This window comes from Polynucleobacter sp. GWA2_45_21, assembly GCF_001830325.1.
In the GTDB taxonomy this organism is placed as follows: domain Bacteria; phylum Pseudomonadota; class Gammaproteobacteria; order Burkholderiales; family Burkholderiaceae; genus Polynucleobacter.
Window position 1 is genome coordinate 1 of the sequence record NZ_MHZG01000015.1, and the last position, 53526, is coordinate 53526.

General features: G+C 46.0%; 72 protein-coding genes and 1 pseudogene (1 of these 73 only partly in view). 63 read left to right on the forward strand and 10 right to left on the reverse strand.

Going from position 1 to position 53526, the window contains the following annotated elements; all coding sequences use genetic code 11:
- The 32 genes and pseudogenes from A2X74_RS09810 to dsbD form a co-directional block, all read left to right on the forward strand.
- Positions 1-93 (forward strand): annotated as a pseudogene (locus A2X74_RS09810) (elongation factor Tu); the annotation flags it as partial.
- Positions 94-204: 111 nt separating this feature from the next.
- A complete protein-coding gene (gene rpsJ / locus A2X74_RS09815; protein WP_011901899.1) occupies positions 205-516 on the forward strand; it encodes a 30S ribosomal protein S10 in 312 nt (103 codons plus the stop codon).
- 197 nt (positions 517-713) lie between these two features.
- Positions 714-1370 (forward strand): 50S ribosomal protein L3, encoded by a 657-nt coding sequence (rplC, locus tag A2X74_RS09820; RefSeq protein ID WP_046329376.1) that lies wholly within the window; start codon positions 714-716, stop codon positions 1368-1370.
- Positions 1371-1381: 11 nt separating this feature from the next.
- Positions 1382-2002 carry a 50S ribosomal protein L4 gene (gene rplD, locus A2X74_RS09825; protein ID WP_015420233.1) on the forward strand — a complete coding sequence of 207 codons (621 nt, stop codon included), beginning with the start codon at positions 1382-1384 and terminating at the stop codon, positions 2000-2002.
- A complete protein-coding gene (gene rplW, locus A2X74_RS09830) occupies positions 1999-2313 on the forward strand; it encodes a 50S ribosomal protein L23 (protein WP_076024545.1) in 315 nt (104 codons plus the stop codon). Before rplD ends, rplW begins: the two co-directional genes overlap by 4 nt.
- A 2-nt stretch (positions 2314-2315) precedes the next feature.
- Entirely contained in the window at positions 2316-3146 is an 831-nt protein-coding gene (gene rplB / locus A2X74_RS09835; RefSeq protein WP_015420235.1) for a 50S ribosomal protein L2, read from the forward strand.
- A gap of 19 nt (positions 3147-3165) precedes the next feature.
- Positions 3166-3444, forward strand: coding sequence for a 30S ribosomal protein S19 (rpsS, locus tag A2X74_RS09840; protein ID WP_011901904.1), 279 nt, complete (start codon positions 3166-3168; stop codon positions 3442-3444).
- A gap of 7 nt (positions 3445-3451) precedes the next feature.
- Positions 3452-3784 (forward strand): 50S ribosomal protein L22, encoded by a 333-nt coding sequence (gene rplV / locus A2X74_RS09845; RefSeq protein WP_215300499.1) that lies wholly within the window; start codon positions 3452-3454, stop codon positions 3782-3784.
- A gap of 8 nt (positions 3785-3792) precedes the next feature.
- A complete protein-coding gene (gene rpsC / locus A2X74_RS09850) occupies positions 3793-4614 on the forward strand; it encodes a 30S ribosomal protein S3 (RefSeq protein WP_215387033.1) in 822 nt (273 codons plus the stop codon).
- Positions 4615-4616: 2 nt separating this feature from the next.
- Positions 4617-5030, forward strand: a complete 414-nt coding sequence (gene rplP / locus A2X74_RS09855; protein ID WP_015420238.1) for a 50S ribosomal protein L16 — start codon at positions 4617-4619, stop codon at positions 5028-5030.
- Positions 5031-5044: 14 nt separating this feature from the next.
- Positions 5045-5239: a 50S ribosomal protein L29 gene (gene rpmC, locus A2X74_RS09860; protein ID WP_015420239.1), complete on the forward strand. Its 195-nt coding sequence runs from the start codon at positions 5045-5047 to the stop codon at positions 5237-5239.
- A 12-nt stretch (positions 5240-5251) separates the two neighbouring features.
- The gene (gene rpsQ, locus A2X74_RS09865) at positions 5252-5521 is read left to right on the forward strand and encodes a 30S ribosomal protein S17 (RefSeq protein WP_076024550.1); all 270 of its coding nucleotides are present in this window, start codon (positions 5252-5254) and stop codon (positions 5519-5521) included.
- A gap of 186 nt (positions 5522-5707) precedes the next feature.
- Entirely contained in the window at positions 5708-6076 is a 369-nt protein-coding gene (gene rplN, locus A2X74_RS09870; RefSeq protein ID WP_015420241.1) for a 50S ribosomal protein L14, read from the forward strand.
- 9 nt (positions 6077-6085) lie between these two features.
- Positions 6086-6394 carry a 50S ribosomal protein L24 gene (rplX, locus tag A2X74_RS09875; protein ID WP_011901911.1) on the forward strand — a complete coding sequence of 103 codons (309 nt, stop codon included), beginning with the start codon at positions 6086-6088 and terminating at the stop codon, positions 6392-6394.
- Between the two features lie 16 nt (positions 6395-6410).
- On the forward strand, positions 6411-6953 hold the full coding sequence (gene rplE / locus A2X74_RS09880) for a 50S ribosomal protein L5 (protein ID WP_046329383.1): 543 nt from the start codon (positions 6411-6413) through the stop codon (positions 6951-6953).
- 9 nt (positions 6954-6962) lie between these two features.
- A complete protein-coding gene (gene rpsN / locus A2X74_RS09885; RefSeq protein WP_293625645.1) occupies positions 6963-7268 on the forward strand; it encodes a 30S ribosomal protein S14 in 306 nt (101 codons plus the stop codon).
- A 24-nt stretch (positions 7269-7292) separates the two neighbouring features.
- The gene (gene rpsH / locus A2X74_RS09890; RefSeq protein ID WP_015420245.1) at positions 7293-7688 is read left to right on the forward strand and encodes a 30S ribosomal protein S8; all 396 of its coding nucleotides are present in this window, start codon (positions 7293-7295) and stop codon (positions 7686-7688) included.
- A gap of 10 nt (positions 7689-7698) precedes the next feature.
- A complete protein-coding gene (gene rplF / locus A2X74_RS09895; RefSeq protein ID WP_062307051.1) occupies positions 7699-8232 on the forward strand; it encodes a 50S ribosomal protein L6 in 534 nt (177 codons plus the stop codon).
- Positions 8233-8245: 13 nt separating this feature from the next.
- Positions 8246-8599: a 50S ribosomal protein L18 gene (gene rplR / locus A2X74_RS09900; RefSeq protein WP_062307056.1), complete on the forward strand. Its 354-nt coding sequence runs from the start codon at positions 8246-8248 to the stop codon at positions 8597-8599.
- A gap of 18 nt (positions 8600-8617) precedes the next feature.
- Positions 8618-9136 carry a 30S ribosomal protein S5 gene (rpsE, locus tag A2X74_RS09905; protein WP_015420248.1) on the forward strand — a complete coding sequence of 173 codons (519 nt, stop codon included), beginning with the start codon at positions 8618-8620 and terminating at the stop codon, positions 9134-9136.
- A gap of 24 nt (positions 9137-9160) precedes the next feature.
- Positions 9161-9349 carry a 50S ribosomal protein L30 gene (gene rpmD, locus A2X74_RS09910; RefSeq protein ID WP_015420249.1) on the forward strand — a complete coding sequence of 63 codons (189 nt, stop codon included), beginning with the start codon at positions 9161-9163 and terminating at the stop codon, positions 9347-9349.
- 27 nt (positions 9350-9376) lie between these two features.
- Entirely contained in the window at positions 9377-9817 is a 441-nt protein-coding gene (rplO, locus tag A2X74_RS09915; RefSeq protein ID WP_015420250.1) for a 50S ribosomal protein L15, read from the forward strand.
- 17 nt (positions 9818-9834) lie between these two features.
- A complete protein-coding gene (secY, locus tag A2X74_RS09920) occupies positions 9835-11172 on the forward strand; it encodes a preprotein translocase subunit SecY (protein WP_293625657.1) in 1338 nt (445 codons plus the stop codon).
- A gap of 4 nt (positions 11173-11176) precedes the next feature.
- On the forward strand, positions 11177-11395 hold the full coding sequence (gene infA / locus A2X74_RS09925; RefSeq protein WP_015420252.1) for a translation initiation factor IF-1: 219 nt from the start codon (positions 11177-11179) through the stop codon (positions 11393-11395).
- Positions 11396-11430: 35 nt separating this feature from the next.
- Positions 11431-11547, forward strand: coding sequence for a 50S ribosomal protein L36 (gene rpmJ, locus A2X74_RS09930; protein ID WP_012357167.1), 117 nt, complete (start codon positions 11431-11433; stop codon positions 11545-11547).
- Positions 11548-11571: 24 nt separating this feature from the next.
- Positions 11572-11937 carry a 30S ribosomal protein S13 gene (rpsM, locus tag A2X74_RS09935; RefSeq protein WP_015420253.1) on the forward strand — a complete coding sequence of 122 codons (366 nt, stop codon included), beginning with the start codon at positions 11572-11574 and terminating at the stop codon, positions 11935-11937.
- Between the two features lie 18 nt (positions 11938-11955).
- Positions 11956-12363, forward strand: coding sequence for a 30S ribosomal protein S11 (rpsK, locus tag A2X74_RS09940; RefSeq protein ID WP_015420254.1), 408 nt, complete (start codon positions 11956-11958; stop codon positions 12361-12363).
- A gap of 118 nt (positions 12364-12481) precedes the next feature.
- Positions 12482-13105 (forward strand): 30S ribosomal protein S4, encoded by a 624-nt coding sequence (gene rpsD, locus A2X74_RS09945; protein WP_011901924.1) that lies wholly within the window; start codon positions 12482-12484, stop codon positions 13103-13105.
- Between the two features lie 22 nt (positions 13106-13127).
- Positions 13128-14108 carry a DNA-directed RNA polymerase subunit alpha gene (rpoA, locus tag A2X74_RS09950; protein WP_015420255.1) on the forward strand — a complete coding sequence of 327 codons (981 nt, stop codon included), beginning with the start codon at positions 13128-13130 and terminating at the stop codon, positions 14106-14108.
- Between the two features lie 16 nt (positions 14109-14124).
- Positions 14125-14517, forward strand: coding sequence for a 50S ribosomal protein L17 (rplQ, locus tag A2X74_RS09955; RefSeq protein ID WP_015420256.1), 393 nt, complete (start codon positions 14125-14127; stop codon positions 14515-14517).
- A 68-nt stretch (positions 14518-14585) separates the two neighbouring features.
- Positions 14586-14918 carry a divalent-cation tolerance protein CutA gene (cutA, locus tag A2X74_RS09960; protein ID WP_293625678.1) on the forward strand — a complete coding sequence of 111 codons (333 nt, stop codon included), beginning with the start codon at positions 14586-14588 and terminating at the stop codon, positions 14916-14918.
- A 5-nt stretch (positions 14919-14923) separates the two neighbouring features.
- Complete coding sequence (dsbD, locus tag A2X74_RS09965; RefSeq protein ID WP_293625680.1) at positions 14924-16591, forward strand: protein-disulfide reductase DsbD; 1668 nt, start codon at positions 14924-14926, stop codon at positions 16589-16591.
- Positions 16592-16641: 50 nt separating this feature from the next.
- Here dsbD and hemB read toward each other — a convergent pair whose 3' ends face one another.
- Entirely contained in the window at positions 16642-17661 is a 1020-nt protein-coding gene (hemB, locus tag A2X74_RS09970; RefSeq protein ID WP_293625801.1) for a porphobilinogen synthase, read from the reverse strand.
- On the reverse strand, positions 17645-18310 hold the full coding sequence (gene yihA / locus A2X74_RS09975) for a ribosome biogenesis GTP-binding protein YihA/YsxC (protein WP_293625682.1): 666 nt from the start codon (positions 18308-18310) through the stop codon (positions 17645-17647). The genes hemB and yihA overlap by 17 nt, the downstream gene beginning before the upstream one ends.
- Before the next feature lie 114 nt (positions 18311-18424).
- On the opposite strand from yihA, the gene A2X74_RS09980 reads away from it, so the two are divergent.
- Positions 18425-19159, forward strand: coding sequence for a c-type cytochrome (locus A2X74_RS09980; RefSeq protein ID WP_293625684.1), 735 nt, complete (start codon positions 18425-18427; stop codon positions 19157-19159).
- Positions 19160-19251: 92 nt separating this feature from the next.
- On the opposite strand, the gene lysA is transcribed toward A2X74_RS09980, so the two are convergent.
- Together lysA and A2X74_RS11010 are read right to left on the reverse strand one after the other, a co-directional pair.
- The gene (gene lysA / locus A2X74_RS09985; protein WP_293625686.1) at positions 19252-20550 is read right to left on the reverse strand and encodes a diaminopimelate decarboxylase; all 1299 of its coding nucleotides are present in this window, start codon (positions 20548-20550) and stop codon (positions 19252-19254) included.
- Entirely contained in the window at positions 20547-20738 is a 192-nt protein-coding gene (locus tag A2X74_RS11010) for a lipoprotein (protein WP_363925355.1), read from the reverse strand. Before A2X74_RS11010 ends, lysA begins: the two co-directional genes overlap by 4 nt.
- A 47-nt stretch (positions 20739-20785) precedes the next feature.
- Between A2X74_RS11010 and cyaY the strand changes: the two genes are divergently transcribed.
- A complete protein-coding gene (cyaY, locus tag A2X74_RS09990) occupies positions 20786-21169 on the forward strand; it encodes an iron donor protein CyaY (protein WP_299765541.1) in 384 nt (127 codons plus the stop codon).
- A gap of 19 nt (positions 21170-21188) precedes the next feature.
- On the opposite strand, the gene aroB is transcribed toward cyaY, so the two are convergent.
- From aroB to A2X74_RS10010, 4 genes are read right to left on the reverse strand one after another with little or no spacing between them, the layout of a single operon-like run.
- A complete protein-coding gene (aroB, locus tag A2X74_RS09995; RefSeq protein WP_293625690.1) occupies positions 21189-22271 on the reverse strand; it encodes a 3-dehydroquinate synthase in 1083 nt (360 codons plus the stop codon).
- A gap of 8 nt (positions 22272-22279) precedes the next feature.
- A complete protein-coding gene (locus A2X74_RS10000) occupies positions 22280-22804 on the reverse strand; it encodes a shikimate kinase (protein WP_293625692.1) in 525 nt (174 codons plus the stop codon).
- 12 nt (positions 22805-22816) lie between these two features.
- Positions 22817-23929 carry a secretin and TonB N-terminal domain-containing protein gene (locus A2X74_RS10005; protein ID WP_293625694.1) on the reverse strand — a complete coding sequence of 371 codons (1113 nt, stop codon included), beginning with the start codon at positions 23927-23929 and terminating at the stop codon, positions 22817-22819.
- 5 nt (positions 23930-23934) lie between these two features.
- Positions 23935-24612, reverse strand: coding sequence for a hypothetical protein (locus tag A2X74_RS10010; RefSeq protein WP_293625696.1), 678 nt, complete (start codon positions 24610-24612; stop codon positions 23935-23937).
- 287 nt (positions 24613-24899) lie between these two features.
- Between A2X74_RS10010 and A2X74_RS10015 the strand changes: the two genes are divergently transcribed.
- The 16 genes from A2X74_RS10015 (at position 24900) to hisD (ending at position 43323) form a co-directional block, all read left to right on the forward strand.
- Positions 24900-27089, forward strand: coding sequence for a penicillin-binding protein 1A (locus A2X74_RS10015; protein WP_299765544.1), 2190 nt, complete (start codon positions 24900-24902; stop codon positions 27087-27089).
- Positions 27090-27101: 12 nt separating this feature from the next.
- The gene (locus A2X74_RS10020) at positions 27102-27806 is read left to right on the forward strand and encodes a transposase (RefSeq protein WP_293625700.1); all 705 of its coding nucleotides are present in this window, start codon (positions 27102-27104) and stop codon (positions 27804-27806) included.
- Positions 27807-28000: 194 nt separating this feature from the next.
- Positions 28001-32746: a glutamate synthase-related protein gene (locus A2X74_RS10025; protein WP_293625702.1), complete on the forward strand. Its 4746-nt coding sequence runs from the start codon at positions 28001-28003 to the stop codon at positions 32744-32746.
- Positions 32747-32784: 38 nt separating this feature from the next.
- On the forward strand, positions 32785-34248 hold the full coding sequence (locus A2X74_RS10030) for a glutamate synthase subunit beta (protein ID WP_293625704.1): 1464 nt from the start codon (positions 32785-32787) through the stop codon (positions 34246-34248).
- Positions 34249-34258: 10 nt separating this feature from the next.
- Positions 34259-35125 carry an ABC transporter ATP-binding protein gene (locus A2X74_RS10035; protein WP_293625706.1) on the forward strand — a complete coding sequence of 289 codons (867 nt, stop codon included), beginning with the start codon at positions 34259-34261 and terminating at the stop codon, positions 35123-35125.
- Complete coding sequence (gene mlaE / locus A2X74_RS10040) at positions 35122-35919, forward strand: lipid asymmetry maintenance ABC transporter permease subunit MlaE (protein ID WP_293625708.1); 798 nt, start codon at positions 35122-35124, stop codon at positions 35917-35919. The genes A2X74_RS10035 and mlaE overlap by 4 nt, the downstream gene beginning before the upstream one ends.
- Positions 35920-35940: 21 nt before the next feature.
- A complete protein-coding gene (mlaD, locus tag A2X74_RS10045) occupies positions 35941-36423 on the forward strand; it encodes an outer membrane lipid asymmetry maintenance protein MlaD (protein WP_293625710.1) in 483 nt (160 codons plus the stop codon).
- A gap of 2 nt (positions 36424-36425) precedes the next feature.
- Positions 36426-37166, forward strand: a complete 741-nt coding sequence (locus tag A2X74_RS10050) for a VacJ family lipoprotein (protein ID WP_293625712.1) — start codon at positions 36426-36428, stop codon at positions 37164-37166.
- Between the two features lie 72 nt (positions 37167-37238).
- Positions 37239-37886, forward strand: coding sequence for an ABC transporter substrate-binding protein (locus tag A2X74_RS10055; RefSeq protein WP_293625714.1), 648 nt, complete (start codon positions 37239-37241; stop codon positions 37884-37886).
- Between the two features lie 34 nt (positions 37887-37920).
- On the forward strand, positions 37921-38181 hold the full coding sequence (locus tag A2X74_RS10060; RefSeq protein WP_299765556.1) for an STAS domain-containing protein: 261 nt from the start codon (positions 37921-37923) through the stop codon (positions 38179-38181).
- Position 38182: 1 nt separating this feature from the next.
- Positions 38183-38935 carry an ABC transporter ATP-binding protein gene (locus A2X74_RS10065; protein ID WP_363925357.1) on the forward strand — a complete coding sequence of 251 codons (753 nt, stop codon included), beginning with the start codon at positions 38183-38185 and terminating at the stop codon, positions 38933-38935.
- On the forward strand, positions 38932-39720 hold the full coding sequence (locus A2X74_RS10070) for an ABC transporter permease (protein ID WP_293625718.1): 789 nt from the start codon (positions 38932-38934) through the stop codon (positions 39718-39720). The genes A2X74_RS10065 and A2X74_RS10070 overlap by 4 nt, the downstream gene beginning before the upstream one ends.
- A gap of 64 nt (positions 39721-39784) precedes the next feature.
- Positions 39785-40033 (forward strand): BolA family protein, encoded by a 249-nt coding sequence (locus A2X74_RS10075; RefSeq protein WP_215334184.1) that lies wholly within the window; start codon positions 39785-39787, stop codon positions 40031-40033.
- Between the two features lie 33 nt (positions 40034-40066).
- Positions 40067-41341 (forward strand): UDP-N-acetylglucosamine 1-carboxyvinyltransferase, encoded by a 1275-nt coding sequence (murA, locus tag A2X74_RS10080; protein WP_293625720.1) that lies wholly within the window; start codon positions 40067-40069, stop codon positions 41339-41341.
- A 20-nt stretch (positions 41342-41361) separates the two neighbouring features.
- Positions 41362-41988 (forward strand): ATP phosphoribosyltransferase, encoded by a 627-nt coding sequence (gene hisG / locus A2X74_RS10085; RefSeq protein ID WP_293625722.1) that lies wholly within the window; start codon positions 41362-41364, stop codon positions 41986-41988.
- A 12-nt stretch (positions 41989-42000) separates the two neighbouring features.
- Positions 42001-43323, forward strand: a complete 1323-nt coding sequence (gene hisD / locus A2X74_RS10090; RefSeq protein ID WP_293625724.1) for a histidinol dehydrogenase — start codon at positions 42001-42003, stop codon at positions 43321-43323.
- Positions 43324-43325: 2 nt separating this feature from the next.
- On the opposite strand, the gene hisC is transcribed toward hisD, so the two are convergent.
- Positions 43326-44399 carry a histidinol-phosphate transaminase gene (hisC, locus tag A2X74_RS10095; protein WP_293625726.1) on the reverse strand — a complete coding sequence of 358 codons (1074 nt, stop codon included), beginning with the start codon at positions 44397-44399 and terminating at the stop codon, positions 43326-43328.
- 126 nt (positions 44400-44525) lie between these two features.
- Between hisC and hisB the strand changes: the two genes are divergently transcribed.
- The 12 genes from hisB (at position 44526) to tatC (ending at position 50922) form a co-directional block, all read left to right on the forward strand.
- Positions 44526-45113 carry an imidazoleglycerol-phosphate dehydratase HisB gene (hisB, locus tag A2X74_RS10100; protein ID WP_062307133.1) on the forward strand — a complete coding sequence of 196 codons (588 nt, stop codon included), beginning with the start codon at positions 44526-44528 and terminating at the stop codon, positions 45111-45113.
- 62 nt (positions 45114-45175) lie between these two features.
- Complete coding sequence (gene hisH / locus A2X74_RS10105) at positions 45176-45838, forward strand: imidazole glycerol phosphate synthase subunit HisH (RefSeq protein WP_293625728.1); 663 nt, start codon at positions 45176-45178, stop codon at positions 45836-45838.
- Positions 45839-45858: 20 nt separating this feature from the next.
- Positions 45859-46620, forward strand: a complete 762-nt coding sequence (gene hisA / locus A2X74_RS10110; RefSeq protein WP_015420287.1) for a 1-(5-phosphoribosyl)-5-[(5-phosphoribosylamino)methylideneamino]imidazole-4-carboxamide isomerase — start codon at positions 45859-45861, stop codon at positions 46618-46620.
- 11 nt (positions 46621-46631) lie between these two features.
- On the forward strand, positions 46632-47390 hold the full coding sequence (gene hisF, locus A2X74_RS10115) for an imidazole glycerol phosphate synthase subunit HisF (protein ID WP_293625730.1): 759 nt from the start codon (positions 46632-46634) through the stop codon (positions 47388-47390).
- 40 nt (positions 47391-47430) lie between these two features.
- A complete protein-coding gene (gene hisI / locus A2X74_RS10120; RefSeq protein WP_293625732.1) occupies positions 47431-47829 on the forward strand; it encodes a phosphoribosyl-AMP cyclohydrolase in 399 nt (132 codons plus the stop codon).
- An 87-nt stretch (positions 47830-47916) separates the two neighbouring features.
- A complete protein-coding gene (gene vapB / locus A2X74_RS10125) occupies positions 47917-48177 on the forward strand; it encodes a type II toxin-antitoxin system VapB family antitoxin (RefSeq protein ID WP_293625734.1) in 261 nt (86 codons plus the stop codon).
- Positions 48178-48185: 8 nt separating this feature from the next.
- Positions 48186-48572: a type II toxin-antitoxin system VapC family toxin gene (locus tag A2X74_RS10130; RefSeq protein WP_293625803.1), complete on the forward strand. Its 387-nt coding sequence runs from the start codon at positions 48186-48188 to the stop codon at positions 48570-48572.
- Between the two features lie 18 nt (positions 48573-48590).
- Positions 48591-48980 carry a phosphoribosyl-ATP diphosphatase gene (locus A2X74_RS10135; protein ID WP_293625736.1) on the forward strand — a complete coding sequence of 130 codons (390 nt, stop codon included), beginning with the start codon at positions 48591-48593 and terminating at the stop codon, positions 48978-48980.
- Between the two features lie 3 nt (positions 48981-48983).
- Positions 48984-49340, forward strand: a complete 357-nt coding sequence (locus A2X74_RS10140) for a histidine triad nucleotide-binding protein (protein ID WP_215302379.1) — start codon at positions 48984-48986, stop codon at positions 49338-49340.
- A 16-nt stretch (positions 49341-49356) separates the two neighbouring features.
- Positions 49357-49587, forward strand: a complete 231-nt coding sequence (tatA, locus tag A2X74_RS10145) for a Sec-independent protein translocase subunit TatA (protein WP_293625739.1) — start codon at positions 49357-49359, stop codon at positions 49585-49587.
- A gap of 28 nt (positions 49588-49615) precedes the next feature.
- Positions 49616-50092, forward strand: a complete 477-nt coding sequence (tatB, locus tag A2X74_RS10150; RefSeq protein ID WP_114654272.1) for a Sec-independent protein translocase protein TatB — start codon at positions 49616-49618, stop codon at positions 50090-50092.
- A gap of 32 nt (positions 50093-50124) precedes the next feature.
- A complete protein-coding gene (gene tatC / locus A2X74_RS10155) occupies positions 50125-50922 on the forward strand; it encodes a twin-arginine translocase subunit TatC (RefSeq protein ID WP_293625743.1) in 798 nt (265 codons plus the stop codon).
- On the opposite strand, the gene A2X74_RS10160 is transcribed toward tatC, so the two are convergent.
- Positions 50907-52385, reverse strand: a complete 1479-nt coding sequence (locus tag A2X74_RS10160; protein WP_293625745.1) for a sel1 repeat family protein — start codon at positions 52383-52385, stop codon at positions 50907-50909. The genes tatC and A2X74_RS10160 overlap by 16 nt on opposite strands.
- Before the next feature lie 208 nt (positions 52386-52593).
- Here A2X74_RS10160 and A2X74_RS10165 point away from each other — a divergent pair, with 208 nt between their 5' ends.
- Positions 52594-53526: the 5' portion of a porin gene (locus A2X74_RS10165; protein ID WP_293625747.1), read on the forward strand. The gene runs 267 nt beyond the window's last position; the window shows 933 of its 1200 coding nt (coding positions 1-933); it begins with the start codon at positions 52594-52596; its stop codon lies off the right edge, out of view.

Here is a 53526-nt window from a genome sequence, read left to right on the forward strand (position 1 = left end):
GCTCCTATCGCGATGGAAGAAGGTTTACGTTTTGCGATCCGTGAAGGTGGCCGTACTGTTGGCGCCGGCGTGGTTGCAAAGATTTTGGCTTAATAGCAGTAAAAATATTTAGCGGTTTGCTAACCGGTGACGTCCGTGCTGCGGATGTCACCGAGCTCTTTAGAAATATAACGCGGCAGCACCGCAACGCTCTTTGGAATTAATATGCAAAACCAAAAAATTCGTATTCGTCTTAAAGCATTTGATTACCGTTTGATCGACCAGTCTGCAGCTGAAATCGTTGATACAGCTAAGCGTACTGGTGCAGTTGTTAAGGGTCCAGTACCTTTGCCAACACGTATCGAGCGCTTTGACATTCTGCGTTCACCACACGTAAACAAGACTTCACGTGACCAGTTAGAGATTCGTACCCATTTGCGTTTGATGGATATTGTTGATCCTACAGAGAAAACAGTGGATGCCTTGATGAAATTAGACCTCCCAGCAGGTGTGGACGTCGAAATTAAGTTGCAGTAATTCAGTATTTCCAGTCTTAGCGCTTGCCAAGACTGGCCTTTCGGGATAGAATCTAAGGCTTCGCTCAATTATTTGGGCGGATTTTCAGGTTTTATCAGCATTAAAAACGTTGTAAGTTATTGATTTAGAAGTACTTTTACTTGTAAATCACTTAAATTAATTTTGCCGACCAATCGAAGTCGGCGTGGAGCATGAATATGAGCTTAGGCTTAATCGGTCGCAAGATCGGCATGACCCGTCTATTTACGGACGAAGGGGAAGCAATTCCTGTCACCGTAATTGACGTGAGCGACAACAGAATCGCTCAAATCAAGACCCAGGCAACTGATGGCTATGATGCTATCCAGTTGGCACATGGCACACGTAGAGCTACTCGCGTTACCAAAGCAATGGCTGGTCACTTCGCTAAAGCGGGTGTGATGGCTGGTAACGGTCTCAACGAATTTCATTTAGATGCAGCAAAAATCGCAGAAATGACACCAGGACAAGTAATTCCTGCTGACACTGCATTTGCTGCTGGCCAAAAAGTGGACGTACAAGGTGTAACGATTGGTAAAGGCTATGCCGGTACTATCAAGCGCCATCACTTCGCTTCAGGTCGCGCGTCACACGGTAACTCACGTTCACATAACGTGCCAGGTTCTATCGGTATGGCGCAAGATCCAGGTCGTGTTTTCCCAGGTAAGCGCATGACAGGCCACCTTGGTGACGAAACACGCACTGTACAAAATTTAGTCATCGCACGCATTGATGCAGAACGTAATCTCATCATGGTTAAAGGCGCTATTCCAGGTGCCCCAGGCGGTAAAGTTATTGTTACTCCAGCGGTGAAGACACCGTTGAAGAAGAAATAAGGAGAGCGAATATGGAACTTAAGCTTCTCCAAGATAACGGAACTTTAGGCGCAGGCGTTCAAGCCTCACCAGAAGTATTCGAGCGCGAATATAACGAAGCATTGGTACACCAGGTTGTTGTGGCTTACCAAGCAAATGCGCGTAGCGGTAACCGTGCACAAAAAGACCGTGAGCAAGTTAAGCACACAACCAAAAAACCTTGGCGTCAAAAAGGTACTGGTCGTGCACGTGCTGGTATGAGCTCTTCCCCGCTGTGGCGTGGAGGTGGTCGTATATTCCCGAATTCACCTGAAGAAAATTTCAGCCAAAAAGTAAACAAGAAAATGTACCGCGCTGGTATGAGATCTATTTTGTCTCAGTTAGCACGCGAAGGTCGTTTGAATGTTGTTGACCAATTTAATCTTGATGCTCCAAAGACTAAAGTTTTAGCTGACAAAGTTAAAGCAATGGGCTTGGATTCAGTCTTGATCATCGTTGATCAGGTTAGCGAGAATTTGTACTTGGCATCACGCAACTTGCATAAGGTTGCTGTATGTGAGCCACAGCACGCTGATCCATTAGCTTTAGTTCAATACAAAAAAGTATTGGTAAGCAAAGCAGCGATCGCAAAAATTGAGGAGTTGCTGAAATGAGCCAAGTCCGTAAAAACGATCACAGCTTGATGAAGGTTCTGCTTGGACCGGTTATCTCTGAAAAAGCCACTATGGTTGCAGAGAAAAACGAACAAGTGGTATTCCAAGTTACACGCGACGCTAATAAGAGCGATGTAAAACAAGCAGTTGAGTTGCTCTTCAAAGTGCAAGTTGACTCTGTTCAAATCGTGAATCAAAAAGGTAAGCCAAAGCGCTATGGCCGTTTTGAAGGTCGTCGTGACCATACTAAGAAGGCCTACGTTAGCTTGAAGCCAGGTCAAGAAATTAACTTTGAAGCGGAGGCGAATTAATCATGCCTTTGATGAAGACAAAACCGACCTCACCAGGTCGTCGCTCAATGGTCAAGGTGGTAAATCCTGACCTGCATAAAGGTAAGCCTTTTGCAGCGTTGGTAGAGCCACAGTTCCAAAAAGCAGGTCGTAACAATAATGGTCACATCACTACCCGTCATAAAGGTGGTGGTCATAAGCATCACTATCGTGTTGTTGATTTCAAACGCAATGACAAAGATGGTATTCCAGCAAAAGTAGAACGCTTGGAATACGATCCAAACCGCAGTGCAAATATTGCATTGATCGTGTTTGCTGATGGTGAGCGTCGCTATATTCTTGCTGCAAAAGGCATGACAGTTGGTCAGGCATTGATGAGTGGTTCTGAAGCCCCAATCAAGTCTGGTAACAACTTGCCAATTCGCAACATTCCAGTTGGTAGCACGATTCACTGCGTAGAAATGTTGCCAGGCAAAGGTGCTCAAATCGCACGTTCTGCTGGTGGCTCTGCAGTGTTATTGGCTCGTGAAGGTGTATACGCTCAGGTGCGCTTGCGCTCTGGTGAAGTACGTCGTATTTTGATTGATTGCCGTGCCACTATTGGTGAAGTTGGTAATGAAGAACATAGCTTGCGCGTTATCGGTAAAGCTGGTGCAAATCGCTGGCGTGGTATTCGCCCAACCGTTCGCGGTGTGGCAATGAACCCAGTAGATCACCCACACGGTGGTGGTGAAGGTAGAACTGGCGAAGGCCGTGTACCTGTCTCCCCATGGGGCACACCAACCAAAGGTTATCGTACACGTCGCAATAAGCGTACAACTTCGATGATCGTTCAACGTCGTCAAAAACGTTAAGCGATAAGGATAAATAGATATGACACGTTCAGCTAAAAAAGGCCCATTTTGCGACGCCAGCTTAGTAAAAAAAGTTGAAGTTGCACAAGCCAACAAAGACAAAAAGCCGATCAAAACTTGGTCACGCCGTTCAACAATCCTCCCAGACTTTATTGGTCTGACGATTGCTGTACATAACGGTCGTCAACACGTTCCGGTATATGTATCAGAAAACATGGTGGGTCATAAGTTAGGCGAATTTGCCTTGACCCGTACTTTCAAAGGTCACGCTGCTGACAAGAAAGTAACGAAGAAGTAAGGGGATGATGATGGAAGTTAAAGCTATTCACAAGGGCGCCCGCATTTCTGCGCAAAAGACACGTTTGGTCGCTGACCAAATCCGTGGTTTGCCAATTGCTCGCGCTATGAACATTTTGAATTTCAGCCCCAAGAAAGCTGCCTTCATTGTGAAGAAAGTTGTTGAGTCCGCAATGGCCAACGCTGAACACAATAAGGGTGCTGATATTGATGAGCTCAAGGTTTCAACAATTATTGTTGATAAGGGTACTTCCTTGAAGCGCTTCACAGCACGTGCTAAAGGTCGCGGTAATCAAATCGAAAAACAAACATGTCACATCACCGTGACCTTGAGTAACTAAGGGAAGATATGGGACAAAAGATAAACCCAACCGGATTCCGACTCTCGGTAACGAAGAACTGGACATCAAAGTGGTATGCAAACAATACTGATTTTGCGAAGATGCTCAAAGAGGACGTAGATGTCCGCATTTATCTCAAGAAGAAGTTAAAGAATGCATCCGTAAGCAAAGTCATCATCGAGCGTCCTGCAAAGAACGCACGCATCACAATTTACAGCTCACGCCCAGGTGTTGTGATCGGTAAAAAAGGTGAAGATATTGAAGTTCTCCGTCGTGAACTCCAGAAGCGTATGGGCGTTCCAGTCCATGTGAACATCGAAGAAATTCGTAAGCCTGAAGTTGATGCTCAATTGATCGCTGACTCTATTACTCAACAGTTAGAGAAGCGCATCATGTTCCGTCGTGCAATGAAGCGTGCAATGCAAAATGCAATGCGCCTTGGTGCACAAGGCATCAAGATCATGTCTTCTGGTCGCTTGAATGGTGCTGAGATTGCACGTCGCGAATGGTACCGTGAAGGTCGTGTTCCACTTCATACATTGAAGGCTGATATTGATTACGCAACTTCAGAGGCGGAAACAACATACGGCATCATCGGTGTAAAAGTTTGGGTATACAAAGGCGATACATTAGGCCGCGGTGCTGATGCTGTAGCAGTAACTGCAGAGCCAGCAGCTGAAGAGAAAAAGCCACGTCGCGCACCAGCCAAAACAACCGCACGCAAACCAGCAGCTGACAGCAAGCCTTTAGTTGCTGCTAAGCCAGCAGTAAAGCGTGCACCGAAAGCCGCTGAAGCCCCAAGTGCTGAAGCGCAGAAGTCAGGAGAGTAAGCATGCTACAACCAAAGCGTCGTAAGTATCGCAAGGAGCAAAAGGGACGTAACACTGGCGTGGCAACACGCGGTAGTTCAGTAGCCTTTGGTGACTTTGGATTGAAAGCTATTGGCCGTGGTCGTTTGACTGCACGTCAGATTGAATCTGCACGTCGCGCAATGACACGTCACATTAAGCGTGGTGGTCGTATCTGGATTCGTATTTTCCCAGACAAGCCAATTTCACAAAAGCCAGCTGAAGTACGTATGGGTAACGGTAAAGGTAATCCAGAGTACTACGTAGCAGAAATTCAACCAGGCAAGATTTTGTACGAGATGGATGGTGTAGATGAAGGTTTGGCGCGCGAGGCTTTCAAGCTTGCTGCTGCTAAGTTGCCATTGCAAACCACTTTCGTGATTCGCCACTTAGGTTGATCGGGATAGAGATTATGAAAAAGACAGAATTAGCATCCAAAGATCTGGTTGCCTTGAATGCAGAATTAACAGAGCTTTTGAAGACTAGCTTCAAGCTCCGTATGCAAAAAGGTACTCAGCAACTCACCAACACCAGCCAATTGGGTAAAACTAAGCGTGAAATTGCTCGCGTAAAGACCTTTATTACTCAAAAAACTGCACAGAAATAAGGAAAAAGGGATATGACAGAATTATCTAAACCCTTGCGCCGCACCCTTGTGGGTCGTGTCGTTAGCGACAAAATGCAAAAAACTGTGACTGTGCTAGTTGAGCGCCAAGTAAAACATGCGCTTTATGGCAAATATGTTGGACAGTCCAAAAAATACCACGCTCATGACGAAGCTGGCCAATACAAGATGGGTGATACCGTTGAAATCGCTGAATCTAAGCCAATTTCACGCACTAAATCTTGGGTTGTGACCCGTTTAGTTCAAGAATCAAAAGGTATTTAAAGAAATATTAGGGATTTTGGCGAACTTTCTTGCCAAATCCCTGTTTTGCGTAGTATGATAGAAGGCTTCTCTGGTTTTATTGGGAGAAGCAGTGTTTTTTCATTAATTCCGGGTTTTAACTTTCGTTAAAGCCCATAGACGGAACCAAGACTGTTTGCCTTTGGCTAACAAGTTGGGGATTAAAAAATGATTCAGACCGAAAGTAGATTACAGGTCGCCGATAACACAGGCGCCAGTGAAGTTTTGTGCATCAAGGTATTGGGCGGCTCTAAGCGTCGTTACGCCAGTATCGGTGATGTCATTAAAGTGACTGTAAAGTCCGCTGCTCCACGTGGCCGTGTAAAAAAAGGTGACATTTATAACGCCGTAGTAGTGAGAACTGCTAAGGGTGTTCGCCGTCCAGACGGCTCATTGATTAAGTTCGATGGAAACGCTGCGGTATTGCTCAACGCAAAGTTAGAGCCAATCGGCACACGTATCTTTGGACCAGTTACGCGCGAATTGCGTACTGAGAAGTTCATGAAGATCGTTTCTCTCGCCCCCGAAGTTATTTAAGAGGCTGATATGAAAAAGATTCGTAAAGGTGATTCAGTAGTTCTGTTGACTGGCCGCGATAAGGGCAAGCAAGGAACAGTTACAGCCGTTCTCGAGAACAAATTAGTAATCGAAGGCGTAAATATTTACAAAAAGAGCGTTAAGCCAAATCCAGCAGCCGGTGTTACTGGCGGCATGATTGACAAGACGATGCCTGTTCACATTTCTAATGTGGCTGTGGTTGACGGTAACGGCAAACCATCACGTGTTGGTATCAAACTCGTGGACGGTAAAAAGCAACGTTTCCTCAAAACCACTGGCGCAACTTTAAGCGCATAAGGGGCACGGAGAAATTATGAGCACACGTTTTCAAGAACACTATCAAGCTAAAGTAGTTGCTGATTTGATCGCCAAATTTGGTTACAAGTCAGTAATGGAAGTTCCACGTATCACCAAGGTAACCCTGAACATGGGCTTGGGCGATGCAGTGAACGACAAGAAAATTATCGAAAATGCAGTTGGTGATTTGACTAAAGTAGCAGGTCAAAAGCCAGTTGTGACAAAAGCGAAAAAAGCGATTGCTGGTTTCAAAATTCGTCAAGGTTACCCAATCGGTGCCATGGTCACATTGCGTGGTGCACGCATGTATGAATTTTTAGACCGTTTCGTGACTGTTGCTTTGCCACGCGTACGTGACTTCCGCGGAATTTCCGGTAAGGCATTTGACGGCCGTGGTAACTACAACATCGGCGTTAAAGAGCAAATCATTTTCCCTGAAATCGAATACGACAAAATTGATGCCCTCCGTGGTCTCAATATCAGTATTACGACGACCGCTAAGACTGACGAAGAAGCAAAAGCTTTGTTAGCAGCGTTCAAATTCCCTTTCCGCAATTAAGAGGCTAACGTGGCAAAACTATCCCTAATTGAGCGCGAGAATAAGCGCACAAAAACTGTAGAGAAGTACGCTGTAAAGCGTGCTGGACTCAAGGCAATCATTGCTGATCAATCACGCAGCGATGAAGAGCGCTATGAAGCTCGCTTGAAGCTACAGGCACTTCCACGTAACGCAAGCCCGATTCGTCAAAGAAATCGTTGTTCATTAACCGGTCGTCCGCGCGGTGTATTCAGCAAGTTTGGTTTAGCGCGTAGCAAAATTCGTGAAATCGCCTTCCGTGGCGAAATCCCCGGTTTAACCAAGGCCAGCTGGTAAGCGGCGAAAGAATTAGGAGAACTCATGAGTATCAGCGATCCAATCGCCGACATGTTGACAAGGATCCGCAATGCGCAAGCAGTGCAGAAACCCGTAGTCTTGATGCCGTCGTCAAAAGTTAAAGTAGCTATTGCAAAAGTCTTGCAGGATGAAGGTTATATCGATAGTTTTGAAATCAAAGGTGAAGCAGCTAAGCCAGTGCTACACATTGAACTCAAATACTACGCAGGCCGCCCTGTTATTGAGCGTATTGACCGTGTTTCTACACCAAGTCTACGTATCTATAAAGGCCGTCACGACATTCCTGAAGTAATGAATGGCTTGGGCATTGCAATTATTTCAACCCCACAAGGCGTAATGACAGACCGCAAAGCTCGTGCAAACGGCGTTGGTGGTGAAGTTATTTGCTACGTCGCGTAAGGAGAGAAATATGTCCCGCGTTGGTAAATCACCTATTCCAGTCCCTAAGGGCGCTGAAATCAGCATCAACGGTGCAAACATTACTGTTAAAGGCCCATTAGGTACTTTGACACACAACTTGCATCCTTCTGTTGGTTTAAAACAAGAAGACGGCGTATTGACAGTTGTTTTAAATAACGACACACCAGAAGCTGGTGCACAGTCAGGTACAGCCCGTGCTTTAGTAAACAACATGGTTGTTGGCGTAACTACTGGCTTTGAGCGCAAGCTCAGCTTGGTAGGCGTTGGTTACCGTGCTGCTGCTCAAGGCGAAACATTGAAGTTGCAGTTAGGTTTCTCACACGACATTATTTACAACCTGCCAAAAGGTGTAAAAGCTGAGACTCCAACTCAAACTGAAATCATTATTAAAGGTTCCAACAAGCAGCAAGTTGGCCAGGTTGCAGCTGAAGTTCGCGCATACCGTTCACCAGAGCCATACAAAGGCAAGGGCGTTCGCTACGTGGATGAGGTTGTACATCTGAAAGAAACTAAGAAGAAGTAAGCGAGATTAGAAAATGAATAAAGACGAATCCAGACAAAGACGTGCTAGGCAGACTCGTATTCGCATTGCCGAAGCATTGGCAAATCGCTTAACAGTTATCCGTAGCAATTCACACATCTCTGCACAGGTATATAGCCCATGTGGAACCAAAGTTGTGGCAGCTGCCTCATCAATGGAAAAAGAATTGCGCCAAGCGATCAAAAACGGCGGCAACGCTGAAGCGGCTAAACAAATCGGCAAACTAGTTGCTGAGCGTGCTGTTAAAGCAGGCGTTGTTGATGTTGCTTTTGATCGTTCCGGTCATCGTTACCACGGCCGTATTAAGGCCTTAGCTGAAGCTGCGCGTGAAGCCGGCCTGAAGTTCTAATAGGGTTTAGGAAAAAACATGGCAAAAATGCAAACCAAGATGCAAAACGAAGAGCGTGATGATGGTCTTCGCGAGAAGATGATCGCTGTTAATCGTGTAACTAAAGTGGTTAAGGGTGGTCGTATTCTCGGCTTCGCTGCACTTACTGTAGTTGGCGATGGCGATGGTCGTATCGGCATGGGTAAAGGTAAATCAAAAGAAGTTCCAGTTGCTGTTCAAAAGGCAATGGACGAAGCACGTCGCAAGATGATCAAAGTTTCCTTACGTAAAGGTACTTTGCAACACACTGTGATTGGTAAGCATGGCGCATCACGCGTGATGATTTCTCCAGCTAAAGACGGTACTGGCGTTATTGCTGGTGGACCAATGCGCGCAATTTTCGATGTAATGGGTGTAACTAACGTTGTTGCTAAGTCACTTGGCTCAACAAACCCTTACAACATGGTTCGTGCAACGATTGATGGTTTAAGCAAGATGAGCACTCCTTCTGAAATTGCTGCTAAGCGCGGTAAGTCAGTTGAAGAGATTCTCGGCTAAGACCAAAAGATTAGGAATCTATAAATGACAACATCTAACTCCAAAGTCAAACTGCAATTAGTACGCAGCTTGATCGGCACACGCGAAAGCCACCGTGCAACTGTTCGTGGTTTGGGCCTCGGACGTATCAATTCTGTTTCAGAATTGGAAGACACTCCAGCAGTTCGCGGAATGATTAATAAAGTTTCTTATCTAGTTAAAGTCATTGGCTAATAACTAGCAAGTAAATAGGCGAAGAATATGCAACTCAATACACTCAAACCCGCAGAGGGATCCAAGAAAAACCGTCGTCGCGTAGGTCGTGGCATCGGCTCTGGTCTTGGTAAAACTGCTGGCCGCGGTCACAAAGGTCAAAAATCACGTTCGGGCGGATTCCACAAGGTTGGATTCGAGGGCGGTCAGATGCCGATGTATCGTCGTTTGCCAAAACGCGGTTTCGTGTCTTTGACACGTCGTCACGTTGGTCAAATTACTTTGAATGACTTAGCAAAAATTAACTTGCCAGAAGTCGACTTGTTAGTTTTGAGAGCTCATGGTTTTGCTGGTGAGCAAATCAATGCAGTCAAAGTAATTAAGACTGGCGAACTGTCAATTGCTGTAACCCTCAAAGGTATTACAGCAACTGCAGGTGCAAAAGCAGCTATTGAAGCAGCTGGCGGCAAATTGGTTGACTTGGTTTAATTAGTTCTTAGTAGACGATGGCACTAGCACCTACCAACACAGCGAATATTGCTAAATCAGGAGGCAAGTATGGCGAATTGCGCCAACGCTTGATATTCCTGGTTTTGGCTTTGCTCGTTTTCCGTTTGGGTGCGCATATTCCTGTTCCAGGTATTGATCCTGACCAATTGGCTCAATTGTTCTCAGGCCAAAAAGACGGCATCTTGGGTATGTTTAACCTGTTCTCAGGTGGTGCTTTATCTCGCTTTACCGTGTTTGCTTTGGGAATCATGCCGTACATTTCTGCATCGATCATCATGCAGTTAATGACTATTGTTGTGCCTTCATTAGAGGCATTGAAAAAAGAAGGTCAAGCAGGTCAGCGTAAGATTACTCAGTACACACGTTATGGCACTGTTGTATTGGCAACATTCCAAGCTTTGGGTATTTCTGTTGCATTACAAGCTCAGCCTGGCTTAGTTATCAACCCAGGTTTAATGTTTGAATTGAATACCGTGGTAACTCTGGTTACTGGCACCATGTTCTTGATGTGGCTCGGTGAGCAAATTACAGAGCGTGGCTTAGGCAACGGTATTTCTATCATTATTTTTGGCGGTATTGTTTCTGGCTTGCCATCTGCAATTGGTAGCTTGCTTGAATTAGTGCGTACCGGCTCCATGAATATCTTGTCAGCATTGCTGATCGTTGTGGTCTGTATTGCGGTAACTTATTTTGTTGTGTTTGTAGAGCGTGGTCAGCGCCGTATTTTGGTGAACTACGCTAAGCGTCAAGTTGGTAACAAGGTTTATGGCGGTCAGTCTTCATACTTCCCATTGAAGTTAAATATGGCTGGTGTTATCCCTCCAATTTTTGCTTCATCTATCATTTTGTTCCCTGCCACGATTGCTGGCTGGTTTACTTCTGGTGAGCCAACCAATATGTTCAGCAGAGTGATTAAAGATTTAGCGGCAACGTTGGCCCCAGGTCAGCCCGTCTACACAATTTTGTATGCAGCTGCGATTATTTTCTTCTGCTTTTTCTACACAGCTTTGGTCTTTAACAGCCGTGAAACTGCAGATAACTTAAAGAAGAGCGGCGCCTTTGTTCCAGGCATTCGTCCTGGTGACCAGACTGGTCGTTACATCGACAAGATCTTGGTTCGTTTGACATTGGCTGGTGCAATTTATATGGTTTTGGTTTGCTTGTTACCAGAATTCTTAGTGTTGAAGTACAACGTGCCATTCTATTTTGGCGGTACTTCATTGTTGATTATTGTCGTTGTTGCAATGGATTTCATGGCTCAAGTTCAGTCATTTGTAATGCAACAACAATATGGTTCTTTGATGAAAAAAGCTAACTTTAAGATGGGCGCTTAACTGAATGTCTAAAGACGATGTAATTCAGATGGCGGGAGAAATTATTGAGAATTTGCCGAACGCAATGTTTCGCGTGAAGCTAGAGAACGGACATGTGGTTCTAGGGCACATTTCTGGAAAGATGAGGATGCATTACATCCGCATATTGCCAGGAGATAAGGTGACGGTGGAGATGACTCCTTACGACCTGACCCGCGCCAGAATCATTTTCCGAGCGAAGTAAAGATTAAGTAGTACCTATTTTTTTAGAGGTGAGTTATGAAAGTTTTAGCATCCGTTAAGTGTATTTGCAGAAATTGCAAGATCATTAAGCGCAAACGCGTTGTGCGCGTGATCTGTTCTTCAGACGCACGTCATAAGCAGCGTCAAGGCTGATCTGGTTAATTAAGAGGAAATCTCATGGCACGTATCGCTGGGGTAAATATCCCAAATCATCAACATACTGTTATCGGTTTAACAGCAATTTTTGGCATTGGCACAACTCGTGCTCGCAAAATTTGTGAAACCACAGGTGTTGCAATCGACAAAAAAGTTAAAGATCTTACTGACGGTGACTTGGAAAAGTTGCGTGATGAAGTAGGTAAGTTCATCACTGAAGGTGACCTTCGTCGTGAAGTAACGATGAGCATCAAGCGTTTGATGGACTTAGGCTGCTATCGTGGCGTTCGTCATCGTAAGGGCTTGCCTGTACGTGGTCAACGTACTAAGACTAACGCGCGTACCCGCAAGGGCCCACGTAAGTCTGGCGTGCAACTCAAGAAATAATCAAGAAAGTTTATTGACATGGCAAAACAACAATCCGCTTCTGCAGCTTCACAGCGCGCACGTAAGAAGGTTAAAAAGAACGTTGCTGACGGTATTGCACACGTTCACGCTTCTTTTAATAACACCATTATTACGATCACTGATCGCCAAGGTAATGCGCTTTCATGGGCAACATCTGGTGGCCAGGGTTTCAAGGGCTCACGTAAATCAACACCTTTTGCTGCTCAGGTAGCTGCTGAAGTTGCTGGTAAGACAGCTATTGAATGCGGTATCAAGAATTTGGAAGTTCAGATCAAAGGCCCAGGCCCAGGTCGTGAATCAGCAGTACGTGCATTGAACTCATTGGGCATCAAGATCACTGAGATTCAAGACGTAACTCCAGTTCCACACAATGGTTGCCGTCCTCCTAAGCGTCGTCGTATCTAAGCTTGGATATTGGCAGTACAACAGTTTTAGTAGTTTTTTATTAAAGCCCACCGTTCATCTGAATTAAAGGGTGAACTCACCGCCGGTCGTAAGACTGCGGCAAAGAAAGGAAAGCATCGTGGCACGTTACTTAGGGCCTAAGGCCAAATTAGCACGTCGGGAAGGTACCGACTTATTTTTAAAGAGCGCACGTCGCGCCCTGTCAGACAAGTGCAAGTTAGATACTAAGCCTGGTCAACATGGCCGTACATCTGGCTCAAGAACATCTGACTACGGTAACCAATTGCGTGAAAAGCAAAAGGTTAAGCGTATCTATGGCGTATTAGAGCGTCAATTCCGCCGTTACTTCGCAGAAGCTGAGCGTCGTAAGGGCAACACTGGTGAAACATTGCTCCAGTTGCTTGAGTCACGTTTAGACAACGTGGTGTATCGCATGGGCTTTGGTTCTACTCGTGCTGAAGCGCGTCAATTGGTTTCTCACTGTGCAATTTTGCTCAATGGCAGCCCAGTAAACATTCCATCTATTCAGGTTAAGCCTGGTGATGTAGTGGCTATTCGTGAAAAAGCGAAGAAGCAAGCGCGTATTACAGAATCACTCAATTTGGTTGGACAAATGGCAGCTGTTACTTGGGTTTCAGTTGACGCAGCCAAGCTCGAGGGAACATTTAAGCAAGTGCCTGACCGTGAAGACATTAGCGGCGAAATTAATGAAAGTTTGATCGTCGAATTGTATTCACGCTAATTAGCACTCTCAAGGAAAAAATATGCAAACAAATTTGCTCAAGCCAAAAATTATTTCTGTTGAAGCGCTTACCGCCAACCAAGCTAAGGTTGTTATGGAGCCGTTCGAGCGTGGCTATGGCCACACACTCGGAAATGCATTACGTCGTGTTTTGTTGTCCTCGATGGTTGGTTATGCACCAACTGAAGTAGCTATTGCAGGTGTGGTTCATGAGTACTCCACATTAGATGGCGTTCAAGAGGATGTAGTTAACCTTTTGTTGAACCTCAAAGGTATCGTATTTAAGTTGCAGTCACGTGACGAAGTTACTATCAATTTGCGTAAAGAAGGCCCAGGCGTTGTTACTGCAAAAGATATTGACTTGCCACATGATGTAGAAATCATTAACCCTGATCACGTTATCGCTCACTTGTCAGCTGGTGGCAAGTTGGATATGCAGATCAAGGTTGAAAAAGGCCGTGGCTATGTACCAGGCAATATGCGTCAATACCATGACGAAGCTACCAAGATCATTGGTCGCATCGTATTGGATGCCTCATTTAGCCCAGTAAGCCGTGTTAGCTATGCTGTTGAGTCTGCTCGTGTTGAGCAACGTACCGACCTCGATCGTCTCGTAATGACAATCGAAACAAACGGTGTGTTGTCTCCTGAAGAGGCGATTCGTCAAGCTGCTACTATTTTGGTTGATCAGTTAGTTGTATTCGCAGCCCTCGAAAGCAGCGAAGTTTCTGGTGATCTCGCGCCAAGCCGCTCTTCAATGGTTGATCCAATGTTGATGCGTCCAGTTGATGATCTCGAACTCACAGTGCGCTCTGCAAACTGCTTGAAGGCTGAGAACATTTACTACATCGGTGACTTGATTCAACGTACAGAGAATGAATTGTTGAAGACGCCTAATCTAGGTCGTAAGTCTTTGAATGAAATCAAAGATGTATTGGCGGCTCGTGGCTTAAGTCTTGGCATGAAACTCGAGAGCTGGCCTCCAGCTAACCTCGAGAAATAATTAGAAAGGAAGCATCATGCGTCACGGAAACGGCTTACGCAAACTAAACAGAACATCATCACATCGCTTGGCGATGCTGCGCAACATGTCCAATTCACTCTTGGAGCACGAAGTCATTAAAACGACTTTGCCAAAAGCTAAAGAATTGCGCATGGTTGTTGAGCCTTTGATTACCTTGGGTAAAAAAGATAACTTAGCAAACCGTCGCTTAGCATTCAATCGCACACGTGATCGCGATATCGTGACCAAACTCTTCACAGAGCTCGGCCCACGTTATGCAACTCGTCCAGGTGGCTACCTTCGTATTTTGAAGTTTGGCTTCCGTCATGGTGACAATGCACCTATGGCTTTGGTTGAGTTAGTTGATCGCCCTGAAGTTGAAGAAACAGCAGTAGCTGAAGAGGCTTAAGCCCTTTAGCAAGATTAAAAGCCAGGCTTCGGTCTGGCTTTTTTCATTTATACGGTTATAAATACAGTATGACCCTAGATAAACCTACTGAATTGCTGATTGTTGTCACCACTTTTGCATCACTAGAGGATGCAAAGAAGATTGCGTACCTGCTGATTGAGGGTCGTCTAGCTGCTTGCGTGCAAATTCAGGAGGGAGTCCATTCCATCTATCGATGGGAGGGCAAGATTTGTGAAGCAAATGAAGTTCTGTTGTCAGCAAAAACAGTTGCAGATAAGTGGGTCGATATTTCTAATTTCATCAAAAGTCATCATCCTTATGATTTGCCGGAGGTGATTGCCTATGCCCCTGAAAAATACGAAGCGCATTATGGCAAATGGGTAGAGTCCGAGGTAAAGTGAGCTTCATGAGAGTGATCAATCAATTTATTTCTGTTCTAGCTGCTTTCCATTTCCTTCTTGGTAATGCATTTGCTACCTCAGAATTTTTGCCGCCTGAAAAAGCATTTCAGGCTGAAGCTACTTGGGTAGCAAATACCAATGACATTGAATTAGAGATTTTCCCGGCTAAGAGTTACTACATCTATCAAGAGTCCCTGCATTTCAAGATGGGCTCCCAGCCCAACAAATTAGAGGCAGTGAAGGCGCCATTACCGCCTGGAATCGAAAAGTTTGATGAAACTTTCCAAAAGAAAATGCAGGTTTATAAGCAGGCATTTCTTCTTACCTTAGATAAAAAAGCCGAAGCAGGAAAGCCTCTATATCTAGAGTTGGAGTTGCAAGGATGCGCTGAAGCGGGTATTTGCTATCCACCCATGACTCTCAAATTTTTGCTTGCAGGCCCTGGTGTAAAGGCTGGACCGATACCGGAGGTATTGGACGGGGCAAGCAATTCGTCCAAAAAAGAATTCAGCTTGGTGGATCTATGGCGCGAGCGAGATGACGTTAATGCGATTAGTCGCCTCTTGGAAAGTACGCCGACTGGATATCTATTCCTGGCCTTTTTCATTCTGGGCTTGGCATTAGCTTTCACACCCTGTGTGCTTCCAATGCTACCCATTCTGTCTAGTGTGGTGTTTGGAACACAGGGTAAGCAATCCATCGGAAAGGGTCGAGCAAGTCTCTTGGCCATGGCTTATGTGCTTGGCATGGCCTGCGTCTACGCTTTAGCGGGAGTCTTGATGGCTGCTCTGGGTGGTAGCGTCCAAAGAGCCCTGCAGAGCCCTATAGCGCTGATTGGGTTTGCATTGCTACTACTAGCACTATCTGGGAGCTTATTTGGCCTGTATGAGCTCAGAATGCCCCAATCTTGGCAGGAAAAAGTCGACCAATTAGCAGGACGTCATAAAGGCGGAAGCTTTTTTGGTGCCTTTGCTTTGGGTGGAATTTCGACATTAGTCGCTAGCCCTTGCATTACTGCCCCTTTGGCTGGAGTGCTTGCTTTCATTGCCCAAACAGGATCAATGAGTTTGGGGGCAGGGCTACTGTTTGTGATGGCTTTGGGTATGGGCTTGCCACTTCTCTTTATTGCTATTGAGGCGCGCATTCTCATTCCATCAACTGGTATTTGGATGGTTTGGTTGCAAAGAACACTCGGCGTTTTATTGGTGGCAACTGCAGCTTGGATTGCTTCACCTTTGTTACAAAGTAGTAACGAAGCGGGTGGCAAGATGATGGCTAATGGCCAACGCCAACACCAGATTGGAAATGCGAATTTTGCTGTAATTCAATCTAGTGCCCAGTTAGATCAATTTTTGACTCAAGCAAAAGAGCAGAAGAAATTAGTGCTCCTAGATTTTTATGCAGACTGGTGTATCTCCTGCAAAGAGATGGAGATCAATACCTTTGCTAATTCTGAAGTGAATCAAGAGCTGCAGAAATTTGTTTTGCTACAAGCTGATGTAACAAAGAACAGTCCTGAGAATCAGGAATTACTAAAGCGTTTTGGATTATTCGGGCCACCTGGAATTTTGATCTTTGATCTCAATTCAGAAGAGTTAAAAGATCAGCGGGTAATTGGCTTTATGCCGCCACAACGTTTTGCTGAGCGCTTGAAAAAGGCATTGGGAAATTAGATCACCTGAGACTGAATAAGTTTTTACTTATTCAGTCTTCATCATCAAATTTATTTACTTGCTTTGAGAAGACGCGCAGCCTCGAGCGCAAAGTAAGTCAATATCCCATCTGCGCCAGCACGTTTAAATGCGAGCAAGGATTCCATCATCACAGCATCATGATCAAGCCAGCCATTTTGTGCTGCAGCTTTGAGCATAGCGTACTCACCGCTCACTTGATAGGCGTAAGTTGGGTAATTAAATTCATCACGAACTCTACGTACGATATCTAAGTAAGGCATGCCAGGCTTGACCATCACCATATCAGCACCTTCGCTGATATCGAGTGCAACCTCCCGCAAAGCCTCATCAGTATTGGCGCAATCCATTTGATAGGTTTTTTTATCGGCTTTACCTAAATTTTTTGCTGAACCTACTGCATCACGAAACGGGCCATAAAAAGCCGAAGCGTATTTGGCTGAGTAAGCCATGATGCGAGTGTGAATGAGTTTATTTTGCTCTAGTGCTTCACGAATTTTTCCGATGCGGCCATCCATCATGTCTGATGGTGCCACGATATCAACACCAGCTTGAGCTTGAGTAATCGCTTGTTGTACCAAGATTGCCGTAGTCTCATCATTCAGAATGCGACCGTGCTCATCTAATACACCATCCTGACCATGACTTGTGTAAGGGTCAAGTGCGACATCAGTCATGATGCCCAAATTAGGAAAGCGTTTCTTGAGTTCACGTACTGCAGTCGGAATTAAACCGTTGGGATTAAAAGCTTCATTGCCATCAGGCGTTTTTAGGGATGCATCAATTACCGGAAAGAGCGCCATCACAGGAATGCCTAATGCAACGCATTCTTCGGCAACGCTATAAAGTAAATCGAGAGATACGCGATTAACTCCCGGCATGGAGCTAACGGCTTGAGACTGATTGCTACCCTCAAGCAAGAAGACGGGGTAAATCAAATCACTGGCGTGGAGATGGTTCTCTTGCATCAGGCGACGAGACCAATCATCACGTCGCATACGGCGAGGGCGATGATTTGGAAAGTTCAATAAAGAGTTAGCTTGTGATTTCATCTTCTTGAGTCTCTGCTTCAAATAACCATTTAATAACTGTATTGTCGGCCTCTTCAAGGCCAATTCGCTTGGTACTTGAGAATAATTGTGCCGTAAGTTGTTTGGATTCACCATTGCCATCGGGCAGCGCTGGATCATATTGCTGCAACTGTTTGCGCACAGCTTCTAAAGCATGCTTGCATTCACTTTTATTGAGCTTGTCGCACTTGCTGAGCAAGATATGGATTGGTTTGCCGGTTGGGACAAACCATTGGATCATTTGCTCGTCCAGATCGGTGATTCCACGCCTGGAGTCCACGATGAGAATCATCCCGACTAGCTGCTCCCGCTCCTGCAAATAATCGCTTAGAAGGCTATTCCAGTGGTATTTGGTCTCATGATTAACGGCGGCATAGCCGTATCCCGGTAAATCCACCAGATAGGCTAGTAGGTCGTCCTTAGCAAAAAGCCCAAAATAGTTAATGTGTTGGGTGCGCCCCGGCGTTTTACTGGCAAAAGCAAGCCGTTTTTGGTTGCAAAGTACATTAATTGCGCTAGATTTACCCGCATTTGAGCGCCCAGCAAAGGCCACCTCCCGGAGTGGAGTGGCAGGCAGGCAATGGGTGTCATTGACTGTGGTCGCGAATCGGGCTTGAAAGAGTTTAGACATGTCCAGAAGCTATTGTAAAATCACGCAAAATCATGAAATATCTCATGGTGTTGGGTAAAAGGTTGTAAAAGCAGGGCCCAAACACTTTTAGGAATTTTTGCCAAGGTAAACATAATGCGTCAAACCTCTCAAATCTCCAAATTAACTAGCGTCAGCGCTAGCCTAGCCGCTGGCTTAGTTCTGGCATTGACCAGCTTCTCCGGCGTAGTTAACGCTGCAGATGCTGCCACTGCGGCCGCCCCAATGGCCGAAGCTGCTGCTAAGCCGGTAGTTCCAGGTAAGCCAAAAGTCGATCTGGCAGCTGGCGAAGCGCTTTACTCTAACGGCGATGCTAGCCGTGGCGTGACAGCCTGCTTGACTTGCCATGGCCCTAAAGGCCAGAGTGCAACAGCAACTTGGCCTAAGTTGTCCGCTCAGCATGCTGCTTACACCACCAAGCAGTTAAAGAACTTTAAGGATGGCACACGCGCCAATCCAGTCATGATGGGAATGGTTGCTACCTTGACTGAGCAAGATATGAACAATATTTCTGCTTATTTGGCTAAACAGCCAGTATCACAGGGCGTTGCTCAAAATAAAGACACAATTGAATTAGGTCAAAGCATCTATCGTGGTGGTATCGCCGCTAAGGGCGTTCCAGCATGCGCAGCATGCCATAGCCCAAATGGTGCTGGTATTCCAGCGCAGTATCCACGTATGGGCGGGCAATGGGCTGAGTACAACGCAGCACAGTTGCTAGCGTTCCGCGAAGGCACGCGTAAGAATAGTACGCAGATGACTACGATTGCTACTAAGCTTTCTGATCAAGAAATGAAGGCTGTGGCTGATTACATGGCGGGCTTGCATTAATTGCCCATTCGGTAATAACAAAAACCCCGCTATTGCAGCGGGGTTTTTTATTGCCTAAAAATTTACCAGGCTCAACGAATTATTAATGGAATTTAGTTTGGTAAAGTGTTTTCACTAGCAAAAAGATCGGCAACGATTTCACGCTTACGAATAAGGTATGCATTTTTTCCATCAACCATAATCTCTGCAGGCTTGGGTCTGGTGTTGTAATTTGATGCCATGACAAAGCCATATGCGCCTGCTGATAGAATAGCCAAGAGATCACCTTCTTCAACAGCAAGTTCTCGATCTCTTCCAAGCCAGTCACCAGATTCGCATACAGGTCCAACGATGTCATAGGTGGAGCTTGCAACTTGCTTAGCTTGAACTGGAACGATGCCGTGATAAGCCTCGTAAAGGGCTGGGCGCATTAACTCTGTCATTGCTGCATCCACAATGCAAAAGTTTTTCTCAGCACCTGGCTTGAGGTACTCCACTTTGGTTAAAAGCACGCCAGCATTGCCCACCAAGGATCTGCCCGGCTCCAAGACTACATCGAGATGCCCAAAGCCACGCTCAGCAACGCGATTGAGCAAGGTGTTGGTGAACTCAGTAATATCCGGTGGGTTGTCTTCCCCATAAGAAATACCAAGGCCTCCACCCAAATCAAGATGATGAATCTCAATACCTTCTTTTTTCAATTGGGCCACTAACTCGAGAACCTTATCAAGCGCATCAAGGTAGGGTGCGGTGGTGGTGATTTGTGAGCCAATATGACAATCAATGCCAACTACATCAATTTGTGAAAGTAGTGCTGCTTCACGATATGTTTTTAGGACCTCATGATAGGCAATGCCAAATTTATTTCCTTTTAATCCAGTAGAGATATAGGGATGTGTTTGTGCATCCACATCGGGATTCACGCGTAAGGAAATTGGGGCACGGCAATTCAGCTTAGTGGCAACACGATTAATTTGGTGGAGCTCCGCAATCGATTCCACATTGATGCATTTAACACCTGCTTGCAATGCTTGGGCGATTTCATTTGCAGATTTACCTACGCCTGCAAATACCAAACTCTTTGGGTCTGCACCCACTGCAAGGGCACGAGCTAACTCACCGCCACTCACTAGGTCAAATCCAGAGCCTAATTTTTTAAAGCAATCAATCACTGCAAGATTGCTATTAGCCTTCATTGCATAGTGGACACGGGCACGTCTTTTGCCAGAGGAATCTACACATGCTTTGTCATAGGCTTGATACGCTTGGGTTAAAGCCTTCCTGCTATAGATATACAGGGGTGTACCAAACTCTTTTGCCAAATCTGACAAAGGAATTTCTTCTGCATACCAAGTGCCGTTTCGTTCTGTAAATCCAGCTAAGTCGGGGAGTGGAATCGCTTTACTTGTCATTGCTTGGCCGATGATGGGTTAGTAGCAGCAGGGCTTTGGGGTGGATAGAGCTTGCCTTTGGGTTCTTGCTCAGAAGGAGGGCTAGGCGCCGGTGGCACATTTGGCAAATATAAGGGCCCTCTTACCCCACACCCAACAAGGGATATTAGAAGGCTAATGCCCAGAGTTCTTTTAAGAATCGCTATCATGAATGTCTCTAAAACGAATGATTGAATATAGCATGCAGGACTCTAATATGAAGCCAAGCAATTTAACGGTGGAAACCATTGATGACAAGCAATTCCATCAGCTGGGCAGTAATTTATTGCAGTCAATAGAAGTGGCTTTGGAGGCTGCAGACGATGCGTTGGATTTAGACCTTGATGTAGAACGCCAGGGTGGCAACGTCATCAATATTCGATTTAGGGATCGCAGTGTCATTGTGGTCAATACCCAACCTCCTTTGCACGAGATCTGGGTAGCTGCTAAATCTGGCGGTTATCACTATCGCTGGGCTGGCACCTTAGCTTCACCACAGTGGCTGGATACCAAAACTGGGCGCGAGCTATTGAGTGACTTATCAGAGTTTGCTAGCGCTCAAGCTGGGCAGGCGATCACTATTGGTCTACTCGGGAAATAAGCAGCAATATCCCGGGAAATTAAACTGCCCCAGTTGCTGTGAGTGTCTCGATGACCTGAGCATCGGGAACACTCTTAATTTGAGCTTTGCCAATCTTTTCTAAAACAACGTATCGAATCTGACCACCCTCAGTCTTTTTATCTACTTGCATTAATTCCATATAACGTTGCGCACCAAACTTCGGAGGTGCAATCGGTAGATTCATAGATTGAATGATACGAGTGAGACGATCGGCCTCATCTTGAGTGATGAAGTTCAGGCGTCGTGAGAGGTCTGCTCCCATGACCATCCCGCAGCCAACGGCTTCACCATGCAACCACTCGCCGTAACCCATACCTGCCTCAATCGCATGACCAAAGGTGTGTCCAAAATTGAGAGTAGCGCGAATGCCACCTTCTCTTTCGTCCGCTGAAACAACTGCTGATTTAATTTCGCAAGAACGTAACACTGCATGCGCCATTGCTGCTGTATCGCATGCCAATAAAGCTTTTGCATTTGCTTCAATCCAACTTAAGAACTCCGCATCCGCAATAGCGCCATGCTTGACCACTTCAGCGAGGCCCGCAGAGAGCTCACGCGCTGGTAATGTCTTCAATGTATTGAGGTCGGCAATGACTGCTGCAGGCTGATGAAACGCGCCAATCATATTTTTCCCAAGCGGATGGTTAATGCCTGTCTTGCCGCCGACAGAGGAGTCCACCTGGGCTAGTAAGGTTGTTGGCACTTGAATGAAGCGGATACCGCGCATAAAGCTAGCAGCAGCAAAGCCAGTCATGTCGCCAATGACGCCGCCACCTAAAGCAACCAACATGGTTTGACGATCAGCGCCAAACTTGAGGAGGTCATCAAAAATTAACTGAAGATTTTTCCAGTCTTTATAAGATTCTCCATCAGGCAAGACAATGGTTCTGACTGGCTTGCCGAGTTTCTCTAAAGTTTTGGTGAGGCGCTCTGCATACAAAGGGGCAACAGTAGTATTGGTAACGATATAAATCGATGTCGCTTTTTCACAGGCGCTAAATAATTGTGGCTGATCTATTAAATCGGTACCAATATGAATAGGGTAGCTACGGTTGCCTAGATCAACTTCTAATGTTTTCATTGATAAATTTATGCGGAGAGTTCGAGTTGCATGATGAGAGTGTTGACGAGTTGATTGACGCTGGGTTTCCCAGTTTCAATGACATAGTCAGCGATTTCGCGATACAAAGGATCGCGAACGGCGTATAGGTTTTCTAAAATCTTTTTTGCATCACCATTTTTTAGTAGCGGCCTACCTTCGCCACCCTTAGTCCGATGCCATAGTTCCATCGGATTGGCGTGCAGATAAATTACTGTTCCTCTTTCGCTGAGGAATTGACGATTCTCTGGCAGGAGTACGGCGCCACCACCGGTTGCCAAGATGACATCATGTTCAGCTGTAATGTCTCTAATGGCCTGAGCCTCGCGTTTGCGAAATCCATCTTCACCTTCCATTTCAAAGATGACGGGAATTTTGACTCCACAACGATCTTCAATCACATGGTCAGCATCTAAAAAGCGGCGACCCAATTTCTTGGCCAGCAATTTGCCGACGGTCGACTTCCCAGCGCCCATAAGGCCAATTAGGAAGATATTGTTTGATGAAGAGTTCACCCTTCGATTTTATTAGGGTTTGTCCAGCACGGTGGGGGTTAAGAAGACTAATAGTTCAGTTTTATCTGCTAATTTGGATTTGTGGCGAAATAAATGCCCAATCAAGGGAATATCCCCTAGAAGTGGAACCTTGATTTCATCATCGCGTTCGGTGGTTTGAAAAATGCCTCCAATGATGGCTGTGCCCCCATTTTCAACGGTGACTTCAGAACTGAGATTTTTGGTATCAATGGCATAGCCCTGCTCGGTTTTCATGCCAATAGTGTCTTTATTAATGCCTACCAGCATGGAGATTTTTCCGTCAGGATGAATTTTCGGCAAGACCTCTAGGCGTAAGTTAGCCTTGCGAAACTGCAATTTGCTCCCGCTTTGAGAGCTCACTTGATAGGGAAGTTCGGTTCCTTGCTCAATTGTGGCTTTAACTTGATCGCCGGTCATGATGCGCGGGTTAGACAGAATCTTGCCTTGACCATCGGATTCCAGGGCTGAGAGCTCCATTTGTAGAAGGCGGGCTGCATTCTTGGAAACCAGGGTGGCAGCCAAAGTGGCTGGGTTAAAGCCGGCCAATCCAGTTCCTGCGAAGTCAAGGCTTGCGCTGGCATTTTGGTCTGGATGGCTGCCAATACCATTGGCTTGATATCCCAGCTTAATACCTAGCTCACGGGCAAAGCGCTGATCAGCCTCAACGATGCGAGCCTCAATCAGGATCTGGCGAGGGCTATTAATGTGATCGCCCCCAAAAGGCAGAGCAGCATCCTCCCGCCGAAACTTTTGGAAACTCTGAATTTCTGCATGGGGGCCAATCCAGTAAATATCGCCATTTCGGACAAGTCGAAGACCCCGGCTAGCAAGAATGGAATGAAGGGCGGTTTGCCAGGGAGTGTCCTTAAGGTCGACTGAGATCTTGCCCTGAATAGATTCGCTAAGAAGGAAGTTGGTATCCCCCATTTTGGCTAAAACCTGCAAAAGCTCAGTCATTTCAATTTGGCTAAATTGCAGGCTAATGCGACCCTCTTTGCGGTTGCCTGAGGAGTTTGCTTCAGGGTGGTTTCCGAGGGCTGGATTGAAACAAAAAGTCAGAATTAGGAGAAGAAAGTGGGTGGGGATATTTAGTAAGATTTTCAATAGAGTCACTCTGATTGGGTTGACTTAAAAGTGATGGATTTCCCTTTTGGGTGAGTCAAAACAGCTAGCTCTTTTTCGGCTTGAGTTAGGCGCCATTCCCCTAGGGCCTGACCCCCCTTGACCACCATCTTGGTGGAATTGCCGGTATGGAAAAAAGCTTGCTCTGCTGCCCCCATACGGGTGATGCCTAAATATCGCCAACGACGAAGTTCAGCCTCATGCGGTATCACTACCGGTTTACTTTGAGCACTCTGAGTTGGCCTTTTTTCCTCAAATGAGTGAATACTTACTTCTATTTCTTCTATTGCCTGGTATAGATCATCTTTCTCAGATGCCCATTCGGTTTGTGAGAATTCAAATTCTTCTTTGAGTGCCAATAGTTGGTTTTGTAGGGTGCTTATTTCAAGTACATCCACAGATTTATTGTTGTCAAAATAAAAAAAGAAGCCCCCTCCACAGAGTAATAAGAGGACGCCAAATAGCCAAAGCGAGTTGAAAGTCAGGCCTTTCAGTTCAAAGGATTTGGCAGAAAAAGCAGGCTTGGAAGTCTTGTTTTGGGGCGGTGTATCCACCTTGGGGGAGGGTGTTTTGCGAATGCCATGGGGATCTGGAATGGCAGGGTCATCTCCCAGCTCCCTCAGAATGTCGTCAAAAGATTGGGGGGAAATGTGGCGTGGAGGCATGCCATATTGTTCGCCCTGAGGATGGTGAAAACGATCGGTACAAGCAGAATTCGCTGTCAGAAAAATCTGCCAAAAAATGTTTCAAACAAGGGTTTTGGAGCTTTCGGGAAAAGTGCTTAAGCACCCTATAATTTGATTCTATGGCTCTAACTCCAAAAGACAAGCCGCCCATAAACAGGCGGTTTAACCGACAGCCTGATAGACGTCCTGGTCAGCCAAGAGCGGAGCATCCCTCGCACAGAAAATCTGGGAGCAATCCCCTGATTAAGGCGCTGCTAATTATCAGCATGGTCTTTGCGGTGGTAGTCACATTGCTTCTGGGATACGCCTTCTTAATTGCTAAGCCGAATTTGCCGAAGATCTCCGCTTTAGTGGATTACAACCCCAAAACGCCATTACGTATCTATACGGCTGACAAAGTCTTAATAGGTGAGTTTGGAGAAGAGCGCCGAAATGTAATTCCATTGAGCGAAATTCCGATGACTATGCGCAATGCAGTCTTGGCTATTGAGGATGATCGCTTTTACTCTCATGGCGGCGTAGATTATGTGGGCATCTTAAGGGCTGCTCTTACCAATTTACGCGGCAATCTTTCTCAGGGTGCATCCACCATCACGATGCAGGTTGCTCGAAATTTCTTTCTTAGCAATGAAAAGACCTTTAGTCGGAAGATTTACGAGGTTCTCCTCTCTTGGGAAATTGAGTCCCAATTAAGCAAAGACAAGATTCTAGAGATTTATATGAATCAGATCTTTTTGGGGCAAAGAGCTTATGGATTTTCTAGCGCAGCCCAGATTTATTTTGGCAAAGAATTAAAGGACATCACGATTGCTGAATCTGCGATGTTGGCAGGTTTGCCTAAAGCGCCATCGGCATATAACCCGGTAAGCAATTTCCGTCGCGCAAAAATTCGTCAGGAATACATTTTGCAGCGTATGCGGGATTTGTCGTACATCACTCCCGAGCAGTATCAGGTTGCCATGGCAGAAGAGTTGCATATTCGGGGTCTTGGAAATGAATTTAGCACTCGCGCCGATTTTGCTTCAGAGATGGTGCGTCAATTGCTGTTTACGCAATACGGCGAGGCAATTTATTCCCAGGGAATAGATGTATACACTACGATCCTGAAAGCAGATCAAGATGCTGCATACAGAGCAGTGCGCCGTGGTATTTTCGAATATGATTTGCGCCACGCTTATCGTGGGCCCGAAGGTTTTATTGATTTGCCGGAAGATCCAGTGAAGCGTCAGCGTGCAATTGATGAGGCTTTGTTGGCATATCCCCAGTTAGATGATTTGCAGTCTGGTGTAGTGCTCGGTGTCAAGCCAAAAGAACTGCAGGTCATGATTGCTACTGGAGAGACGATCACCTTAAAGGGTGAGAGTATGAAACTTGCTACCGCTTCGCTAACTGATAGCACCCAACCAAAAAAACGTTTACGCCCTGGTGCCATTATTAGGTTGTTATCTGATGGCGGTATTTGGAAGCTAGCGCAACTACCCCAGGTTGAGGCAGCCTTTATTTCTATGAATGCTGATACGGGTGCGATCCTCTCATTGGTAGGTGGATTTGATTTCCGTCGCAATCAATTCAATCATGTGACTCAGGCCCAGCGCCAACCAGGCTCTTCATTTAAACCATTTATTTATGCTGCCGCAATCGAGAAAGGTTTTTCTCCAAGCACCATGGTGAACGATGCTCCACTATCTATTGGCAGCATGGAAACAGGTAGCCAGGCGTGGGAGCCGAAAAACTATGATGGCAAGTACGAAGGCATGATGCGTTTGCGCACTGCTTTAGCTAAATCAAAAAACTTAGTGTCTGTACGCTTAATTCGTGCCATCGGCCCCTCTTATGCACAAGAATATATTCAGCGCTTTGGGTTTGAGGCAGAGAAGCATCCACCCTATCTAACAATGGCCTTAGGCGCTGGCTCCGTGACACCTTTGCAAATGGCATCTGCCTATAGTGTGTTTGCTAACGGCGGCTATCGTGTGGACCCATACTTGATTAGTAAGATGACAGATTCAAAGGGCACAGTTTTGTTTGAAGCAAAACCCACCCATGCACACGAGGATGCAACTCGAGTATTGGATGCGCGCACAGCCTTTGTGATGGATAGCATGTTGCAAGAGGTTACAAAGACAGGAACGGCTGGAAGTGCAAGAGCGAAATTAGGTCGCAGTGATATTGCCGGTAAAACTGGTACGACTAATGAGTCACACGATGCTTGGTTTGCGGGATACAACCCAAAGGTAGTGGCAATTGCGTGGATTGGTTTTGATAAGCCGGCCAGTCTCGGTGATCGTGAAACTGGTGGCGGTCTTGCTCTGCCAATGTGGATCTCTTATATGAGTACCGCGTTAAAGGATCAGCCGCAACAAGGGCGCGAAGTGCCGGCAGGGGTAACTCAAGTTGATGGTGATTGGTTCATACCTGAGTTCTCTAATGATGGTGGTGTGCGCGAACTGCAGTAGTTCGTTTTAGCGATGGCAAGGCAAGCACGCACCATTATTCCTGGCCAAGCAATGCATGTCATGGTTCTCGGTAATAATCGGGAAACACTTTTTTTTAATGATGCTGATCGTCGTATCTATTTAGATTGGCTACGAGAGGCTGCAAAACAATTTGGTAGTGCGGTGCATGCATTCGCTTTGATGCCAAATCATGTACATCTCTTGATGACCCCCCAAAATGCTGACTCGCTCGCAAAGACGATGCAATCTCTGGGTAGGCGTTATGCCCAGTACTTCAATCAACGGCACCATCGTTCTGGAACAATTTGGGAGGGGCGCTATCGTTCTTCGTTGATAGATCCTGATTATTTTCTGCGCTGCCAACGCTATATTGAGCTCAATCCTGTCAGGGCTGGTTTTGAATCTAGCCCTCAAGATTCAACTTGGACTAGCTTTGCATCCCACATTGGTGGGAATGCGGAACCTTGGTTGGTTGATCACCAGCACTTTTGGAAATTGGGTAATACCCCTTTTGAGCGTCAAATGACTTGGGCAGGATTTGTGAAGGAAGGGGCGCCCCACTGGGAAGATCGCCAAATTACTGAGGCATTGGTGAGATCTAAGCCCTGGGTAAGCGATATTTATGCCAAAAAGTTGTTTAAAGATAATCCTGATCAAGTGTTAATTCGTCATCGTGGACGCCCAAAGAAATTAATACCAATAAATTCAATGGCTTAAGCAATACTTAAGGGCTTTAGTGTTTTACTGTTTCGCCATAAAGTTCTGACTCTGTCCCTTTTATATAAATGAGTTTTGCTGATTGCCTAATTTAAATGGGACAGACTCATTTTATTTCTATTGCATCAGCATGGGTATTCCCCTATATTTGATCCTCCAAAAGTAATCAGGCCCCCTGGGCAAACGGAAATACCATGACTACACAAATGAACACAGACCTTCGTCCAATTGCACAGGGTCTTTACGATCCACAAAATGAGCATGATGCTTGCGGCGTAGGATTCGTCGCACACATCAAGGGCAAGAAGTCACATGAGATCGTTACTCAAGGATTGAAAATTCTTGAGAACTTGGATCACCGGGGAGCTGTTGGTGCTGACCCATTGATGGGTGATGGCGCTGGAATTTTGATTCAGGTTCCTGATACTTTGTATCGCGAAGAAATGGCTAAGCAAGGTATTGAATTGCCGCCTTTCGGTGAGTACGGCGTCGGCATGATTTTCTTGCCCAAGGAGCATGCCTCCCGTTTGGCTTGCGAGCAAGAGTTGGAGCGCACAGTACGCTTGGAAGGTCAGGTCGTATTGGGTTGGAGGGATGTGCCCATCGATGTGAAATTGCCAATGTCTCCAACCGTTCAAATGACAGAGCCATTTATCCGTCAAATTTTTATTGGGCGCGGTCGTGACATCATGACAACGGATGCACTTGAGCGTAAGTTGTATGTCATTCGTAAAACTGCAAGTCATGCAATTCAAGATTTACATTTAAAGCACGGCAAAGAATATTTTGTTGCATCGATGTCTGCTCGCACCATTGTTTATAAGGGCTTGCTGTTAGCAAACCAAGTGGGCGCGTACTACAAAGATTTGCAAGACCCGCGCACCGTGTCTGCTTTGGCTTTGGTACACCAGCGTTTCTCCACAAATACTTTCCCAGCATGGGAGTTGGCTCACCCATACCGCATGATTGCGCACAACGGTGAGATCAACACTGTTAAAGGCAACGTCAATTGGGTGAATGCACGCGAAGGTGCTATCAGCTCCCCAGTATTAGGCGATGATCTTAAAAAATTATGGCCGCTCATTTATCCAGGCCAATCTGACACGGCTTGTTTCGATAACTGCTTAGAGTTATTGGTGATGTCAGGTTATCCCTTGGCACAAGCCATGATGATGATGATTCCAGAAGCATGGGAACAGCATTCATTGATGGATGAAAATCGCCGTGCTTTCTATGAATATCATGCAGCAATGATGGAGCCATGGGATGGCCCAGCTGCTATGGCATTTACAGATGGCCGCCAGATTGGCGCGACCTTAGATCGGAATGGTTTACGTCCAGCGCGTTATTACGTTACTGATGATGATTTAGTCATCATGGGTTCTGAGGCTGGCGTATTGCCAATTCCAGAGAGCAAGATTGTTCAAAAATGGCGCTTGCAACCTGGCAAGATGTTCATGATTGATATGGAACAGGGCCGCATTATTGACGACGTTGAATTGAAAGATGCCGTTTCTAAAGCCAAGCCATATAAGAGTTGGATTGACGCGGTTCGCGTGAAGCTCGATGAAGTTGATGCAAGCAAGGCTGATTTGGTGGATGAAAAGACCACAATTCGCCCAGCTGCAAAATTATTAGATCGTCAGCAAGCTTTTGGTTACACCCAAGAAGATATCAAGTACCTCATGGCACCTATGGCCATGAATGGTGAAGAGGCAATTGGGTCAATGGGTAACGATAGCCCATTAGCTGTGCTCTCTAATAAGAACAAACCACTCTATAACTATTTCAAGCAATTGTTTGCACAGGTGACCAATCCTCCGATTGACTCCATCCGTGAAAACATGGTGATGTCTTTGGTTTCCTTCATTGGACCTAAGCCGAATTTGTTGGATACCAACAATATCAACCCACCAATGCGCTTGGAAGTGAGTCAGCCGATTTTAGATTTTGACGATATGACCAAGATTCGTCATATCGGTCATTACACCAACGGTAAGTTCCGCTCATATGAGTTAGATATTTGCTACCCAGCATCTTGGGGTAAAGCAGGCATCGAGGCTCGCTTGGCATCTTTGTGTGCTGAGGCGGCGGATGCGGTTCGTTCTGGTTACAACATCTTGATCGTGAGCGATCGTCAGGTTGATGAGCAGCATGTAGCTATTCCAGCATTGTTAGCAACTTCTGCAATTCATCAGCACCTAGTAGAAAAAGGTTTGCGTACTAGCGTTGGCCTCGTAGTGGAAACAGGTAGCGCACGTGAGACACATCACTTTGCACTCCTGGCTGGCTATGGTGCTGAAGCAGTTCATCCGTACTTGGCAATGGAAACTTTGGCTGAAATGGCTAAAGGTTTGTCTGGCGATCTGTCAGCAGAAAAAGCAGTTAAGAATTTTGTGAAAGCAGTAGGAAAAGGCTTGCAAAAAGTGATGTCCAAAATGGGTATCTCTACTTACATGTCTTACACCGGCTCACAGATTTTCGAAGCAATTGGTTTAAATAAAGACGTCATTGACCATTACTTCAAAGGTACCCCATCTAACGTCGGTGGTATTGGCGTATTTGAAGTGGCTGAAGAAGCATTGCGTATGCATCAGTCTGCTTTTGGTAATGACCCAGTGCTGACCAATATGCTCGACGCTGGTGGCGAGTATGCATTCCGTATTCGTGGTGAGAACCATATGTGGACTCCAGATACGATTGCAAAGTTGCAGCACTCCACTCGTATTGGTATCGACAAGGGTTATCAAACTTATAAAGAGTACGCCAATATCATCAATGACCAAACTAAGCGTCAGATGACCTTGCGCGGTTTGTTTGAGTTCAAGATTGATCCAGCCAAAGCAATTCCTTTGGATGAAGTGGAGTCAGCAAAAGAAATCGTCAAGCGTTTTGCAACGGGCGCGATGTCTTTAGGTTCGATCTCTACTGAAGCGCATGCTACTTTGGCAATTGCTATGAACCGTATTGGCGGCAAGTCCAATACTGGTGAGGGTGGTGAAGATCCAAATCGTTATGTGAATGAGCTCAAAGGTATTCCTATTAAGAAGGGCGAAACCTTAGCCAGCATTTTGGGCGATGATGTGGTTGAAGCAAATATTCCTTTGCTCGATGGTGATTCATTGCGTTCCAGAATCAAGCAGGTTGCTTCAGGTCGTTTTGGTGTTACTACTGAATACCTCCGTTCTGCCGATCAGATTCAGATCAAGATGGCCCAAGGTGCCAAGCCTGGAGAAGGTGGTCAATTGCCGGGCGGTAAAGTTTCTGATTACATCGGCAAATTGCGTTTCTCTGTGCCAGGCGTTGGTTTGATTTCTCCTCCTCCGCATCACGATATTTACTCGATTGAAGATATTGCCCAGTTGATTCACGATCTGAAGAACGTGAACCCAGCTGCTGACGTATCTGTGAAGTTGGTTTCTGAAGTCGGTGTTGGCACGATCGCTGCTGGTGTTGCTAAGGCGAAAGCAGATCACGTCGTGATCGCTGGACATGACGGCGGTACAGGCGCATCTCCACTGTCTTCTATTAAGCATGCTGGTTCCCCATGGGAATTGGGATTGGCTGAAACCCAACAAACATTGGTGCTCAATGGTTTACGAAGCCGTATTCGTGTTCAAGCCGACGGCCAAATGAAAACAGGTCGTGACGTTGTGATCGGCGCTTTATTGGGTGCTGATGAATTTGGTTTTGCGACAGCCCCATTGGTGGTTGAGGGTTGCATCATGATGCGTAAGTGTCATTTGAATACCTGCCCAGTGGGTGTTGCAACACAAGACCCCGAGTTGCGTAAAAAGTTCTCTGGCAAACCAGAGCATGTTGTGAATTTCTTCTTCTTTATTGCAGAGGAAGTGCGCGAGATCATGGCGCAACTGGGTATTCGTAAGTTTGATGATTTGATTGGTCGCGTTGATTTCTTGGATACCCGCAAAGGTATTGAAAACTGGAAAGTGCATGGCTTGGATTTCAGTAAGATTTTTGCTGAGCCAGCAGTAGCCAAAGATACTCCGCGTTACCAAATCTTGACTCAAGATCATGGTTTGGACAGTGCTTTGGATAACGTTCTGATTGAGAAGAGTGAGCCTGCGCTACAACGTGGCGAGAAAGTCTCTTTCATTGTTCCGGTGAAGAACGTGAACCGTACTGTTGGCGCAATGCTCTCCGGAGAAATCGCCCAGCGTTATGGCCATGCTGGTTTGCCTGATGACACTATTCATATTCAATTGAACGGCACTGCTGGTCAAAGTTTCGCAGCCTTCTTGGCGCGCGGTATTACCTTGGACTTGGTTGGCGACGGTAACGACTACGTTGGAAAAGGCTTATCTGGTGGACGTGTGATTGTGCGTGCACCTCATGAGTTCCGTGGCGATACAGCTAAGAACATCATTGTTGGCAACACTGTTCTCTACGGTGCGATCGGCGGCGAAGCATTCTTCAACGGTGTGGCTGGTGAGCGTTTTGCAGTGCGTAACTCTGGCGCTACAACAGTTGTTGAAGGCACAGGCGATCACGGATGCGAGTACATGACTGGCGGTACTGTTGTGGTGTTGGGCGCAACCGGTCGTAACTTTGCTGCCGGTATGAGCGGCGGTATTGCTTATGTTTACGACGAAGACGGCCTCTTTGAGAAGCGTTGCAATACCAGTATGGCAACTTTGGAAAAAGTATTGCCGTCGGCCGAGCAGATTGCCAAGATGCCTCAGTCACAGTGGCATGCTCCTGTCGATGTGAAGGATGGTGGCGAGCGTATGACTGATGAGCAAATTCTGAAAGGTTTGATTGAGCGTCATTTCCGCCATACCGGCTCTGAGCGTGCTAAAGCACTCTTAGCTGATTGGGAAAATGCCCGCGGTCGTTTTGTGAAAGTGCTGCCTACTGAGTACAAACGTGCTCTAGGTGAGTTGTGGGAAAAAGCGCAAAACAAAACTGTTGCAGCTTAATCAATATAGATATTAAGAAAAGATACTAAGGATTCGATATGGGTAAGGTCACTGGATTTATGGAGTTTGAGCGCGTAGAGGAAACCTACGAAGCTCCCGTTAAACGCCTCCACCACTACAAAGAGTTCGTTGCTGCATTAACGGATGAAGAGGCCAAAGTACAGGGCGCACGCTGTATGGATTGCGGCATTCCATTTTGTAATAACGGATGCCCAGTAAACAACATCATCCCTGATTTCAATGATTTGGTATTTCATAGTGATTGGAAGAATGCGTTGGATGTTTTGCAATCAACCAATAACTTCCCTGAATTCACTGGCCGTATTTGTCCTGCACCATGTGAGGCAGCGTGCACCTTAGGAATTAATAGTGATGCGGTGGGTATTAAGTCTATCGAGCATGCCATTATTGATAAGGGCTGGGAAAATGGTTGGGTTAAGCCGCAACCATCCAAAACTAAGACAGGTAAGAAGGTAGCTGTTGTTGGTGGTGGCCCTGCTGGCATGGCAACTGCGCAACAATTGGCACGCGTGGGCCATGACGTTACTGTATTTGAGAAGAATGATCGTGTCGGCGGGCTGTTGCGCTACGGTATTCCTGATTTCAAAATGGAAAAGTGGTTGATCGACCGTCGCGTTGAGCAAATGCAAGCCGAGGGTGTGAAGTTTGAGACTGGCGTATTTGTGGGTAAAGAGGCGATTGGCGCCGAAGTTAAAAACTATTCCACAAAAACTGTTTCACCTGATCAGTTGATGAAAGATTTTGACGCTGTTGTGATTAGCGGTGGATCTGAGCAGCCACGTGACTTGCCAGTTCCTGGCCGTGAGTTGAAGGGTGTTCATTACGCTTTGGAATTCTTGATTCCTCAGAACAAAGAAAACGCAGGCGATTTCAAAAACGAAATTTCTGCAGCTGGTAAGCATGTTGTTGTCATTGGTGGTGGTGATACCGGATCTGATTGCGTGGGCACATCCAATCGTCATGGTGCCGCCAAGATTACTCAATTTGAATTGTTGCCACAGCCACCAGAAACTGAAAATAAGCCTTTGGTATGGCCTTACTGGCCAACCAAGTTGCGCACTTCTTCATCACATGAAGAGGGTTGTGAGCGCGATTGGTCAGTTGCCACTAAGCGCTTTGAAGGTAAGGACGGCAAATTAGAGAAGCTCATTTGTGTGCGTTTGGAGTGGAAAGACGGCAAGATGACAGAAATGCCAAATTCTGAATTTGAGATTAAGGCAGATTTAGTATTTTTAGCAATGGGCTTTGTATCACCTGCAGCCCAGGTTCTGAATGCCTTTGGTGTTGAAAAAGATGCACGCGGCAATGCAAAAGCCACAGTTGATGGCCAAAATGCCTATCAAACCAATGTTCCAAAGGTCTTTGCTGCTGGCGATATGCGCCGTGGACAGTCTTTGGTGGTTTGGGCGATTCGTGAAGGTCGCCAAGCTGCTCAAGCAGTAGACGAGTATTTAATGGGGTCTTCTGTTCTGCCGCGATAATATCGAGGATATGAACAGTAGCCACTCCAACTCGGTGGAAGTGAAGCAAAAAACCTCTAGCGGTGGCCATGGCGAAGTTGTAGTTCAAATTAAGGACGTCAACTTTTCCTATGCTCCCGGGGAGCGGCAAATTCTCTCGGGACTCAATATGGAGTTCCGCCGTGGGCAGGTTGTTGCCGTCATGGGTGGTTCCGGCTGTGGCAAGACTACTATTCTGAGACTCATTGGCGGTCAATTCGCCGCACAGTCTGGACAAGTTTTATTTGAAGGCCAAGATATTGGCAAAATGAATGGCGCCGACTTAATGGCCGCCCGTCGTCGCATGGGAATGCTCTTTCAGTTTGGTGCACTTTTTACCGATCTGAGCGTTTTTGAAAACGTCGCTTTTCCTTTGCGTGAACATACCGATTTAAGCGAAGAGTTATTGCGCTCACTAGTACTCATGAAGCTAAATGCAGTTGGCTTGCGTGGCGCACGTGATTTAATGCCTTCGCAAATTTCTGGCGGAATGGCACGCCGTGTTGCTCTAGCAAGGGCGATTGCGCTTGATCCCCCTTTGATCATGTATGACGAGCCTTTTGCTGGCTTGGATCCAATTTCGTTAGGCATTACTGCGCGCTTGATCCGCAACTTAAATCAAGCTCTGGGTGCGACTAGTCTATTGGTGACACATGATGTTGAGGAAACATTTGAAATTGCCGATTACGTTTATTTCATTGCTAATGGTCGCATTGGTGCAGAAGGTACGCCAGAAGAATTGAGTCGCTCAAGCGATCCGTTTGTACGCCAATTCCTAGATGCCTCACCGGATGGTCCTGTGCCATTTCATTACCCAGGTCAAAGCCTTGCAGAAGATTTTGGGGTGAGCCTGAAATGAGTATCCTTCATAAGACCTTAGATCTTTTCGGTGACCTCGGTTTTTTTGTTCGTCGTAACTTAACGAGTCTTGGCCTTGCTGCTCGCATGTTTGCTGCAGTGATTTGGCGTTCCGGCTTTTTATTAAAAAGACCCCGTTTAGTTTCTGATCAGATTCTATTTGTAGGTAATCACTCCTTTGTCATCATTGCGGTATCTGGTTTATTCGTTGGTTTCGTCTTGGGTCTGCAGGGTTATTACACGCTCAATCGTTATGGCTCGGAACAAGCTCTCGGTTTATTGGTTGCGCTATCGCTCACTCGTGAATTAGGCCCAGTGATTACGGCTCTCCTATTTGCTGGCCGTGCTGGCACATCTCTCACTGCAGAGATTGGCTTGATGAAAGCCGGCGAACAGCTCAGTGCCATGGAAATGATGGCGGTAGATCCATTGAGTCGTGTGATTGCACCGCGCTTATGGGCGGGCATTATTGCGATGCCGATTTTGGCAACGATCTTTACAGCTGTTGGTGTGATGGGCGGCTACTTTGTTGGGGTGCCACTAATTGGCGTGGACTCTGGCGCCTTCTGGTCTCAGATGCAGGGCGGGGTAGATCTCTTCTCTGATATTGGTAATGGCCTGATTAAGAGTCTGGTATTTGGTGTGGCGGTGACCTTTATAGCGCTGTATCAGGGTTATGAGGCAAAACCTACGCCTGAGGGCGTATCACAAGCTACCACCAGAACGGTGGTGATTTCCTCCTTATCGGTTTTAGCATTGGACTTCTTGCTAACTGCAATGATGTTCTCGAATTAGAAAGAATAAACTGGGACTCTTATGAGAAAAAGTGCAATTGATATTTGGGTTGGAATCTTTGTAGCCATTGGTTTGCTGGCTGCTTTGTTTCTTGCATTAAAGGTCGGCAATATGAATGCTGTTTCTTTTGCGCCTACTTATAAAATCTCTGCCAGATTTGACAATATTGGTGGACTCAAGCCACGCGCACCAGTCAAGAGTGCAGGTGTAGTTGTTGGCCGTATTGCCAATATCTCTTTTGATGACAAGACCTATCAAGCAACCGTCACCATGACGATTGAAGATACCTATAAGTTTCCTAAAGATTCTTCTGCAAAGATTTTGACCTCAGGTTTGTTGGGCGAGCAATACATTGGTCTTGAGGCCGGTGGCTCCGACGATATGTTGGCTTCCGGGGATAAGATTACTCAGACGCAGTCCGCAGTGGTTCTTGAGAATCTAATCAGCCAGTTCTTGTACAACAAGGCGGCTGATAGCGGTCAAGACAAAGGTGCAGCCAAATAATGATGCTGGCAAAGCTTAAACGTATAGCACTGCTTGGTATAGTTGCTGGTATGGTTGGTTGTGCATCAATTCCTGCGGGCGTTGAGCCGTCCCCACAGGATCCTTGGGAGCCGTTTAACCGCTCCGTTTTTGAATTTAACGAGGGCTTGGATGCCTATTTGCTCAAACCAGTAGTTGCTGGATATCGTTTTGTCTTGCCGGAGTTTGTGCGTGACGGTATTTACAACTTCTTTAGTAACTACAGTGATATCTACACAGCATTACAGAACCTCTTACAGGGCAAACCTGACTATGCCTTTAGTGATTTGATGAGGGTGGTGGTCAATACCACCTTTGGTCTGGGTGGCTTGATTGATATGGCGACCCCTGGTGGATTGCCAAAACACAAGGAAGACTGGGGTCAAACCTTTGGTGTGTGGGGCATTCCATCGGGACCATATGTTGTTTTGCCATTCTTTGGACCAAGCAATGTGCGCGATACCTTTGGTACTGCGGCTGACATGGAGTCTGATTACTTATTTAGATTGCTGCCAGATGTTGCTCTTCGCAATAGCATTACTGGTTTGCGGGTAGTTAATGCCCGCAATACCTATTATGAAGCGGGCGATCTATTAGATGGAGCGGCTATTGATAAATATAGCTTTATGCGGGATGCCTATATTCAGCGACGCGAATATCAAATTAATGAAGGGCGGGAAGATAGGGAGCCCCTCATGCCGGTTTACGAAAACCCCTACGAATAAAGGCGGTCAAGCCCAGCCCGATTCCTTTAAGGGCTAAAATGAGCTTCAATGACCAGCATTAATCGAGGACACATGAAAAGCCATCAAACCATTCAAAAATGCTTTGCCGTATTGCTATCAAGCTTGTTTTTGTTTGCCGGCAGCGTCTCTGCGCAAGCGGTTGATCAGTCAACGCCAGACGGTTTGATTAAGACTGTAGTTTCTGACGTAATGGCCTCCGTCAAGTCTGATCCAGAAATTCAAAAAGGGAATATCCCGCGTATCGTGGAGTTAGTGGATAAGAAAATTGTTCCCTATACCGATATGCGCCGCACTACTGAAATGGCAATGGGACCTAACTGGAAAAAAGCTACCCCAGAGCAGCAGGCTCAACTGGTGAATGAATTTAAGAGTCTTCTAATTCGCACATATTCAGGCGCTTTAAGCCAATTGCGTGATCAGACAATTCAATTTAAGCCTTTGCGTGCAGCTCCGGACGATAAAGAGGTCGTTGTGAAGACTGTAGTGATTGGTCGTGGTGATCCCATACCGCTCGACTATCGCCTAGAAAAAACACCTAACGGCTGGAAGGTCTATGACATGAACATCATGGGTGTTTGGCTGGTAGAGGCGTATCGCAATCAATTCGCTAATCAGATTAGCCAGAATGGTGTCGAAGGTTTAGTGAAGTTCTTGCAAGACCGCAATAAGCAGCTTGCTGCTGTAAAGCCTGCAAATTAAAGACCTCACAAGATCAATCAAAGATAATTATCAGATGCCATTTTTATTGCCCATTTCAGTGACACAGAGCAACGTGCTGCAGTTGGAGAAAGATGGGCTTTTAAATCTTGCGTCATTACAAACCGTAGATTGCATCAATCTCAAAGATTTTGACTCCACCGTGCTAACAGTTTTGTTGGCATGGCAGAAAAAATTACAAGCGGATGGTCTACGGATTTCAGTAAAAAACGCACCAGAAAAATTAACTGTATTGGCTAGCGTATATGGCGTTGCTGAGTTGCTAGGTTTGTCATAGCATGCATGCAGCAATATCGATAAAAAACGTATCAAAAAATTATGGCGCCCTACAAGCGCTTGATGATGTCTCCTTATCAATAGAGCAGGGCGAGTTCTTTGGCTTACTTGGCCCTAATGGTGCTGGGAAGACAACGCTCATTTCCATTTTGGCTGGCTTAGTGACTGCGGATCGTGGTCACGCTGCAATTATGGGCGCTGATGTTCAGGGTCAATTTCGTGATGCTCGCCGGATGCTAGGGGTTGTGCCGCAAGAGTTGGTATTTGACCCCTTCTTTACGGTAAGAGAGACGCTGCAATTTCAGTCGGGCTATTTTGGCATTCGTCATAACGATGCTTGGATTGACGAGATCATGGCTAATTTGGATCTGACCAATAAGGCTGATAGCAATATGCGCTCCCTATCTGGCGGCATGAAGCGCCGAGTATTGGTAGCACAGGCTTTGGTTCATCGGCCGCCTGTGATTATTTTGGATGAACCAACAGCAGGTGTTGACGTAGAGTTGCGCCAATCTCTCTGGCAATTCATTAGTCGATTAAATCAAGATGGCCACACGATCGTCTTAACAACCCATTACCTTGAAGAGGCTGAGGCATTGTGTCAGCGCATTGCCATGCTCAAGCAAGGAAAGATTGTGGCTTTGGACACTACCGCCAATTTATTGAGTCAGTATGGCTCGGTGAAAAAGGATGGCGAGGGCAAGACGGATCTCGAAGATGTGTTTGTCAACATCATGTCGGGAGGCGCTCGATGAAATCCACTTTGAATAAATTACCCATTTCTTATGGCAGCGGCTTCCCAACATTGCTCCGCAAAGAAATTAAGCGCTTTTATAAAGTAGCATTTCAGACGGTTGCTGCGCCAGTACTCACTGCTGTTTTGTATTTAATGATTTTCGGACATGTGCTGGAAGGCAAAGAGGTCTATGGTCGCTTGAACTACACAGCCTTTTTGATTCCAGGCTTAGTCATGATGAGCGTGTTGCAGAATGCATTTGCGAATACCTCTTCATCACTCATTCAATCGAAGGTGACTGGCAATTTAGTCTTTGTTTTGCTTGCCCCTTTTAGCCACTTAGAGTTTTATGCGGCTTATGTCTTGGCTGCGGTGTTTCGTGGGATTGTTGTTGGCTCAGGCGTGCTCCTCATTACGGCATGGTTTGCTATGCCATCTTTTGAGTATCCTTTTTGGATCATGGCATTTGCTCTGTTAGGCGCTGCAATTTTGGGAAGCATGGGTTTAATTGCCGGTATCTGGGCGGATAAATACGATCAACTAGCTGCTTTCCAGAATTTCATCATCATGCCAGCAACAATGCTGTCGGGCGTGTTTTATTCGATTCATTCTTTGCCGGCAGCATGGCAGGTGGTATCTCACTTCAATCCATTCTTCTACATGATCGATGGTTTCCGTTATGGCTTCTTTGGAGTATCAGATATATCCCCTTGGAATAGTTTGGCCATTGTGGCCTGTTTCTTTGTCGTAGTGTCAGCGATTGCTCTGCGCTTACTGCAAAAAGGCTACAAGCTCAGGAACTAGCTATTGATCTTTCCTTAAATGCATATTGAAACATTGTTAAGAAATTAGAAATCAGGAGATTGTGATGTTGCCAACCCCAGAACAAATTGAAGGCTATATTCAGCAAGGCCTTGCATGTACCCATGTCAAAGTGGAAGGTGATGGACAACATTTTTTTGCCACGATTGTGAGCCCAGAGTTTGAGGGTAAGCGTTTGATTCAGCGGCACCAATTAGTTTATGGAGCTATGGGTGACCGTATGAAAGCAGAAGTTCATGCCTTATCAATCAAGGCATTTACTCCTGAAGAGTTCGCACAAAACACCCCAACTTAAAATACGACATTAGCTTTTTACTGGAATAGATTCATGGATAAATTACGAATGGTTGGCGGCACTCCGCTCAAGGGCGAAGTAGTGATTGCTGGCGCAAAGAATGCAGCGCTACCTATTTTGTGTGCTTGCTTGCTCACAGACCAGCCCATCACTTTGCGTAATGTTCCTGACTTGCAAGATGTGCGTACCATGCTCAAGCTCTTGCAAGAAATTGGTGTGACTGTCGCTTTTCCGGATGCGAATAATCGTAATTGCGTAGTACTAAACGGAGCCAATATTAAAAGCTCTGAAGCAACCTATGAGATGGTGAAAACCATGCGTGCTTCTATTCTGGTTCTAGGCCCCTTACTCGCCAGAATGCATAGTGCCAAGGTTTCTTTGCCGGGTGGTTGCGCTATTGGTGCACGCCCAGTGGATCAGCACATCAAGGGCTTAAAAGCCATGGGTGCCACCATTAAGATTAAGAGTGGTTACATTCAGGCAGAAACCAAATCTGCTACGGGTCGTCTGCAAGGTGCTTCTATATTGACTGACATGATCACCGTAACTGGTACAGAGAATTTATTGATGGCTGCTACTTTGGCATCCGGCACGACCATTTTGGAAAATGCTGCACGCGAACCTGAAGTAGGGGATTTAGCTGAGTTGCTCGTCAAAATGGGTGCGAAGATTACCGGTATTGGTACGGATCGCCTAGTCATTGAGGGTGTTGAGAAGCTCCATAGCGCAGAACATGCTGTGATTGCTGACCGAATTGAGGCTGGCACATTCTTATGCGCAGTTGCTGCTGCTGGCGGTGAAGTGCTAGTCAAGAACTGTCGTCCAGATACATTGGATGCGGTGATTGTGAAACTCAAAGAGGCTGGCTTAGAAATGGAAGTGGGCCCTGATTGGATCAAAGCCTCCATGAAAAGTCGCCCCAAGGCTGTGAGCTTCCGCACTTCTGAGTACCCGGCTTTCCCGACGGACATGCAGGCTCAGCTCATGGCGGTCAATGCTATTGCTGAGGGCAACGCCACCATCACTGAAACCATCTTTGAAAATCGCTTTATGCATGTTCAAGAGATGAACCGCCTAGGGGCTGATATCGCAATTGAGGGTAACACCGCTATTGCGCAGGGCGTTGAGAAGTTATCTGGGGCTATCGTGATGGCTACGGATTTACGTGCTTCAGCCAGCCTGGTAATTGCAGGCTTGGCTGCTCAAGGCGAAACCCAGGTAGATCGGATTTATCACTTGGACCGTGGATATGACCGTATGGAGCAAAAGTTGACCCTCTTGGGGGCCAACATTCAGCGGATCAAGTAAGCCTGATAGATAATTAGTCCATGAAGTTAACTTTAGCCCTCTCGAAGGGGCGCATCTTCGAAGAAACCGCTGAGATCTTATCTAAGATCGGTATTCGTCCGCTTGAGGATCCAGAAAAGTCACGCAAGCTCATTATTGAGACCTCCAATCCTGATGTCCGCCTGATTATTGTGCGTGCTTCAGATGTGCCGACCTATGTTCAGTTTGGTGGAGCTGATTTTGGAGTTGCCGGCCTTGATGTCTTAATGGAAAGCGGCACCGATGGTCTATATGTTCCTTTTGATTTGAACATCGCTAAATGCCGTATGTCAGTTGCCGTTAAAGAAGGCTTTGATTATGCGGCTGCAGTAAAGCAAGGATCTCGTTTAAAAGTGGCTACCAAGTATGTCAATTGTGCACGTGAACACTTTGCTAATAAAGGCGTACACATCGATACGATTCATTTATATGGCTCAATGGAGTTAGCTCCATTGGTTGGCCTTGCAGATGCGATTGTGGATTTGGTGTCCACTGGCAATACCTTGCGTGCCAATGGTTTGGTTGAGGTTGAACCAATCGCCGATATCAGTGCACGCTTAGTGGTTAATCAGGCTTCGTATAAGCGTAAGCGTACACAGTTGCAGCCATTCTTTGAATTGTTGAAATAAGCAAATATTCAAATGTCAGCGCAAGTTAAAGTCAAACGGCTGAATAGCAAAGATGCTGGGTTTAAAGAAACCCTGCTTTCAAGCCTTTCTTTGCCGATGGCAGATGATGAGGCGATTGATGCCGCAGTAGTCAAGATCTTGGCGCAAGTAAAAGCCAATGGCGACGTGGCGGTGCTGGATTTCACAAAACAGTTTGATCGTTTAAATGTTGCTAGAGTTACAGAGCTAGAGATTTCTCAAGAAGAATTAAAAAATGCCTATGAAGGCTTATCAGTAGAGCAAAAAAATGCTCTTGATATTGCTGCGCAGAGAGTACGCGCGTATCACGAGAAACAAAAGATCGAAGCAGGTTGTCACTCTTGGGAATATGAAGAGGCTGATGGCACGCGCTTGGGTCAAAAAGTCACGGCTTTAGACCGCGTGGGCATTTATGTTCCTGGCGGTAAAGCGGCTTATCCCTCTTCAGTATTAATGAATGCTATTCCTGCCAAGGTTGCTGGTGTAAAAGAAGTCATCATGGTGGTACCCACTCCTGATGGCGCTCGCAACCCCTTGGTATTGGCTGCTGCCTACTTATCTGGGGTTGATCGTGTCTTTACGATTGGGGGCGCGCAAGCTGTTGGTGCCTTAGCTTATGGCACGCAGACTATTCCGCCAGTGGACAAAATTGTTGGTCCCGGTAATGCCTATGTAGCAGCTGCTAAGCGCAGAGTGTTTGGTACTGTTGGTATCGACATGATCGCCGGCCCTTCAGAAATTTTGGTTCTCTGCGATGGTTCTAGTAATCCCGATTGGATCGCGATGGATCTATTTTCTCAAGCAGAGCACGATGAGTTGGCACAATCTATTTTGCTTTGCCCAGATGAGAAATTTATTGAGCAAGTGCAAGTAAGTATTAATAAGCTACTGCCCGAGATGCCAAGAAAGAAAGTGATTGAAGCATCGCTTGCTAATCGTGCTTTATTGATTCAGGTAAGAGATATGGGCGAGGCTTGTGAGATTGCCAATGCCATCGCTGCTGAGCATTTAGAAATTTGTGCAACTGAGCCACGTAAATGGGCTGAGTTGATTCGTCATGCTGGCGCTATCTTTATGGGCAACTACACCAGTGAATCTCTGGGTGATTATTGCGCAGGTCCAAATCACGTTTTACCAACAGCACGTACTGCTCGCTTTTCTTCGCCTTTGGGTGTGTATGACTTTATCAAGCGCTCAAGCATGATTGAAGTGAGTGAGGCGGGTGCTCAAACATTAGGTGCTGTCGCTAGTACTCTCGCTCACGGTGAGGGTTTAACCGCTCATGCCCGTGCTGCTGAGATGCGACTGAAAAAATAAACTTAGGCGCTTGCTAGAATTTCTTTCAGAGCTGCAATCAATTCATTTGTTTGATCATCCGTGCCAATAGTAATGCGCAGAAATTCTTCAATACGCGGTGACTTGAAGTGACGCACAATAATTCCACGATCGCGTAAAGCTTGATACAGCTTCACGCCGGCATGTTTTGGATGGCGCGTAAAAATAAAGTTGGCTGTCGACGGCAGGGTGTCAAAACCCAGCGAGGCCAGCTCATTCACTAAGCGCTCACGAGTGTGAATCACTTTTTTGCTTGTGGATTCCAAATGGGCTTGATCTTGGATTGCAGCAATTGCTCCTGCTTGAGCCAAACGACCAAGTGGATAGGAGTTAAAACTATTCTTTACCCGCTCCAGACCTTCAATGAGATCTGGATGCCCCACTGCAAATCCAACGCGCAATCCTGCTAGGGCGCGTGACTTAGAGAGGGTGTGGACGACTAGGAGGTTTTCTGGACACGAATTTCCGCGAAGCAGGGGAATGCAAGACTCGGTTCCGTAATCCACGTAGGCTTCATCAATCACCACTACGGAATCGGTATTTCTGCTCAACAGGGATTCAATATCTGATCGCGGAATAGCGCGACCAGTTGGTGCATTGGGATTGGGGAAAATAATTCCACCATTGGGGGTTTTGAAATCCCCTGTCTTAATCTCAAAATCAGGGCCTAGGGGGGCTGCTTGGTACTCAATCCCAAATAACTTGCAATAAACCGGGTAGAAGCTATAGGTGATATCTGGAAACTGAACGGGTTTGGTTTGTTTGAGCAGGCCTAAAAATACGTGTGCCAGGACTTCATCAGAGCCATTGCCTAAAAACACCTGTTTTGGGTCCAAGCCGTGTAAATCGGCAATAGCCCTCTTAAGAGCCGCACCTTCAGGGTCTGGGTAGAGCCTTAAATCATCCGTGTTTTGTTGATTTATAGCGGCTAGGGCCTTGGGCGATGGGCCATAAGGACTTTCATTGGTGTTGAGCTTTACCAGTCGCTGCATTTGCGGCTGCTCCCCGGGAACATAGGGGGTGAGGGTCTGAACAACGGGGCTCCAAAAGCGGCTCATGAGGGACTCTAGTCAAAAATCAGCAAAAATGAATAAACACCAGCAAATAAAATCAGCATTTATATCTGTAATAGGAATGATATTATGAGGCTTCAATCAACACTTCGCCTCGCGGCGCACTGAAGCATGCGGCAAGCCGACGTTACCCGAAACACTTCGGAAACCAAAATTCAAATTGCTATCAATTTAGATGGCACAGGTAAAGCTGAGCTAGCCTCTGGCGTACCATTCCTAGACCATATGTTGGATCAAATTGCCCGTCACGGCATGATCGACCTTAAAGTGGTTGCTAAGGGCGATACCCATATTGATGATCACCATACTGTTGAGGATGTGGGCATTACCTTGGGTCAGGCATTTGCTAAAGCGGTAGGCGATAAAGCGGGCATCACTCGTTACGGCCATTCTTATGTGCCTTTGGATGAAACCCTTTCTCGTGTTGTTATCGACTTTTCTGGTCGCCCAGGCTTAGAGTTCAACGTCCCATTTACCCGCGCACGTGTGGGTGACTTTGATGTTGATCTCAGTATTGAGTTCTTCCGTGGTTTTGTGAATCACGCTGGCGTAACTTTGCACATCGATAATTTACGCGGCATTAATGCTCACCACCAGATTGAAACCGTGTTCAAGGCTTTTGGACGTGCATTGCGCATGGCTCTGGAGCTTGATCCACGCGCTTCTGGTGTTGTTCCTTCTACTAAGGGCAGTCTCTAATCTAGAAAATTTCTAGTGTTGAGTAGAAGACTGTCAACAAACTACAGAACATAGGCTAACAATTGGCGCAAACCATTGCGATCGTTGATTACGGAATGGGTAACCTACGTTCCGTGTATCAAGCCTTTCATCATGTGGCTCCAGATGCGAATGTCCTGATTGCGCACACCCCTGAAGAAATTATCTCTGCAGAGCGGGTGGTGCTCCCAGGGCAGGGTGCTATGCCCGATTGCATGAAGCATCTCCAAGAGTCTGGTTTATTGGAGGCGCTATTAGATGCCGCTAAAAATAAACCCTTACTAGGCGTTTGTGTGGGTGAGCAAATGCTATTTGATCAAAGCGCTGAAGTGCGAGCCAACTCTAATGCCGCCTGGACACCTTGCTTGGGATTGATCCCGGGTGAGGTCAGACGTTTTGAATTAGCTGGCAAATTACAGCCAGACGGTTCTGCTTACAAAGTGCCCCATATGGGTTGGAACCAAGTGCGTCAGGATCGTCAGCACCCAATATGGGATGGCATACCTGACTTGACCAGCTTTTATTTTGTACATAGTTACTATGTTGTGCCGCAACGCAAAGAAGATATTGCGGGCTCAACTGAATATGGCGATTGGTTTACTTCTGCCATTGCAAGGGATAATATTTTTGCAACACAATTTCATCCGGAAAAGAGTGCAGAATACGGATTAAAGCTATACAAAAATTTTGTTTCTTGGCAACCTTAATACTTCTCTAAGCTACCGCTATGCTGCTGATTCCCGCGATTGACCTAAAAGATGGCCACTGCGTTCGACTCGAACAAGGTGACATGGATAAAGCCACTGTGTTTTCTGAAGATCCAGGTGCGATGGCTGCGCATTGGATTAGTAAGGGCGCACGTCGTTTACATCTCGTCGATTTGAATGGTGCATTTGCTGGCAAGTTGAAGAATGAGTCTGCGATTAAATCTATTCTCAAAGCGGTAGGCGATGAGATACCAGTTCAGCTGGGTGGTGGTATTCGTGATCTCGAAACGATTGAACGATTATTAGATGACGGTATTAGTACAGTCATTATTGGTACTGCAGCAGTAAAGAGTCCTGGCTTTGTGCAAGATGCCTGCACTGCCTTTCCTGGCCACATCATGGTGGGTCTGGATGCCCGTGATGGCAAAGTCGCAACAGATGGTTGGAGCAAGATCACCGGCCATGAAGTAATTGATCTCGCAAAAAAGTTTGAAGATTACGGTGTTGAAGCAATCATCTATACCGACATCGGCCGGGATGGCATGATGAAGGGCATCAATATGGATGCCACGATTAAATTAGCCCAAGCTATTCGGATCCCGGTGATTGCCAGTGGCGGTCTATCCAATAATCAAGATATTGAAGCCTTATGTGAAGCCGAAGCTGAAGGCGTCATGGGTGTTATTGCTGGACGCTCAATTTACGCTGGCGATTTAGATTTAACTGCAGCACAAAAATATGCTGATGAGTTAACTCTGAAGTTTGCTAAGAAAATTATTTAGATTGTTTAATAGTGCTCACTAAACGAATTATTCCTTGCCTTGATGTCACGGCAGGGCGCGTTGTGAAAGGCGTGAACTTTGTTGGGCTTCGTGATGCGGGCGATCCTGTCGAGATTGCCAAGCGCTATGACACACAGGGTGCTGACGAGTTAACCTTCTTAGATATCACGGCAACCTCAGACGGTCGAGATCTGATATTGCACATCATTGAAGATGTTGCATCTCAAGTATTTATTCCTCTGACTGTTGGTGGTGGTGTGCGCGCGGTAGCTGACGTGCGGCGCTTGCTGAACGCTGGCGCCGATAAGGTGAGCATGAATTCATCTGCGGTAGCGAATCCAGAATTGGTGTCGGATGCAGCTGCGTATTACGGTTCGCAGTGCATCGTGGTTGCCATTGATGCTAAAAAAACGGAAGCAGGCAATTGGGAGGTTTTTACCCATGGGGGTAGAACTGCTACTGGTATGGATGTTGTTGCATGGGCTTCTGAAGTGGCTAAGCGTGGTGCGGGGGAAATTCTTCTCACCAGCATGAATCGTGATGGTAGTAAAGATGGTTTTGATTTGGGCTTAACTGCCGCGGTGAGCGATGCAGTGAGCGTTCCAGTGATTGCCTCTGGCGGCGTAGGTAATTTGCAGCACTTGGTCGATGGCATTACCAAAGGTCATGCCGATGCAGTTCTTGCAGCCAGTATTTTTCATTATGGTGAATACACTGTTGGTCAAGCAAAAGAATATATGGCGAGCCAGGGTATTCCTGTTCGCATTTAAGTACAGATAGATGCACTAAGAAAATCATTCGAAGATGAGTATGAAAAATTCCTTCACTCCAGTTGAATCCCTAGAGGCCGGCGCATGGCTTGAGGCCGTAACTTGGAATGAGCAGGGCTTAGTTCCGGTAATCGCTCAGGAAGTCGGCAGTAAAGACATTTTGATGATGGCTTGGATGAATCGTGATGCTTTATTGGCTACCTTGCGCTTAGGCGAGGCGGTGTATTGGACGCGTTCAAGGCAAAAGTTGTGGCACAAGGGTGAAGAATCCGGTCACACCCAAAAAGTAAAAGAAATTCGCCTTGATTGTGATGGTGACACTATTCTTTTAATGGTTGAGCAGAAGGACGGAATTGCTTGTCATACTGGGGAACATAGTTGTTTCTTTCAGGAGTGGGATCCAATCAGTTCAAATTGGCGAAAAATCAGCAAGATCTGACATAAATCATTAGTTTTTAAGATTTTCTTTAAACCCCTTATGATTTAAAATGATATATACTTTGATATATACCAAGGGGTTCAAATGATGAGTCAAACAGCAAAAGTCTTTATGAATGGGCGCAGTCAGGCTATTCGCTTACCGGCCGCCTTTCGTTTTGAGGAAAAAGAGGTGTTTATTCGGCGTGACACCAAAACTGGCGATTTAATTTTGTCTAGAAAGCCGGAAAATTGGGATGATTTTTTTCTAGCTTTGAAGGGCGGGGGTATTCCAGCAGACTTTTTGAGCCCCGAAGATCGAAATCAAGGCTCGCAAAATCGAGATCCTTTTGTAGGAATCGATAAGTAATGAAATACATGCTCGATACTAATACGGTAAGTAGTTTCATAAAAGAAAATCCAAAAGTAAGCAAAAGAATCTCAAGTCTGCCTATGGATAGATTATGCTTATCTGTGATTTCTGAAGGTGAGCTTTTATACGGTTTGGCTAAAAAACCAAATGCCCTTAATCTTCACAGAGCGGTTCGAGAGTTTTTAAAGCGAGTTGACGTGTTGAGCTGGGATAGCGATGTAGCTGAGTGTTACGGCTCTTTAAGGTCACAATTAGAGGCCTCAGGAAATTTACTTGGTCCGCTTGATATGCAAATTGCCGCACATGCCTCTCAGGTTGGCGCTGTTCTAGTGACAAATGACCAAGCATTTAAACGGGTTCATAAATTAAAGGTAGAGGACTGGACGCTATAGTCTTACTAGAACGCTTCAATGAACAACATTAAAAATTTAGATTCCGCTTTGTCTCATCTGGCTGATGTAGTAGACCAGCGACGTGATGCATTTAAGGCCGGCCAAGCTGATCCCAAGACCTCTTATACAGCCCTACTCTTTTCCAAGGGAGATGACGGTATTTTGAAAAAAATTGGTGAAGAGGCTACCGAAGCAGTCATGGCTGCCAAGGATGCTCGAAATGCCAATTTAGCCCCTGAACAACAAAAACTCTTGATAGGCGAGATGGCGGACCTCTGGTTTCATTGCCTAATTGCCCTTTCTCAGTTTGGTTTGAGGCCAGAAGACGTGATTACTGAGTTAGAGCGCCGTCTCGGCACCTCAGGCATCGAAGAAAAAGCCGCCAGAAAAGCTGCAAGCAAGGAGTAATTGATGTCCCACGACCCAAATTGCCTATTTTGTAAGATTTCCAAGGGTGAAATCCCATCCCAAAAAGTGTACGAGGATGAGGAGATTTATGCCTTTAAAGATATTAATCCTGCCGCCCCTGTCCATTTTTTGATGATTCCTAAAAAACATATCCCTATGCTGGAATCTGCAGAAGTGGCTGATGCGCCATTGCTAGGTAGAATGATGGAGTTAGCACCGCGTCTCGCCAAGGAGCAGGGTTGCCGTCCTGGAAAAGATGGCGGCTTTAGATTGGTAGTGAATAATGGTGCAGATGGTGGGCAAGAGGTTTATCACTTGCATTTGCATGTGATGGGCGGTCCGCGCCCCTGGAAAAAATAGTCCGAGGAGATTAAAAATGGGTTCATTTAGCATTTGGCATTGGTTAATTGTTTTAGTAATTGTGATGTTGGTATTCGGTACCAAAAAATTGCGCAATATCGGCACAGATTTAGGTGGTGCTGTTAAGGGTTTCAAAGATGGCATGAAAACGCCTGAGGGAACTGAAGAGCCAAAAGAGCAAATTCAGAGTGCTGCTACATCACCAGAGAAAACTGTGGATGTTCAGGCAAAAGACATCAATAAATAATTGTTGATAGAAATAATGCGTAGCTGCAATGATTGATCTCGGAGTTTCAAAGCTTGCACTCATTGCAGTAGTTGCATTGGTAGTGGTCGGCCCGGAGCGACTTCCAAAAATTGCCCGTATGGCGGGTAACTTATTTGGAAGAGCGCAGCGCTATATGGCTGATGTCAAATCTGAAGTCAGTCGACAGATGGATGTAGAGGAGTTTAAGAAACTCCGCGAAGAAAGTGTCTCTGCCTTTAAAGATGTTGAGAACTCTATTCAATCTGCTACTCAAGAAGCTGGCGCTAATCTTAGCGATCAAGCAGACATCTTTGAAAATCATTTTACGAGAGCTCCTCTTGATGAAAAAGAAGTACTGCAAAAATCGATACGCCAAGGTCGAAAGAGTTGGGGTGTGAAGCGCGCTGCTAGACCTGTTTGGTTCAAGCATTCGACTGGTATGCGCACAAGAGTTCAGTCTGGGGCTGCACGGATGAAGCGCTTTCACCACAGCGCGGGCAAATAAATTAGCCCAAAGAAAAGTAAATACGAATATCAATGACGCAAAATAATTCAACAGAAGATTCCGGACTACAAGAATCCTTCTTGTCACATTTATTTGAGCTGCGTGATCGCATCATCAAGTCAGCGATTGCAATTATTGTAGTTTTCGTTTCCTTAGTTTATTGGGCGCCAGATATTTTTCATTTGTTTGCCCAGCCACTGCTTCAAGCATTGCCCGCAGGCGGCAAGATGATTGTGACTGATGTGACTGGTTCATTCTTTGTGCCGATGAAGGTCACGATGTTGGTTGCTTTCTTGATTGCTCTGCCAGTAGTGATGTATCAGTTATGGGCGTTTATTGCCCCCGGCCTTTATCAGCATGAGCGTAAGTTGATAGTGCCTTTGGTTATCAGTAGCTATAGCCTCTTTATTTTCGGGATGGCTTTTGCTTACTTCTTAGTTTTCCCAACGGTATTTCAATTCATGGCTAGCTATAACGCCCCCTTAGGCGCTGAAATGTCGACTGATATTGATAAATATCTTGGCTTTGCAATGACAACCTTTTTGGCCTTTGGCATTACCTTTGAGGTTCCGGTTGTTGTGGTGGTGCTGGTTCGCATGGGCATGGTCCAACTAGCCAAACTTAAGGAGATTCGTCCTTATGTGATTGTTGGCGCTTTTGTGATTGCAGCAATTGTGACGCCACCAGATGTGTTGTCTCAATTACTGCTAGCTGTACCTATGTGCTTGCTTTACGAACTCGGGCTTCTGATCGCTCGTTTCTATATCCCTAAGTCGACAGACGACGAGGCTGGCACAACAACAAACCCAGATACTCAAGCAACCGTTTGATCTTGTGAGAAGGTAGTAGTCAGCCACTCAGTTACTCGATCAAATCGATAGCGTCTTTGTCTTAAATTACCTTCTAAGTCTGATTCGCTTCCAGCAAATACTTTTCCCGCTGCAAGCAAAGAGCGACGCTGCTGTGTGGTATCAATCTGAATTAATCTAGGCAGTATCTTTGGTAGCTCGTGGCGAATATCGACAACGACACAATGTTCGTGCTGTAACTGCCCAACCTCGCACAGTAATAGCTCAGCCTTGCTCAAATTAAATTGATTGGCGATGATGAGTCGGTGACATAGCAAGATCCACTCTTCATCTAATTTGTGTTCGGCGTGATGGTTTAATGCCTTTTCAGCATAAGTAGCTAATTCAAACCAATCATTGTTCTTTGGGCTGGAGACATTCTCCAGAATTTTCCCAAGTAATTCTTTTGCTTCGGGAACGCCTTGTTGGTGTGCTTGCCAAATCCAATAAGAAGCTTGCAGGCCACGAACCTTCTCTTCAACTTTTTCGCGTTTGCGCCAGAGGTTGGCGCCTCTTTTGAATTGAGCCACTGGATGACCTAAATCTGCCGCACGATCAAGACAGCGATCACTCTCAGCCGCGTTGTAACCAGAGAATTGCGGACGGCGGTAAATTTCACCTAAAGCAAACCAAGCATCACGATCACCATCCTTTGCTGCAAGCTCTAACCAGTAGGCTGCTTTTTTGAGGGAGGCATTGGATTTGCTACCACTCACCCCAGTAGCATCTTTTGAAGCAGAATCAACTTCATTGAATTGCGCTAGGCGTAATCCCAGTGTCAGTTTGGCAATCGTTAGCCCAAGTTCTGCTGCTTGTATCAGTGCTGCCTCATTTTTATCAGAGAGCCAGGCATTCCAAAGTGAGGAGAGCGCTTCATCTTTTGGCTGTAGCTTAATGAGTAGTTCTTTTGCATTGTTAGTAAATGGTGTTTCAGAATCTGCCAGACCCAATAAAAACTCTTTTGCTTTCTTTTGCAGAGACAGAAAGTCATCACCACCTTTGCCTTGCTTCAAAAGCCAGTTAGAGAGCTCAGCCTGTAAGTCTTTTTTAGCGGGATTCAGTAAAAGTTCTGCAAGCTGCCATTGCGCTACGTAACTTGCATCAATATTGGCCTTAGCTAACTTCCAGAATGATTCCCACCCAAAAGTAAATGCCGGTGAATTAAATGTTCCCTCCAGTGGAACGGTCGAGATTTGCTCCAGCATCTCCAAAATCTCTGGGGAAGAGCTATCTAAGACAGCAATTTCAGCATCACTTGAGCTCAACTGGCTAACTAATTGATTTTGAATGGAAAAATAAGATTTTTCTAACCAAATCAGGGCATTAGCAGGCTGGATTGGGGTTTTAAAAGCACCCGTAAGATAAGCGGAGGCTAAATTTTGTTGCGCAGAAACGTCACCAATACGGGCTAATTGGAGGATTTTTAGGAATTCACGGCTTGCCATATGACAATTTTGGCATTCCAGGCCTTAAAAAGACAGAAATCAAAGCCCTTGTTGTCCTGATACAACGAAGAAAGCCAAAAAACTGCCTTTTGACAAGCAAAAAGAGCTCCTAAATACCCTGACCCTCAGTCTGGCAGGGCAAAACAAGCAAAATTCGTAGGTCCCAGTTTTATTTGGGCATTACTTTCAATTTATGGAGATTTAAAGAATGAAAAAATCGCTATTAGCAGTTGCAGCAATGACAGCATTTGCTGGCGCAGCTCAAGCTCAGTCATCAGTGACTGTTTACGGTATTTTGGATGTTGGTTATGTTGGCGGTAACGCTAAGTCAACCGCAGCTGGAAAAAACTCCGCTGAAACTGTCAGCCTCGTTGGACAGTCAGCTGAAACAAGTTCCCGTTTAGGATTTAAGGGCACTGAAGATTTGGGCGGCGGCACTTCTGCTTTCTTTACATTTGAAACAGGTTTGAGCCCTAACTCAAGCACAGTTTCTACTTGGAATAACCGTCAAGCATTTGTTGGCTTGAAGAAGAATGGCCTTGGCGCTGCAATGATTGGTACACAGTACACCCCAATCCACACAGCAATTGGTAAAACATCTGCCGGTCAGTACAACAACATCGTTGGCGATGTAATTTACCCACAGTCTTCTGGTTTGAATGCTGCAAACGCATCCAATGCAAACCAAAACAACATTGGTTACACCATTCGCTCTAACAACATGTTAAAGCTCGAGTCAGACACATTTGCTGGCTTTAAAGGCACAGCATTTTATGCAGCAAACAATAAAAATGAAAACCAAGGCGCTAACACAACTACTTACGCCCTTGATCCAGCATCGTCTACACCGGCTGTTAAAGCTACAAATGTAGGCGTTGGTGGTACAACCAACGTTACAGGTTATGGATTGGGCGTTGATTACACTTGGAAGAAATTATTGGTATCGGCTAATTACCAATCCTTCAAAAACGAAACTGACTCCAGCCTAACAGCAACTGTTGCTGGCGTGAACTCAACTGATAACCAAATGTACGCTGCTGCTGCATATGATTTCGGCATCTTGAAGGCTTTTGCACAGTACAGTAACCGTAAGATTACTTCCAACCTGAACAGCAACCAGTATTTCAAGCGCTCTGCACAG

Excerpts from the sequence above, each read along its gene's own strand:
- rpsJ (WP_011901899.1), top strand. The coding sequence starts at position 205 with ATGCAAAACCAAAAAATTCGTATTCGTCTTAAAGCATTTGATTACCGT.
- rplC (WP_046329376.1), top strand. The coding sequence starts at position 714 with ATGAGCTTAGGCTTAATCGGTCGCAAGATCGGCATGACCCGTCTATTT.
- rplD (WP_015420233.1), top strand. The coding sequence starts at position 1,382 with ATGGAACTTAAGCTTCTCCAAGATAACGGAACTTTAGGCGCAGGCGTT.
- rplW (WP_076024545.1), top strand. The coding sequence starts at position 1,999 with ATGAGCCAAGTCCGTAAAAACGATCACAGCTTGATGAAGGTTCTGCTT.
- rplB (WP_015420235.1), top strand. The coding sequence starts at position 2,316 with ATGCCTTTGATGAAGACAAAACCGACCTCACCAGGTCGTCGCTCAATG.
- rpsS (WP_011901904.1), top strand. The coding sequence starts at position 3,166 with ATGACACGTTCAGCTAAAAAAGGCCCATTTTGCGACGCCAGCTTAGTA.
- rplV (WP_215300499.1), top strand. The coding sequence starts at position 3,452 with ATGATGGAAGTTAAAGCTATTCACAAGGGCGCCCGCATTTCTGCGCAA.
- rpsC (WP_215387033.1), top strand. The coding sequence starts at position 3,793 with ATGGGACAAAAGATAAACCCAACCGGATTCCGACTCTCGGTAACGAAG.
- rplP (WP_015420238.1), top strand. The coding sequence starts at position 4,617 with ATGCTACAACCAAAGCGTCGTAAGTATCGCAAGGAGCAAAAGGGACGT.
- rpmC (WP_015420239.1), top strand. The coding sequence starts at position 5,045 with ATGAAAAAGACAGAATTAGCATCCAAAGATCTGGTTGCCTTGAATGCA.
- rpsQ (WP_076024550.1), top strand. The coding sequence starts at position 5,252 with ATGACAGAATTATCTAAACCCTTGCGCCGCACCCTTGTGGGTCGTGTC.
- rplN (WP_015420241.1), top strand. The coding sequence starts at position 5,708 with ATGATTCAGACCGAAAGTAGATTACAGGTCGCCGATAACACAGGCGCC.
- rplX (WP_011901911.1), top strand. The coding sequence starts at position 6,086 with ATGAAAAAGATTCGTAAAGGTGATTCAGTAGTTCTGTTGACTGGCCGC.
- rplE (WP_046329383.1), top strand. The coding sequence starts at position 6,411 with ATGAGCACACGTTTTCAAGAACACTATCAAGCTAAAGTAGTTGCTGAT.
- rpsH (WP_015420245.1), top strand. The coding sequence starts at position 7,293 with ATGAGTATCAGCGATCCAATCGCCGACATGTTGACAAGGATCCGCAAT.
- rplF (WP_062307051.1), top strand. The coding sequence starts at position 7,699 with ATGTCCCGCGTTGGTAAATCACCTATTCCAGTCCCTAAGGGCGCTGAA.
- rplR (WP_062307056.1), top strand. The coding sequence starts at position 8,246 with ATGAATAAAGACGAATCCAGACAAAGACGTGCTAGGCAGACTCGTATT.
- rpsE (WP_015420248.1), top strand. The coding sequence starts at position 8,618 with ATGGCAAAAATGCAAACCAAGATGCAAAACGAAGAGCGTGATGATGGT.
- rpmD (WP_015420249.1), top strand. The coding sequence starts at position 9,161 with ATGACAACATCTAACTCCAAAGTCAAACTGCAATTAGTACGCAGCTTG.
- rplO (WP_015420250.1), top strand. The coding sequence starts at position 9,377 with ATGCAACTCAATACACTCAAACCCGCAGAGGGATCCAAGAAAAACCGT.
- secY (WP_293625657.1), top strand. The coding sequence starts at position 9,835 with ATGGCACTAGCACCTACCAACACAGCGAATATTGCTAAATCAGGAGGC.
- infA (WP_015420252.1), top strand. The coding sequence starts at position 11,177 with ATGTCTAAAGACGATGTAATTCAGATGGCGGGAGAAATTATTGAGAAT.
- rpmJ (WP_012357167.1), top strand. The coding sequence starts at position 11,431 with ATGAAAGTTTTAGCATCCGTTAAGTGTATTTGCAGAAATTGCAAGATC.
- rpsM (WP_015420253.1), top strand. The coding sequence starts at position 11,572 with ATGGCACGTATCGCTGGGGTAAATATCCCAAATCATCAACATACTGTT.
- rpsK (WP_015420254.1), top strand. The coding sequence starts at position 11,956 with ATGGCAAAACAACAATCCGCTTCTGCAGCTTCACAGCGCGCACGTAAG.
- rpoA (WP_015420255.1), top strand. The coding sequence starts at position 13,128 with ATGCAAACAAATTTGCTCAAGCCAAAAATTATTTCTGTTGAAGCGCTT.
- rplQ (WP_015420256.1), top strand. The coding sequence starts at position 14,125 with ATGCGTCACGGAAACGGCTTACGCAAACTAAACAGAACATCATCACAT.
- cutA (WP_293625678.1), top strand. The coding sequence starts at position 14,586 with ATGACCCTAGATAAACCTACTGAATTGCTGATTGTTGTCACCACTTTT.
- dsbD (WP_293625680.1), top strand. The coding sequence starts at position 14,924 with ATGAGAGTGATCAATCAATTTATTTCTGTTCTAGCTGCTTTCCATTTC.
- hemB (WP_293625801.1), bottom strand. The coding sequence starts at position 17,661 with ATGAAATCACAAGCTAACTCTTTATTGAACTTTCCAAATCATCGCCCT.
- yihA (WP_293625682.1), bottom strand. The coding sequence starts at position 18,310 with ATGTCTAAACTCTTTCAAGCCCGATTCGCGACCACAGTCAATGACACC.
- A2X74_RS09980 (WP_293625684.1), top strand. The coding sequence starts at position 18,425 with ATGCGTCAAACCTCTCAAATCTCCAAATTAACTAGCGTCAGCGCTAGC.
- lysA (WP_293625686.1), bottom strand. The coding sequence starts at position 20,550 with ATGACAAGTAAAGCGATTCCACTCCCCGACTTAGCTGGATTTACAGAA.
- A2X74_RS11010 (WP_363925355.1), bottom strand. The coding sequence starts at position 20,738 with ATGATAGCGATTCTTAAAAGAACTCTGGGCATTAGCCTTCTAATATCC.
- cyaY (WP_299765541.1), top strand. The coding sequence starts at position 20,786 with ATGAAGCCAAGCAATTTAACGGTGGAAACCATTGATGACAAGCAATTC.
- aroB (WP_293625690.1), bottom strand. The coding sequence starts at position 22,271 with ATGAAAACATTAGAAGTTGATCTAGGCAACCGTAGCTACCCTATTCAT.
- A2X74_RS10010 (WP_293625696.1), bottom strand. The coding sequence starts at position 24,612 with ATGCCTCCACGCCACATTTCCCCCCAATCTTTTGACGACATTCTGAGG.
- A2X74_RS10015 (WP_299765544.1), top strand. The coding sequence starts at position 24,900 with ATGGTCTTTGCGGTGGTAGTCACATTGCTTCTGGGATACGCCTTCTTA.
- A2X74_RS10020 (WP_293625700.1), top strand. The coding sequence starts at position 27,102 with ATGGCAAGGCAAGCACGCACCATTATTCCTGGCCAAGCAATGCATGTC.
- A2X74_RS10025 (WP_293625702.1), top strand. The coding sequence starts at position 28,001 with ATGACTACACAAATGAACACAGACCTTCGTCCAATTGCACAGGGTCTT.
- A2X74_RS10030 (WP_293625704.1), top strand. The coding sequence starts at position 32,785 with ATGGGTAAGGTCACTGGATTTATGGAGTTTGAGCGCGTAGAGGAAACC.
- A2X74_RS10035 (WP_293625706.1), top strand. The coding sequence starts at position 34,259 with ATGAACAGTAGCCACTCCAACTCGGTGGAAGTGAAGCAAAAAACCTCT.
- mlaE (WP_293625708.1), top strand. The coding sequence starts at position 35,122 with ATGAGTATCCTTCATAAGACCTTAGATCTTTTCGGTGACCTCGGTTTT.
- mlaD (WP_293625710.1), top strand. The coding sequence starts at position 35,941 with ATGAGAAAAAGTGCAATTGATATTTGGGTTGGAATCTTTGTAGCCATT.
- A2X74_RS10050 (WP_293625712.1), top strand. The coding sequence starts at position 36,426 with ATGCTGGCAAAGCTTAAACGTATAGCACTGCTTGGTATAGTTGCTGGT.
- A2X74_RS10055 (WP_293625714.1), top strand. The coding sequence starts at position 37,239 with ATGAAAAGCCATCAAACCATTCAAAAATGCTTTGCCGTATTGCTATCA.
- A2X74_RS10060 (WP_299765556.1), top strand. The coding sequence starts at position 37,921 with ATGCCATTTTTATTGCCCATTTCAGTGACACAGAGCAACGTGCTGCAG.
- A2X74_RS10065 (WP_363925357.1), top strand. The coding sequence starts at position 38,183 with ATGCATGCAGCAATATCGATAAAAAACGTATCAAAAAATTATGGCGCC.
- A2X74_RS10070 (WP_293625718.1), top strand. The coding sequence starts at position 38,932 with ATGAAATCCACTTTGAATAAATTACCCATTTCTTATGGCAGCGGCTTC.
- A2X74_RS10075 (WP_215334184.1), top strand. The coding sequence starts at position 39,785 with ATGTTGCCAACCCCAGAACAAATTGAAGGCTATATTCAGCAAGGCCTT.
- murA (WP_293625720.1), top strand. The coding sequence starts at position 40,067 with ATGGATAAATTACGAATGGTTGGCGGCACTCCGCTCAAGGGCGAAGTA.
- hisG (WP_293625722.1), top strand. The coding sequence starts at position 41,362 with ATGAAGTTAACTTTAGCCCTCTCGAAGGGGCGCATCTTCGAAGAAACC.
- hisD (WP_293625724.1), top strand. The coding sequence starts at position 42,001 with ATGTCAGCGCAAGTTAAAGTCAAACGGCTGAATAGCAAAGATGCTGGG.
- hisC (WP_293625726.1), bottom strand. The coding sequence starts at position 44,399 with ATGAGCCGCTTTTGGAGCCCCGTTGTTCAGACCCTCACCCCCTATGTT.
- hisB (WP_062307133.1), top strand. The coding sequence starts at position 44,526 with ATGCGGCAAGCCGACGTTACCCGAAACACTTCGGAAACCAAAATTCAA.
- hisA (WP_015420287.1), top strand. The coding sequence starts at position 45,859 with ATGCTGCTGATTCCCGCGATTGACCTAAAAGATGGCCACTGCGTTCGA.
- hisI (WP_293625732.1), top strand. The coding sequence starts at position 47,431 with ATGAAAAATTCCTTCACTCCAGTTGAATCCCTAGAGGCCGGCGCATGG.
- vapB (WP_293625734.1), top strand. The coding sequence starts at position 47,917 with ATGAGTCAAACAGCAAAAGTCTTTATGAATGGGCGCAGTCAGGCTATT.
- A2X74_RS10130 (WP_293625803.1), top strand. The coding sequence starts at position 48,186 with ATGCTCGATACTAATACGGTAAGTAGTTTCATAAAAGAAAATCCAAAA.
- A2X74_RS10135 (WP_293625736.1), top strand. The coding sequence starts at position 48,591 with ATGAACAACATTAAAAATTTAGATTCCGCTTTGTCTCATCTGGCTGAT.
- A2X74_RS10140 (WP_215302379.1), top strand. The coding sequence starts at position 48,984 with ATGTCCCACGACCCAAATTGCCTATTTTGTAAGATTTCCAAGGGTGAA.
- tatA (WP_293625739.1), top strand. The coding sequence starts at position 49,357 with ATGGGTTCATTTAGCATTTGGCATTGGTTAATTGTTTTAGTAATTGTG.
- tatB (WP_114654272.1), top strand. The coding sequence starts at position 49,616 with ATGATTGATCTCGGAGTTTCAAAGCTTGCACTCATTGCAGTAGTTGCA.
- tatC (WP_293625743.1), top strand. The coding sequence starts at position 50,125 with ATGACGCAAAATAATTCAACAGAAGATTCCGGACTACAAGAATCCTTC.
- A2X74_RS10160 (WP_293625745.1), bottom strand. The coding sequence starts at position 52,385 with ATGGCAAGCCGTGAATTCCTAAAAATCCTCCAATTAGCCCGTATTGGT.